Source organism: Ochrobactrum sp. PL_is483, from assembly GCF_055816855.1.
Window position 1 is genome coordinate 676,372 of sequence record NZ_JBVPGS010000040.1, and the last position, 56,246, is coordinate 732,617.

Genomic DNA, 56,246 nt, shown 5'->3' on the forward strand with positions numbered 1-56,246 from the left:
TTGGCCATGGAAATCATCCTTTGCGATAGCGATGCGGTGTGAAGGGAAGCGCCGAAACGTCTACGGGAACCTTGTTGCCGCGAACGTCAGCGAAAACGCGTGTGCCGGGGGCAGCGAGGTTTGCCTCGACATAGCCCATCGCGACAGGAAAACCTGCCGATGGACCAAAACCACCCGAAGTAACGGTGCCGATCTGGCGACCGGATTCATCAAAAAGGTCAGCGCCTGCACGGACCGGCTGGCGGCCTTCCGGCTTCAGGCCAACGCGCTTGGCAGATGCGCCCTTGGCGATTGCATCCAGGACGGCCTTTGCACCGTTGAACGTCGCCTTTTCGCGCACAGGCTTGGTGATCGCCCAGGTAAGACCAGCCGAAACGGGGTCTGTCTCCGGGGTAATGTCCTGGCCGTGGAGGCAAAGTCCGGCTTCAAGGCGCAAGGAATCGCGGGCGGCAAGGCCGATCCATTCGACGCGCTCATCGGCAAGAAGCTTTTCGGCCAGCGCGCGCGCCTCTTCGGCAGGCAAGCCGATCTCGAAACCGTCTTCGCCGGTATATCCCGAACGGGTCATGAACCAGCCCTGCTTCGGCTCAAAACCATTCATGAAGGCAAGATCCGCGCCCGGCAGCCCCGCATCGGTGACGACTGCTTCGGCTTCTGGTCCTTGCAATGCGAGGAAAACACGGTCGAGAGGATTGACCTTCACGTCCTTGCCCGACGCGGCTTCATTCAGATGTTCGATATCGGCATCGGCATTGCCCGCATTGGCGACGACCATGAAGCGGTCTTCACCAAGACGCGTGACGATCAAATCGTCCAGCACGCCGCCATTATCATTGAGGAAGAAAGTATATTTCGACTGACCCGTCTTCAGGATCGTCGGATCGAGCGGGCAGGTCTCGGCCAGAAGTGCGGCGGCATCTGCGCCCGAAACTTCGATCAGCTTCATATGAGAAATGTCGAAAAGCCCGACATGCTCACGCGTATGAAGATGTTCCTTCATGACGCCCAGCGGATAGGTGATCGGCATGTTCCAGCCAGCAAAGCCGCCAAAGCGCGCGCCAGCCTTTTCATGCATGTCCTGCAAAGGCAGGGTCTTCAGATGTGCGGTATCGCCCATAACAACTCCAGAGTCGCACGTGTGCCTCCGCAAAATGCGGTTGCTTCGTGCCCCTCTGTCTCAGGCCTGAGAGACTCGCATGGCTATATATAAAGCCATACTTACACCTTCGGCGCAGGGTTGCCCCCGACTTTCCAGAGTTGCCTTACCCGTCTGCGGTTCCTTGTACCTGAGAGATTTCGGGCGATTTCCCCTTCGGCGGCCGGTTGGCGCTCTCCCGCAGACAGACAGTGCAAGGACGCCATATAATATGATGTCCCAGCACCCGACGAAACTCCCTTAACCCAATCCCGCGCGCAAGTCATGTGGAATTGTTGTCTCCAACCGACGATTTAACGGACTTTTGCGACAAAATTGAAAGCCGAGGGAGGTTCAGATTTATACTTGATTATACACGCCTGCCGCGACACGAGGAGATCGCGCAATTATTGGCCCGACGCGCCTCAACAGGCAGTCATCCCACTTCATTTTGTGGGTGCAACTTTCTGGTCGGCAAAATTTTAAAGAAGTTTTAACCGGTTAGCCGTCGAAGCAGCCTGAATCCAGCGGATTTCCCCAACAGGACATGAGATTGTGATCGTATAATGACCAAGCTGCGCAAAAGACGTGCAACTGACAAGCTTTAACGCATTGCAGCTATGCAAATCTGTCTCTCCAATTCGAAATGCTTCGAGCCTATATGCTGTTTGCAACAAAGAGATAAGATTTTACTAGGTGAGAGAAATGAACCTGATCCGCTCGTACAACAACTGGCGCCGTTACCGTAACACCGTAAACGAACTGAGCCGCCTGAGCCCACGTGAACTGAACGACCTCGGCATCCTGCCTTCGGAAATTCCGTTCGTCGCCCGCAAGGCCGCTGCTCGCTAATAGCGCCGCCGGAAGGCATGCGCCTTCTTCAAGGATCGCGAATCCCCATAATTGCGCGGTCCTACAGTTTCAAGAATATCATCGGGGGCTTTCTCCTCCTCCCATTCCCTCGGTGATTCAAGACCGGATACCCTCCTCCCAGTCCGGTCTTCCCCATAAAACACCCGCCGCTTCCTCCCGCGGCGGGTGTTTTCGTTTGGAGATTACCGCGCGGCGACGACCTCGATCTCGACCTTGAATTCCTCGCGCGTGAAACCGGAAACGATCATCAGCGTGGAAGCGGGCGCTGGCGCTGGAAACAGCTTGTCGCGCACGTCCATATATGGCCGCATGTGAGCGCGATCCGTCACGTAGGCGTTGATGCGCACTACATCGGCAAGGTCCATGCCGCCGTCACGAAGGATGCGCCGGATATTCTCAAAGCAAAGCTCCGCCTGCGCCCCCGCATCCTGCGGAACATTGCCATCTGGCGCGATACCCAGCTGGCCGGAGCAGAAGATCATTTCCGAGCCAGTCTTTACTTTCACACCATGGCTATAGGCGGCAAAGGGAGCCGCCATATCCTGCGGCAGCAGATGTTTCAAAGTGCTCATCGTATATCCTCAAGTTTTCGGCGCAGCAGCCAGCATTTCTTTCAGCCGCGCTGCCCCGGCGGCAATATCAGCCTCGGTCGGATTGATCCCTGCCGCCAGCAGGCGGCGCGCGATCATATGATCCGCCGGGCGATTGATGGAATCGACAGCCACAAGCCTGTCACCGGCGAAATGAAACACGGAGAACGCATTTTCTTCCGGGTTCCCGGAAAGCACATGCCGATCAGCATCGAAGGACAGACCTGCGGTCTGCAACTTCATATCGCCCTGATCGGACCAGAACCAGGCAATCTCTCGAAATGGCGTTTCGCGTCCGACAATGGTGCGCGCCACATGCTTTGCCTGGTCTGTCGCATTCTGCACCGATTCAAGTCGCACCCGACGGCCGGCGTGAAAATGATCGTAGCTCACGCAATCGCCAATTGCGTAGACATGGCTCGCGGACGTGCACAGATTCCCGTCCACTACAATGCCGTTGTCGATTGCAAGCCCGGCTGTGACTGCAAGCTCCACGTTTGGCACCGCGCCCGTACCGATCACAACCATATCCGCCGGGAATATGGTTCCGTCCGCAGCTTTCACGCCTGTCACGCGGCCATTTTCACCCTCAATCGCCATCACGCCGAGATTGGTCAAAACCGTGATACTGGCGGCGCGGCTGCGCGCTTCCACATGGGCGGAGATGTGCGTCGCCACCGAGCGCCCCAGCACGCGAGGCGCAGCCTCGATCAGAACTGTCTTTTTGCCAAGCGCGATTGCGCTATGAGCCATTTCGAGGCCGATGAAACCGCCGCCGATAATAACCACATTCTCAACATTGGGCATCGCCGCCGCGATGCGGCGTGCATCTTCCATCCGGCGCAGCGTGAAAACACCGTCAAGCTCAACACCCGGTACATCGGGAATGCGGGCACGCGCACCGGTCGCGAAGATCAATTCGGACCAGTTCAGGACCTGCCCGTCATCGAGCGTGACCGTCTTGTCTGCAAGAGATACGCCATCGACGCGACGGCCAAACATCATCTCGATATTATTGTCGCGATAAGTCGACTCTGGACGCAGAACCAGCCCTCCACCTTCGGGCGCCTTCAGGTAGGACTTGGACAGCGGTGGCTTATGGTAGGGAATATCGGTTTCGTCGTTGATGAGAATGATTTCGCCTGCATAGCCTTCCTGCCGAAGGCTGATCGCGGCCTGCGAGCCAGCATGACCAGCTCCAATGATAATGCATCTATCGTCCATAGGACCTCCGGAAATTTCCGCACATCATAAACCTGTCGCGGCCCGTCACGTGACCAATTAGCCACGGATTCACACCTTAATTGCACGCAATTTGAATATTTAAAACATTTAGTTTGACCGATCGGTCAGATTGTTTAGTAGGATGCGCTAAATCTGGTTTGACGCGCATCTTGTTCCGAAAGCCGTTTCACACTTTTCGGGATGCGCTCTAACGCCCTTGGCCCGAGCGTGTAGGAGTTGCAGTCTTGAAACGATATTGGTCCGATTATACGAGCGAGGCATTCTCCCGCCTTGAGCGTGAAAAGCTCGTGGCAGTTCTGCCCGTTGGCGCGATCGAACAGCACGGGCCTCACCTGCCGCTGGCAGTTGACGCCGCCATTGTCGATGGCATGGTGAAAGAAACAATCGCCCGCCTGCCGGAAACCAGCCATGCGCTGTTCCTCCCCACGCAGGCCATTGGCAAGAGCAACGAGCACAGCCTTTACCCAGGCACGCTGACGTTCTCGGCAGAGACGATCATTCGCATGTGGTGTGAGATAGGCGGCTGCGTGGCAGCAAGCGGTGTCCGCAAGTTGGCGCTTCTCAACAGTCATGGCGGCCAGATCAGCGTCATGGATATCGTAGCACGCGAGCTGCGTATCCGTCACAACATGATGGTGGTCAGCATCAACTGGTTCGGCCTTGGAATGCCCGAAGGCGTTTACAGCGAGCACGATCTGAAGCACGGCATCCACGCAGGCGACATGGAAACCTCGGTGATGCTGGAAATGCATCCCGATCTGGTCGACATGTCGAAAGCGCAGGATTTCCGCACCCTTACGGAAAAATTCGCAAGCGATTTCAAACACCTGTCGCTGAGCGGCGGCGCCAAGCCCGCCTGGCAGATTCAGGATATCAATTCTCACGGTGCAGCAGGCAACGCAACGCTTGCAACCGCTGAAAAAGGCCGCAAGACCATCGATTTTGCCGCTGACCGGCTAGTCGAGGTATTGATGGAAATCGAACGAGCGCCGCTCGCCTGGCTCGATAACAAGCCAGGCTGGTAGGAAAGGACAATGAGCGTGGCCCCCGACTCCTCCCCTTCCTCCCTCATCGAAATAAACTGCGTCTACAAGCAGTATGGCACCGGCGTCATGGCCGTGAGCGACATGTCGCTCAGAATTGAGCAAGGCCAGTTTGTAAGCTTTCTCGGCCCCTCGGGATGCGGCAAAAGCACGGCGCTGCGCATGATAGCGGGGCTGGAATCCATTTCCGCTGGCGAAATCCACATCAACGGCCACACCCCCGGCAAAGGCCCGATTGGCGCGCAGGATATCGGTTTCGTGTTTCAGGAACCGACCCTGATGCCTTGGGCGAACGTCTTCGATAATGTCTATCTGCCGCTCCGTCTTTCCGGCATATCGCGCAGGCAAGCAACGCCACGCGTCGAAGAAGTGCTGGCACAGGTCGGTCTTTCACGTTTCGCCAAGGCATTCCCGCGTGAGCTTTCCGGCGGCATGAAAATGCGCGTTTCCATCGCTCGCGCGCTGGTTACACGGCCGCGCCTTCTCCTGATGGACGAGCCTTTTGCAGCGCTTGACGAGATGACGCGTTTCAAGCTCAACAATGATGTGCTGCGTCTTTGGCAAGAGCACGGCCTGACGGTGATCTTCGTCACCCACAGCGTTTATGAGTCGGTCTATCTGTCCAACCGCGTCATCGTCATGGCAGCAAGGCCGGGGCGCGTGGTCGCCGATATACCGATCATCGGCACCTATCCCCGTGCAGAAAGCTACCGCACGACAGAAGCATATGCAAAATATTGCGCCAAGGTTTCTGATGCGCTGACCGCGACGCTTTCCTCTGAAGATATAGATCACTGAGGACATGCAAATGAACCAGATGCAAAACGAACTGCCTGTCCTCAATTCCGAACAGGACCGCCTTGCCAGGCGCGAGCGCACCTTGCGCATCCTCATGCCCACCGCGGCCATCCTCGTCGCACTCGGCATTTGGGAAAGTCTCGTCCGTTACTATCAGATACCTCACTATCTGATCCCAGCCCCTTCGCTGGTTGCGGAAACGCTCGTCAAGGATGGCCCGTCGCTGATGGCGTCCCTGTGGTTCACGGTAAAGCTGACACTCATCTCGCTTGCCTGCGCCATCGTCGGCGGCGTACTGCTTGGCATGGTCTTCGCCTTGTCGCGCCCGATAGAAATGGCGTTCTTTCCTTTCGCCGTCATACTTCAGGTAACGCCGGTGATCGCCATCGCACCGCTGATCCTGATCTATGTGCGTGATACATTCTCCGCCCTTCTGATCTGCGCGTGGATCGTCGCCTTCTTCCCTATCCTTTCCAATACGGTGATCGGGCTTCGCAGTGCCGATCATAACCTGCGCGACCTGTTCAAGCTCTACCGTGCCTCGCCATGGCAGCGGCTGCGCTATCTGCTGGCGCCGAGCGCATTGCCCTATTTCATGGCGGCACTGAAAATCGCCGGTGGCCTGTCGCTGATCGGTGCGGTTGTCGCCGAATTTGTCGCCGGTACAGCAGGCCAAAGCACCGGCCTTGCCTCACGCATTCTGGAATCGAGCTTCCGCAACGAAATTCCGCGAATGTTCGCTGCACTTTTCCTCGTGTCGCTGCTGGGCATCGTGATCTTCCTCATCACAAGCTGGCTGTCGCGCCTTGTCCTCGGACGCTGGCACGAAAGCGAAATTCGCCGGGAACGCTGACATGCTGAGCGGCGTTGCCATAACCGGGCTTTCCGGCCGTCACGATATTCATATCGAGGGGAACCGCATTGCCTCGATCATGCCGTCCCGCACAACCGGCGGCGGGTTGGTGACGCCGCTTTTCGCCGATGTGCATGTGCATCTCGACAAGACATTCACCATGCCGCGGATTGCGCAAAACGGTCCGGCAAAGGTGGAATGTCTGTTCGACGCCATCGATCTGATGAATGCCGACCGGCAGAACTGGACCGCGGATGATATTCGCGCCCGCGCAAGCAAAGGGCTTGAGACAGCCTTTGCGCAAGGGGTCGGCGCGATGCGCAGTCACGTGGACTGGATTGCACCGGAAACGCCGACGGCATGGCCTGTTCTGAACGAATTGCGCGAGGAATGGAAAGGCCGGATCGATCTTCAACTTGCCGCCCTTGTCCATGGCGATCTCGTGCTGGAAGCTGGCAAGTCGATTGCTGCCCGCGTGGCGCAGGATAATGGCGTGCTTGGCGCATTCTTCTATCGCAATCCCGATCTTGAAGCGAAAATCGCGGAGATGTTCCGGCTGGCGACTGCACACGGGCTCGATCTAGACTTTCATGTTGATGAAGGCCTGGATATTGAAGCCAACGGCTTCTCCCTGATCGTCGATGCAACCCGCCGCCATTCCATGGGCGGGAAAGTGCTGTGCGGCCACGCCTGTTCGCTATCCTTGCGCGGGCCCGACGAACTTCCACGCATTCTCGATGCCGCAGCGGAAGCGGGCGTCGCGCTCGTCGCGCTGCCCACGACGAACCTTTATCTGCAAGACCGGCTTGGCGGAAAATCGCCGCGAATGCGCGGCGTCGCGCCGCTGAAAGAGGCACGCGCTGCGGGCATGGATGTCATGATCGGCTCCGACAATGCGCGCGACGCCTTTTACCCCTATGGCGATTACGATCCGCTGGCGATCCTGCGTCTTGCGGCACCCGTCTGCCATCTTGAGCCGCAGGAATGGCTGGACAGCATCACCACCCTGCCTGCTCGCCTCATTAAAAGCGAGCGCGTGCAAGCGCCCAAAGCCGGTGCGCCTGCAAATTTCATCTGGCACGACGCCGAAGACCTCAACGACCTCATCAGCCGTCCGCAGGCCCCGCGCACCATCTGGCGCGACGGTGTCGCCTCGCCCCAAAACAACGGGAGAACCCCATGAATTCTGCCGCTCCGCAGCGCATTTACGACTGGGCCGCATTCCGCGCCGAAATAGATGGAATCCGCATCTATGACGACCCGAAGCAGGTCGAACTGCGCTCACGCGATTATTTCTGGTACAGCCCGATCCTGACCGAAGATATCGGCCAATATGTTGGCGATCTCGTGGTCATCCCGAAAGATCAGGACGAAGTGCGCCGCGTGGCGGCGGCTGCCGCGAAACTCCGCATCCCCATCACCGTGCGCGGCGGCGGCACCGGCAATTACGGCCAATGCGTCCCGCTGGAGGGTGGCATCATCCTCGACATGACCAAGCTCGACCGTATCATTTCCATCGAACCCGGCAAGGTTCGCGTGGAAGGCGGCGCGCGCATTTCGCGCCTTGACGATGCTGTGCGCGAGACCGGACAGGAACTTCTCATGTATCCGTCCACCCGCCGCATCGCCACGATTGGAGGCTTTTTCTCCGGCGGTTCCGGCGGCATCGGTTCGCTGCGCCACGGCATGTTGCGCGACGACGGCAACGTCTATTCGGTCAAGGTTTTGACCGTCGAACCGGAACCGAAAATCATCGAATTGACTGGCCGCGACATCCACAAGGTCCAGCACGCCTATGGCACCAACGGCATCATTCTGGAGCTGGAAATCGGGCTGACCAAATCAACCGACTGGATACATACCGCTGCCTTGTTCGACAGTTACGAGGCAACGCTCAACTTCTGCCTCAAGGCGCTTGAAGAAAATCTGGACTGCTATCTGCTGACCACCGTGGACCGTCGCTTCGCGCGTTTCTACACCAAGTTCGGCGAGCTCTTCCCTTCCGACAAGGATGCGGTTTTCGCCATGATCGCGCCGGAGGAAATGGCCCGTTTCGAGGCGCTCGCCACCGAATTTGGCGGCAAGCTATCCTTCGCCATGACACTGGATGACTTGCACAAGAACGGCCTGCAGCCTGCCTATGAATGTGGCTGGAACCACACCACCTTGCAGGCGCTGAAAGCTGAGGAAGGCTGGACCTATCTGCAGGTTGCCTATCCGCGTCCATTCGATGTTGATGTGGTGACCCGCCAGATCGAACGCTACGGCGAGACGCAATATATGCATCACGAAATGGCCCGACTTGAGGGCGAAGTGCAGATTTTCGCGCTGCCGCTTGTCCGCTTTGAAGGTCGTGACGAGATGTATCGCCTGATCAAGGAACTGGAGCAGGTTGACGGCTGCGACATCTACGATCCTCATGCCTACACCATCGAGGATGGCGGCATGAAGGAGATCGACAGCATCCAGATCGAGTTCAAGAAACTCGCTGACCCATATGGCCTGCTCAATCCGGGTAAGACGCGCGGCTGGACCGCCGACATGGCTTTGACTGATTAAAACAAGGGGAACCAATATGAAAAAAAATCTGATTGCAGCGCTGGCGGCGCTTTCCATGGGCCTTTCCGCACAAATGGCCTATGCGCTCGACAAGGTGACGCTTGGCACCAACTGGCTGGCGCAAGCCGGTCACGGTGGCTTCTATCAGGCCGTTGCCGATGGCACCTATGAGAAATACGGGCTCGATGTGCAAATAGAAATGGGCGGACCGCAGGTCAACAATCGCCCGATGCTCGCCGCTGGCCGTCTCGACTTCCTGCTGGCGGGCAATCTCCTTCTTTCCTTCAACAATGTGGCCAATGGCGTGCCGACCACGGTTGTTGCCGGTTTCTACCAGAAAGACCCGCAGGCGTTGATGGTCCATGAAGGTGAATACAAGGACTTCAAGGATCTGACCAATGCCGAAACGATCCTGCTTTCGAAGGATGCGCAATTCTCATTCTGGCCGTGGCTGGTGAAGGAATTCGGCTTCAAGGAAGAACAGCTTCGCCCCTATGGCTACAGCCTGGCACAGTTCCTGAACGACAAGAAGGTGGTGCAGCAGGCCTATGCCACCGCGGAACCGCTCTACGCCGAAAAGGAAGGGGCAAAGGTTACGACCTATCTTCTGGCCGATTATGGCTACAGCACCTATGGCAACACCATCGAAACGCGTCAGGAGCTGATCGAGAAGAACCCCGATCTGGTGCAGCGCTTCGTCAGCGCTTCTGTTGAGGGCTGGACGAATTTCCTCTATGGCGACCACACCAAAGCTTATGAATTGATCCTGAAAGACAATCCGGACATGAGCAAGGAAACGCTGGATGCCGAGCTTGCCCGCATCAAGGAGTTGCAGCTCATCGACAGTGGCGACGCAGCCGAGAAAGGCATCGGCGCCATTGATATGAACCGCGTGAAGGCATTCTACGAACTCGCGCGCAAGGCAGGCATCGTCAGCGGTGACGAACTCGACATGAGCAAGGTCGCGACGGATGCCTTTGTGAACAAGGGCGTGGGCCTCGACATCAAGAAGAAGCTCGGCCAATAAGCCATCTCCAATCGCGGCAGGCACTAATGAACAACGACGAGAATGACAACACGGAGCCAACCGGACGAGACAAGGTTCTCGACCGCAGGCGGCGCATTCTCGGCGCAATCCGCGCCGCCGCGATTGATGAATTCGCTGAAAAGGGCCTTGCGGGGGCTTCCACGCAAGGCATTGCGCAACGGGCAGGCCTGACCAAGCCGCAATTGCACTACTATATTTCGAGCAAGGAAGAACTTTACGAGGACATCATCGTTTATATCCTCGACGAATGGGAAGAGATATTCCTCGGCGCCAATACCGAAAACGACCCTGCCAGGGTGATCCGTCAATATATCCGCGCCAAGCTCGAATATAGCCAAAAGAACCCCAAGGCTTCGCGCCTTTTCACTACCGAAATTGCCAATGGTGCGCCCTATCTCGGGCGCCACTGGGCCAAGCATCAGTCTGCGACCCAGAATGCCGTCCGCCTCATCCAGTCCTGGGTGGATGACGGTCGTATCAAGCCCGTCGATCCGCTACTGTTCCAGATGCATATATGGGCAGTCACCCAGCATTATGCCGACTTCGAAGCGCAGGTTCGCAGCATGATGAAACTCGACAAGGACGAACCGCTCGACCTTGAACGGATCGAGAAGGAAGTCTCAACGCTGTTTCTGCGGGCCTGCGGGCTGGAATAAGGCGCGGACTGAAATCCCTTTCAGCGCAGCTCTTCAAGTTCGGCAATGCGGTCGGCGCTGTCCTTTTCCAGCATTCGGGTCATTTCGCGAATGACCGTTTCTGCCAAAATAAAAAGTGCAGCCGATGAATCCCACGCGGACGGCACGGCTGTGCGCCCTGCCAGAACATGACGGGCCACGCGCGCTATCGGCGAAAGCCACTGGTCGGTAACAAGAACGACCTCCACGCCTCTGGCCCGTGCCTTCTCGGCCAGTTTCAAAAGACTGTCCTGATAACGGCGAATATCGAAAACCACCAGAACATCGCGCTTTCCCATATCAAGAAGACGATCGCGCCAGACGCTCTCCTGCCCGCCAAGATGAAAGACATGCGGACGAATGACAGTCATATGCGCCGCCATATATTGCGCAATGGGATCGGTGAAGCGCCCGCCAATCAGATAGACATTGCCCTTTGCTTCACTCAAAGCTGACACGGCTTGCCGCAACTGCCTTTCGCCGAGATGCCGGAAACTCTCGCGGATATTTTCCAGCGTATGCTCCACCGCCGGATAGGCCGCGTCCGGCCCGCCGCCGGGCAGTTCATTGCGATGGTGCGGCGATTGTAATTGCGCCGCGAGTTCGTTCTGCAATCGCGCCTGGAAATCAGGATAGTTCAGGAACCCGAGCCTGTTTACGAAGCGCAGGATCGTCGGGGAGCTGACACCAGCCAGGGCGGAAAATTCCGCAACGGTTTTCAAACCCAGCATCGGATAATTGGCGATCAATGTCTGGGCCGCACTTCGCTCGCCCGCTGGCATCGTATCAATCCGCTCATTGATCAGTTCCGCAACGCTCGCATGCACAGGCACAATACTTTCCGTTCCCGAACGCCCTTTTTGAACTTGGGCGAAATTGTGTTTGACAAATAATCATAGGACGTATCAAATAATCCGCAATAGCGCATAATCTGAAAAAACGTAACATAAGTTACAGCGCGGGGAACAAACAGAATGACGGACGAGCGAGAATATCGCACGGTTTCGTGCGAGCCTGTTTCTGTCTTCAACAAGGACGGGGAAAGCCCCTATCTCTTTGTCTGCGAACACGCATCCAATTTCATTCCCGAGACTTTCCAGGGGCTCGGCCTTGATGCGGAAGCCTTGCACGCGCATATCGCGTGGGACCCCGGCGCTGTGGAAGTCGCAAGACATCTCGCTACTTCCCTCGACGCACCTCTTGTCGAAAGCCAGCTTTCTCGACTGCTGATCGATTGCAATCGTCCACTCGATGCTCCCGACCTCATTCCGGAAATCAGCGAGACGACCGTGGTTCCCGGAAATCACGCTCTCAGTTCCATGGAACGTCTGGCGCGCATCGATCTTTCACACCGTCCATTCCACACCGCTGTCGAACAGGTCATGGCGGAGCGTGCGCAACGCGGACTGCCATCCTGGATCGTGACGATCCATTCCTTTACCCCCGTTTATCGCGATGTGCCCCGGCCCTGGCAGATCGGCATCATCCACGATGAAGACGACCGGATTGGCAAGCCACTGATCGCTGCCCTGCGCAAAGACGAGACCCTGCATGTGGGCGTGAACGAACCCTATTCGCCCGCGGACCGCGTCTACTACACGCTGGAGCGGCACGCACGTCCGCGCAATGTGCCCTGCGTGATGATCGAGATCCGCAACAACGAAATCGCCAATAGCCGGACACAGACACTCTGGGCCGAAAGGCTTGCAGGAATATTGAAGGAAATTGCGAAAGCAATTGGTCCGCATAACACGGAACAGAAAGCCTGAGGGAGCCGGAAATGCCGAAGCCAATCAGACTGTTCGTCAAATATGTTGATGCGCTGAATTACTATATCGGGCGCTTCGCGATGTATCTTCTATTCGTGCTGGGCGCCTGCCTTCTCTATTCCACCTTTTCGCGCGTGGTGCTGGGCATCCCGGTGAACTGGGTGCTGGAAATGTCCCAGTTTTTGCTTTCCGCCTATTACCTGCTCGGCGGCGCTTATGCCATGCAGCAAGGCGCGCATGTGCGCATGGACCTGTTCTTCGACCGTCTCCCGCCCCGCAGGAAAATGATCACCGATATGATCACCATCCTGTTCATCATCTTCTATCTTGGCGTGATGGTTGCGGGTGGAATTTCATCGACCAATTACGCCATCGTTTACAAGCAGACGAACTATACTGCCTGGGCACCACTTCTCTGGCCAATCAAGCTCATCATGACGGTCGGCATTTTCCTGCTGCTGCTCCAATGCGTCTCCAATTTCTTCAAGGACTGGGCCTCCCTGCGTGGAAAGCCGATCAGCACCATTGCGGGTCCTGCCATTGAGGAAGGGCATCACATATGAGCTCGGAATTCATTACGCTCTTCATGTTCGCAACCATGATGGTGCTGCTCATGACCGGGCAGCGCGTCTTCGGCGTGATCGGGTTTGTGGGCTCTCTCGCAGCACTGCTGCTCTGGGGCAAGGGCTCGTTCGAGATGCCGTATAATGCCACCTTTGCGGTGTTGAACTGGTATCCACTTATCACCGTGCCGTTCTTCGTGTTCATGGGCTACATGCTCTCGGAATCGGGCATTGCCAGCAATCTTTATCGCATGTTCCATGTCTGGTTCGGCGGCATTCGCGGCGGTCTGGCTCTGGGGACAATTGGCCTGATGGTCATCATTTCCTGCATGAACGGCCTCAGCGTCGCAGGCATGGCCATCGGCGCAACCGTGGCGATGCCGGAGCTTCTCAAGCGCCGCTACAACAAAGTCATGGTCACAGGCGTCATTCAGGCAGGCAGTTCGCTCGGCATCCTGATCCCGCCCAGCGTCGTGCTGGTGCTTTATGCGATGATTGCCCGGCAGCCGGTTTTGCAGTTGTGGCTCGCAGGCATCGGACCCGGCCTTCTCATGGCCGCGCTCTTCGCGATCTATATCTATATTCGCTGCCGCATCCAACCCGAACTGGGCCCGACACTGCCCCAGGAGGAACTGGATAAAATCACATGGCGCGATCGGTTCGTCACCTTGCGTGCCGGCATATTGCCGCTCGTGGTTTTCGGCGCGATGATGGGCCTGTTCCTCACCGGCGTTACCAGCCTTGTCGAAAGCTCTGCCGTCGGCGCGCTTCTTGCAAGCCTGGCCGCGCTTTTCACCGGACGCCTCAACAAGACCGTTTGGGAAACCACGACACGCAACAGTCTCACCGTCACCTGCATGTTCCTCTGGATTATTCTGGCGGCGCTCTGTTTCTCGTCGGTCTATGACGGTCTCGGCGCAGTGAAAGCCATCGAGAGCGTGTTGCTCAACACCTTCGATCTGTCACCATGGACCATCCTGGTATTGATGCTGTTTTCTTTCATCATACTGGGCATGTTTCTTGACGATACAGCGATGCTGGTGATCGTGGCGCCACTCTATATACCGCTGGTCAAGAGCCTCGGCTTCAACGCTATCTGGTTCGGCGTCCTCTACACCATCACCTGCCAGATCGCATATATCACGCCGCCTTTCGGATACAATCTCTTCATGATGCGGGCCTTGGCACCGAAGGAAGTCACGCTGATAGACATCTATCGCTCAATCGTGCCGTTCTTCTTCCTCATGGTGCTGACGATCATCATCCTGATGATCTTTCCGCAGATCGCGATGTGGCTGCCGAATTGGTACAGCGGACGGTGACGACACGCACGGGAGAATGCGCATAAGCCGGTGATAAGAGCCCAAAGGGCCGGACCGGAATAATTAAAGGGTGAACTCAAACAAGAGTGGGAGAATGGGCATGAGTGAGAACAGCAAGCTTAACAAACGCGATTTTCTCAAGAAAGCCGGGCTGACAACCGTAGGTGCCTTGGGTGCCAGCACACTTGCAACGCCTTATGTGCGGGCGCAAAGCCCGATCAAATGGCGGCTTCAGACCTATGCGGGTCCGGCGCTGGCCGAGCACGTCATCAAGCCGTCAATCGAAGCGTTCAACAAAGCCGCGAATGGCGAAATGGTGATCGAGCTCTACACCGCAGACCAGCTTGTCCCGCAGGGCGAGCTGTTTCGAGCCGTTCAGTCCGGTACAATCGACGCCGCGCAAAGCGACGACGACTCCATGGCCTCGCCCGTCGACGTCGCGGTGTTCGGAGCTTATTTCCCCTTCGCATCACGCTACAGCCTCGATGTGCCCGCCCTGTTCAACTGGTACGGGCTCAATGAAATCTGGGAAGAAGCATATAAGGAAATTCCGGGGGTAACCTGGCTTAGCGCCGGTTCCTGGGACCCGTGCAATTTTGCGACAACCAAGCCGATCCGCAGCCTGCAGGACTTGCAAGGACTGCGCGTCTTCACCTTCCCGACCGGGGGGCGCTTCCTGACCAAATTCGGCGTCGTTCCGGTGACTTTGCCATGGGAAGATATCGAAGTCGCGATCCAGACCGGCGAGCTGGACGGCGTGTGCTGGTCCGGCGCGACGGAGGTATATACGGTCGGCTGGGCCGACATCAACAAATACTACCTCACCAATAATATCAGCGGTGCATGGGCCGGGTCCTATTTTGCCAATACGGAAAAGTGGAATGCCGTGCCGGATCATCTCAAGCAGCTGTTCCGGCTGGCAATGGATAGTTCGCATTACTATCGCCAGCACTGGTACTGGTGGGGCGAAGCGCATTACCGCACAACGGGTGGCAAGCTGGAACTCACCAGCATTCCTGAAGCTGAATGGAAGCAGGTGGAAGATGCAGCCATGCAGTTCTGGGACGAAATCGCCGCCAAGAGCGCACGAAATGCGAAGGTGGTCGAAATACTCAAGAAATATCAGAAGACCATGCGCGATGCGGGCGCGCCCTATCGTTATGCCTGAAATTTTGGACGCGGCGCAGTGCGCCGCGTCCATCACTTTTTTCCGTTCTGGAGCGAGCATAAATGGCCGGACAATTGACTTTCGATGCATTGAAACAAGCTGTTGCAAATGACGAAATCGACACCGTTCTCGCATGTTTTGTGGACATGCAGGGACGCCTGATCGGCAAACGCTTCTACGGTCAGTTTTTCGTGGAATCCGGTTACGACGAGACCCATGGTTGCAACTATCTCCTTGCCGACGATATCGATATGGAGCCGGTCCCGGGCTATGAAGCGGCCGGATGGGATAAGGGCTATGGTGATTTTGTCATCAAGCCGGATCTTTCGACCTTGCGCGTCGCCACATGGCTGGAAAAGACCGCCATCGTACTTTGCGACGTGCTCGATCATCATGACCATCAGGATCTGGCGCATTCTCCGCGCGCCATCCTCAAGAAGCAGCTCGCCCGCCTGCACGAGCGCGGCTATCGCGCCTACTTCGCGTCCGAACTTGAATTCTATCTTTTCGATGAGACCTACAAGACCGCCCGTGCCAAGCATTGGCAGGATATGGAAACGGCCTCCCCTTACGTGCAGGATTATGTGATCCACCTGACCACCAAGGAAGAACCGGTTCTGCGTGCGATGCGCAACCAGCTTGCAGCGGCTGGCATTCCGGTCGAAAACTCCAAGGGCGAATGGGGTCCGGGGCAGGAAGAGCTGAATGTGCGCTACGCCGAAGCTCTCGAAATGGCGGATCGCCATGTCATCATGAAAAACGCGATGAAGGAAATTGCCGAGGCGCACGGCAAATGCATCACCTTCATGGCCAAGTATGATTACAGCAAGGCCGGAAGTTCGAGCCACGTACATAATTCCATCTGGAGTGCCGACGGCAAGGACCCGCTCTTTTTCGATCCGAAAGCGCCTTACACCATGACGCCGCTAATGCGTTCATGGGTGGCCGGGCAGCTCAAATATGCCACCGACTATACCTATTTCCTGGCGCCCTACATCAACTCCTACAAGCGTTTTCAGGCTGGCACCTTCGCGCCGACAAAAATCATGTGGAGCCAGGATAATCGCACCGCAGGTTTCCGTCTCTGCGGCGAAGGCACGAAAGGCATCCGCATTGAGTGTCGCATCGGCGGTGCCGATCTCAATCCGTATCTGGCCTTTGCAGCGCTTATCGCAGCCGGCCTGAAAGGAATAGACGAGCAGCTGGAACTCGAAGAACCCTTCGTGGGCGATGCCTATAGCGCCGTGAAACTCAAGGAAATTCCCTATACACTGCGTGAAGCCGCCCAGGCCCTCAAGAACTCCGTGTTTCTCAAGGAGGCGCTCGGGGAGGCAGTGGTCAACCACTATGTCCACACCGCTCATTGGGAGCAGATCGAGTACGACCGGCGCGTGACTGACTGGGAACTGCACCGCGGTTTCGAGCGCTATTGACCCTGAGATAATGCCAGACTTCAAAGGAAACCAAAGATGAGCGGCACAGCCAAAATCATCTCCCCGATAGACGGTTCTGTTTATGCCGAGCGTCCTTTCTTGGACGGGGCCGCAATCGCCTCGGCGGTGGCAGCTGCCCGCGATGCGCAGGCCGGATGGGCTCAACTGAGCATCGCGGAACGCGCACGTTATTGCCGGGCCGCACTCGACGCCCTTGCCGAAATGCAGGACGAAATCGTTCCTGAAATCGCATGGCAGATGGGTCGCCCCACGCGCTATGGCGGCGAAAACGGCGGCGTTCAGGAGCGCGGCCAGTATATGATCGACATCGCCGAGGAGTCGCTCAAGGCCTATGTCCCAGCGCAGAAGGATGGCTTCCGCCGCTATGTGAAACATGTTCCGCTCGGCGTGGTGATGGTGATCGCGCCGTGGAACTATCCCTATCTTACCGCCGTCAACACGATCATCCCGGCATTGATGGCCGGGAATAGCGTGATCCTCAAACATGCGACGCAAACGCTACTGGCCGGTGAACGCTTTGCAAAAGCGTTCGAAAAGGCCGGGCTGCCCAAAGGGGTTTTCCAGAATGTAGTGCTCGACCATGCATCGACGGAAAAGCTGCTCGCCTCCGGCACGATTGACCACGTGAATTTCACCGGCTCAGTCGGCGGTGGTCGAGCAATTGAAAAGGCTGCCGCAGGCACCTTCATGACGCTGGGGCTGGAACTGGGCGGCAAGGACCCGGCCTATGTCCTGCCCGACGCCAATCTGGATCATGCCATCGCAAATCTGGTGGACGGCGCGTTTTTCAATTCGGGCCAGTGCTGCTGCGGGATCGAGCGCATCTATGTGCATGAAGCTGTCTATGACCGCTTTGTCGATGGTTTCATAAACCTGACCAAGCAATATGTCGTCGGCAATCCGCTGGATGCGGGAACCACCCTTGGCCCCATGGCGCAGGCGCGTTTCGCCGATCTCATCCGCGAACAGAAAGCGGAGGCCCTGCGCAAAGGGGCAAAGGCACATGTGAATATGAGCGTCGCGAATGACCGCGCAGGTTCTCCCTATGTCGCGCCGGAAGTGCTTACCAATGTCGACCACCAGATGAGCGTCATGCGTGAGGAAAGTTTCGGCCCCATCGTCGGCATCATGAAAGTGCGCAATGATGAGGAAGCCCTCGCGCTCATGAATGACAGCATTTACGGCCTGACGGCTTCATTGTGGACGACCGACACAGACCGCGCCGCCGCTCTCGGCGACCGCATCGAAACAGGCACAGTTTTCATGAACCGCTGCGATTATCTCGATCCTGCACTTGTCTGGACTGGCGTGAAGGACACCGGCAAAGGTGCTGCCCTCTCGGCCATCGGCTACGGCAATCTCACGCGACCGAAATCCTTCCATCTGCGTGAAAAAATCTGACCGCCCATCATAATACGGAAAGCAATCGACATGACCACTTTGACCGCGAAATGGAATTTCCCGACCACCGTGCTTTTCGGGCCGGGGCGCATCCGGGAGCTTCCAGCCGTCCTGAAATCCGCAGGCATTGAGCGCCCGCTTTTCGTCACCGATCCGGGTTTGGCGAAGCTTCCCGTAGTGGCGTCCACCCTTGCTATTCTGGACGAAGCTGGCGTGAAATACGGAGTATTTTCCGATGTGAAACCGAACCCAGTTGAAAGCAATCTTTATGCGGGCGTCGAGGTCTTCAAAAGCGGCAAGCATGACGGTGTCATCGCCTTTGGCGGCGGTTCGGCATTGGACCTTGGCAAGCTGATTGCCTTTCAGGCTGGACAGACCCGGCCCGTCTGGGATTTTGAAGATATTGGCGACTGGTGGACCCGCGCTGACAGCAATGCCATTGCGCCGATCATTGCGGTGCCGACGACGGCAGGCACCGGTTCTGAAGTTGGCCGCGCAGGTGTTCTGACCAATGAAACCACCCACACCAAGAAGGTGATTTTCCACCCGAAGATGCTGCCGGTGACGGTCATTGCCGACCCGGAACTTTCGACCGGAATGCCGCCCTTCATCACGGCTGGGACAGGCATGGATGCGCTGGCGCACTGCCTTGAGGCCTATTGCGCGCCGGGCTTTCACCCAATGGCAGACGGCATCGCGGTTGAGGGCATCCGTCTCGTTTTTGAAAACCTTCCGAAGGCTTATGCTGATGGCAAGAATGTCGAAGCCCGTGCCAACATGATGGCGGCTGCGGCCATGGGCGCAACCGCCTTCCAGAAAGGGCTCGGTGCAATCCATTCGCTGTCACACCCGATTGGCGCCCTCTATGACACCCATCATGGCATGACCAACGCGGTCTTCATGCCCTATGTCCTGCTTCAGAACCGGGCGGCTATCGAAAAGCGTATCGAACGACTTGCCGATTATCTCGGCATCAAGGGTGGATTTGACGGATTTCTGGCCGCTGTCATGAAATTGCGCAGCGGCCTCGGTGTCCCCAATACACTGCCTGAATTCATCAAGGGCCTTGAAATGGACGACGCCCGGAAAGACCTGATAGCCGAAATGGCCATCGTCGATCCGACCGCGGGCGGCAACCCGATTGAGCTGACAAAAGAACGCGCGCTGAAGTTGCTAAATGCCGCGCTCGAAGGTAAGGTCTGATGCGCTGAATTCGGGCTGACAAAGGCCACAAGGGGTCAGCATCGCACCACCTATGGCGGGGGGCGATGCATTGGGGAGCGGGTTCTTGGGGAGGAGCCCGCTCCTCTTCATTTTCTGCGTTTTTGATAAGCCTGAAACTCCGTCCCACACCCATATAAAATTGGGAACAATTCTATATTTCAATCGTTTACCCTCGTCATTCCATTACGGAGGCCAACACGGAGGGTTGCACGTGAACATCTTCAAACAGACTTGTGTCGGGGCATTGGCCCTCATTTTCGGAGCGACATCGGTTGCACCGACAATGGCCGCACCTATGAACCTGGAACGTCCAGTCATCGACCAGACTATCGAACAGGTACGCGATCATCGCCGCCCACCGCGTCATTATCGTGGCCATCGCCCCAACCGACCCGGATACTGGCATGGTCATCGCGGTTATCGGCATTATCGCCACGGCTATCGTCGCCATAGCGACGGCTGGTGGTATCCGCTGGCCGCATTCGGTGCTGGCGCCATCATTGGCGGCGCAATAAGCCAGCCCCGCCCCGTATATCGCGCACCCAGGCTCTCCAGTGCACATGTGCAGTGGTGCTATAACCGCTACAAGTCCTATCGCTCATCGGACAACACGTTCCAGCCCAATAATGGGCCGCGCAAACAGTGCTACTCACCCTATTATCGCTGATGATCGGGAAGCGCCCTCCGGGGCGCTTTTTCATTCACGTTGCACCACGCCGAACAACGACAGAATGAATTTTTAAGTTTCATCCATATGCAGGAGCTAGACGTCTCCCCAAAACAGGAATAAGCAAGCTCGCGTCATATCAATGTCGCGGGCAAGATTTTCCAAACTTTCATCTTTCCGCGATACGAAAAATAACACTCAGAACAGATCGCTGGAAGAAAAGTACTGATTTCTCCGCGATCGGTTCAGTCCGAAGCCAGATCTCGCATTGCGCGATCAAAAGCGGCATGTCGGCATAACACCGGGCTTGAAAATGTCGCATACCACCGCCGCAAACCCTGCACCTTCCAACGCACAGCGCTGGGCAATGACTGCCCTTATTGTCGGCGGCATAGCCATTGGCAGTTCGCCGATCTTTGTTCGGCTTTCCGAGGTTGGCCCGCTCGCAACCGGCTTCTGGCGTCTTGCACTGGCGGTTTTACCGCTTTTGCTCATGGATGGCCGCGAGCGACGCGATGAAAAAGATGCCGCTCCGCTCACCCCGTCCGATTGTTTGCGTCTCGCCCTGCCCGGCCTGTTTATCGCTTTCGATCTGGGCGCGTGGCATTTGTCGCTGCACATGACATCCGTTGCCAATGCAACGCTGCTTGCCAATATGGCACCGATTTTCGTGACGCTCGGCGCATGGCTGCTTTTCAAGTCGCGCGTGAGCACCTCCTTCATGATCGGACTTGCCGTCGCGACCCTCGGTGTCGTGGTGCTGAAAGGTGGACCGGGTGAGCTTCTCGAGTCCCAATCTTCCGGCGATGCGATGGCGCTTCTGGCCGCGGTCTTCTATGCCGGTTACATCCTTTCGGTGGGCCGCCTGCGCAGCCGCTTTTCCACCATGCGCATCATGCTGTGGAGCAGCGCGATTGCCGCGGTGTTTTCACTGCCGGTCGCTTATTTCATGGAAGGTCAGATTCTGCCCGCCACGCTCTATGGCTGGCTGATCCTTGCCGGGTTAGCCTGGGTGACCCATGCCGCAGGTCAAAGCATGATCGCTTATGCGCTTGCCTATCTTCCTGCGTCGTTCTCGTCACTCACCCTGCTTCTGCAACCCGTCGTCGCGGCGTTTCTTGCCTGGACGCTCCTGTCCGAACCCATCGGCATGCTGCAGGCTTTCGGGGGGATTATCGTGATCTCCGGTATCCTGATTGCTCGAAGAGGATAGAATGCGAAAAGCCCCGGTTTCCCGGGGCTTTTGCTTGGGCTTTATTCCGCCAGCCACTCCTTGATGCGATCAGGATGGTCCGCGATATATTTGTCGACGGCCTTTTCATAGGATGTTTCCTGCGCATCGAACATCGCAGCCTCAAGCTCGCTGATCGGAAGGCTCATCTTGGTGAGCAGCGACGCAACTTTCGGGTTCTCTTCCTTGAAGCCCTTGCGTGCGATAGCGTCGATATGTTCAGCACCACCAAGTGCGCCTTCAGGATCGGCAATGTAGCGCAGCTTGTACTTGCCGAACATCCAGTGCGGGCTCCACGAAGTCGCCACGAACCAGCCGTCGGAACGCGTGGCGCGGTCGACCGTGGTCAGCATGGCCGCTTCACTCGAAATATTGAGCTTGTAGTCCAGCCCATATTTCTTGATCGCTTCCTGCGACAGGCGGGTAAGACCGGCACCCGGATCAATGCCCTGGATTTCGCCTTTCAGCTTTTCGCGAACTTCGGGCTTTTTCAGGTCCTCGATGGAGCTGATCTCGCTTTCGGGAATGTATGCCGGAACGATCCAGCCAAGCTTCGCACCTTCATAGAGCGGGCCGAGATTTTCGACCTTGCCCTCGATGCGCTTGTAGTAGTCAGCGTGGGTTTCCGGCAGCCAGGCCATCATCATGGCATCAATATCGCCACGGCTCACGCCCTGATAGAGTGGGGCCACGTCCGTCTGAACCAGCTCGACCTTCTGGCCGAGATTGTCTTCGATCAGCTTCTTGGCAAGTTTTGTGACGAACTCAGCATCCGACCATGGTGCCCAGCCTATTTTAACCGGCTTGCTGTCCTGCGCAAATGCTGCGCCCATGGTCATCGTTCCCGCCACAACTGCCGCCAGACCGAATTTGGTTAGTTTGCCTAACATAGCTTCTCCTTTTCGATTGGTATCAGTTCCCGTTGTTATTCTTGGTTATTTTTGCCTGTTTCATGCTTCCTGCTTGCGAAAGGACGAGGCGGACTGAGTGTCCGCCGCCTTCCTTAGAGATGCGAGCCGCTTGAAAAATCCGGCCCCGCCCTTGCCGAAGCTCTGGGTAATGCGGTCGAGAATGACTGCCAGAATGACCACGGCAAGGCCGCCCTCGAAGCCGAGGCCCACATTGAGGCGCTGAATACCGGTCAGAACCGTATTGCCGAGACCGCCGGCGCCGATCATCGATGCAATGACCACCATCGAAAGCGACAGCATGATCGTCTGATTGATACCGGCCATGATCGAGGGCATAGCGTTCGGGAGCTGTACCTTGAACAGAAGCTGCCGCGACGTGCAGCCGAAGGCGAGACCCGCTTCAACAAACTCCGAATGCACCTGCCGGATGCCGAGATTGGTCAGACGCACGACTGGCGGCATCGCGAAGATCACCGTCGCAATCGTCCCGGGCACGGCACCAAGACCGAAAAACATTGCAGCCGGAATGAGATAAACGAAAGCAGGCATCGTCTGCATGAGGTCGAGGACTGGGCGCACGGCCGAAGCGACTGTGTCGCTGCGAGCCATCGCGATACCAAGCGGAATGCCGATTACGACAGCGATAACTGTCGAGGCGAGCACCAGAGAAAGACTTTCCATCGTGCCTATCCACAAATCCATGTGGATGATGAGGCCCAGCGCGAGAGCCGTGAAAATCGCAAATTTCCACCCCACGCGCCACAGCGATAGCAATGTTAAAACTGCAACCCCGCCGCTCGGCGGCACAGCGAGCAGAGCATTTTGAATACTGTCGGTAACAAAACCGATAGTGGCTGCGATCATATCGAGCGCGGGCGTAAAGTGGTCGAGAATGTAGTTGACCACAACATCCGCCCAGCCGCCGACACTGAAATTCAAATCCATGTTTTACCGTCCATTTCCGTATTTCTTCTGGATTGGACCCATTCTGCCCCTATCAGGCAAAAGTCCGTTGGCGTGCAGGTATCAACCCGCGCGGCCAAGCGTTTCGAGCAATGCCGATTTACTGATGGCACCGACATAGCGGTTCTGGCGGTCCGTAACCGGGACCGGCCAGGGGCTTTCCGCCACCTGCGTCAACAATCCGGAAAGCGGCGCTTCCGCCTCAATGGCAGAGACGCCTTCCAGCTCGTTCCCGCCTTGCGCTACAGCACCCTTTGCCAGCGCATCACGGCTAACCATTCCGCGATAGGTACGGTCAGCATCGATCAGCACACCGAATGTCTTCCCGCTCGTATCGAACCGTTCAAGCGCTGTTGCCAGCTGTTCGGGTTCGAACACGATGAGCTCGTCCTCGCGCGCCACATCAGCGGCTTTGAATACCCGGGACACATCCACATTGCGGAAGAAGGAACGGACATAATCGTTGGCCGGTGCGGACACGATTTCGTTCGGCGTTCCAACCTGCACCACCTTGCCGTGTTGCATGATGCAGATACGGTCGCCGATGCGCATGGCTTCATCCAGATCGTGGCTGACGAAAATGATTGTCCGGCTGTGCTCCGCCTGAAGACGCTTCAGCTCGTCCTGCATTTCGGTGCGGATCAGCGGATCGAGTGCAGAAAAAGCCTCGTCCATCAGAAGAATGGTCGGTTCGCTGGCCAGCGCCCGCGCCAGTCCGACGCGTTGTTTCATACCGCCGGAAAGCTGGTCCGGCATGCTATGGGCGTATGGTTCCAGTCCGACCGCTGCGAGCGCCTTCAGTGCTTTCTGGTGGCGTTCAACCTCGCCCATTCCGGCCACTTCAAGGCCGAAAGACGCATTGTTGAGAACCGAACGATTGGGCAGCAGCGCGAAGGATTGAAATACCATGCTCATGTCGCGGCGACGAAGATCGATCAACTCGCGCTTGGTCATTTTGACGACATCGCGGCCATCCACTTCGATGGAGCCGGCAGTCGGTTCGATCAGGCGATTGAGCAGACGCAGAAGCGTGGATTTGCCCGAGCCGGAGAGGCCCATAATAACGAATACTTCGCCTTCATAGATATCGAAGGTCGCATTATCGACGCCGATTGTTGCGCCGAATTCGCTGTGAATCTGGGTTTTTGATTTACCTGCGCGCAACTCCTGCATTGCACGCTCCGGATCATCGCCGAAGACTTTAAAAATGCCTTTCAAGCTTATTTTAGTCTTAGCCGGCGACTTCATACTTTCTTCCTTGTATAAAATACCATGCATTAAGTTTAACCCCGCTGTGCTGGCGGACTTAATCTCCTTTTTAACATTGATAGAACTTCATTCCAGCGCAAAATGCTCGCACTCAATCTGCGTTCCGCGAACGGCCCACATGGAATGATTATCGATAGATTGCCTGATTCTATATAGGTCATTTCCCGACATGTCCACCCACAGCCGTGAATTCATCTGAATGATCCGTCCGGCAACCGTCCCCTTGAATGTTTTTTTGAAGGGTTGCACAACGAATTTTGAGGACTGTTCGACACCGCTCAAAGCAGGAGGTGATCAACCAGCTTGAAGGCAATAGTAGTCATCTTCCAGTCAATTACCGGAACGGCCTGCGACAAATATGCCATCAGCTGCGACATCATCCGAATTAGTATAATTCGGGAGAAAAAAGACTATAATTGCAGAAAAATAGTGTGATTATACTGTAATCTGGAACCATTTAGTCTATACATAAAAACGGCACAGATCGGGCGATCCGCGCCGTGATAGACAGTCCGTGTGGCCGATCTTTCAGCGATACGCCATATATCCAACAAAGCCGGTGATCTTCCAGCGCGCTCCCTCGCGGCGGCAGAAATAGAGCGTCTGCCAGTTGAGGCGGTCGACGGAGCCGTCCTTTCTTGCAATCGTTCCATCGAATTTTTTTCGCGCCACCGCGACGTCGCCTGTAATATCGATCACGCTCAAATCGGTCGCACGGAATATCCCTTCGGCCAAAGATTCGGCATATTCAACCGCCGCACTTTCTGCCGCCTGACGCAGCCATTCATCGCGATAGCTTGCGAGCGTCGGAAATCCTGCATCCCATTTGTCGGGATCGCGATCATTATGCGCGTGAATGCCGAGGAAGCGTAGCTCGTCGAAATCATCGGCCACCAGCGACCAGTCCTGCGATACGAAAGCCTCGATATCGCGTCGCACGAGCATTTCCCATATCTGCTCGCGATCCTTGTCGCCTGCAAACGGATTGACCGCACCCTTCATGCTATCCTCCTGATTATCTTAACTTTCCACGCGCGGCGACCGGCAAGATATCAATGACGTTATCGCCCGAAACAAGATGAACCTCGTCAAAGAGGTTGGAAACGACGCAGACATGGTCAGGGATAATTCGCACCCGCTCGCCGACTTTCAGACCGGCAACATCGCCGGTCAGCTTGCCGTGCTCCTCACTCAATCCAGCCACACGTATATCCGGGTGACCCATCACTTCACCAAAATCGCTCAGGCCCAGCGTATCGCTGGATAGCGCCTTGGAACCGGCATCGATGATTGCACGTTCAGAAGTCGGGTGACTCACTACCGTCGAAAGCACCGTCAAGGCGCAGTCATCCACTATCGCCGCCCCCTGTGCGACCTGATAACGGTCGAAATAGATATAGGTGCCGGGACGATATTCGGTGACGACACTATCGCCAGCATTGCGCCACATATCGGGCGTTCCACCGCTTGAAATCGTCTCACAGGAAAGGCCATTCGCCTCAAGCAGCTCCCGTGCCGAGTAGAGCCATTGTTCGGCTTCCTCCGGCTTTCCTGCTGCGGGATAGGTCATCAAGCCACCGAAATGCAGCCCCGCGCTCCGGTCGATAATGCGCGCCAGCTCCAGCGCTTCGGCCGGTGTCTGCACGCCACAGCGCCCCATGCCGGTGTCGCATTCGACAAGCACCTTCAGCGGGTGCTTTTCATCGGTGAAACGCGCCGCAAGCCCTGCAAGTGAGGTTGGATTATCAACCGTCACCGACAGGGTGATGCGTTGATGCAATGCATGAAGACGGTCGAGCTTTTCCCGCCCCAGAATATTGTAGGGCAGGAAAATATCCGTCAGCCCTGCGTCGGCCATGACTTCCGCTTCACCCAGTTTCTGGCAGGTAATGCCCACGGAGCCCGCTTCCACCTGCATTTTCGCGAACATGGGCAGTTTATGAGTCTTGATATGCGGGCGCAGTTTCACTCCCACCGCATTTGCATGGGCCTGCGCTTTGGCGATATTCGCTTTCACCCGGTCAATGTCGATGAGGATCGCAGGCGTATCCACGTCGTGAATGGTTTTCGGTCCTGTCATGAATCAATCTCCCAGCGGCAGGCGCGGATCATCTATTGTGAGCGTATTGAGGCTGTGCTTGATGCGGCGCAGGCTTTCCAGCACCTTCGGTCCACGCGCTTCCGCCGTGGCGGTGGCCAGCATATCGAGAATGGCGAGCAGTGCGAAGCGCGACGATGTCGGCTTGTAGATATTGCCGTCTTCATTGGCCTGATAGGGAATGAGCACGTCTGTTGCCTTGGCGAGATCGGAACCGGCAGGCGTGATTGCTACCGTCTGCGCTCCATATTGCCTTGCGACAAGCACGGCCTCCACCACCGACCGGGCGAAGCCGGAGACGGAGAAAGAGATCACAGTCGCCTCATGCGTGGTGACAGCGGCATACATGCGCTGCAACTGCCCATCCACCTGCGCACTGACAGGAATACCAAGCCGAAACAAACGGTTCTGCATTTCCGTTGCCAGCATGGACGAGATGCCGCCCGAGCCGAGACACAGCACCGGGCCACCCGCGGCGAGCCGTTCGGCCACCTTCATCAGCACGCCCATATCGATTCCGTCGCTTGCGCGTTGGATGGCGGAAACCGCCGCATCGGTCACAGCGGTCGCAATGCGGCTTTCACGCACATCGCGTGCGGGAATTTCAGCCGTCAGATATTGACCTCCGATAGCCAGCGCCTGCGCCAGAAAAAACTTGAAATCGCGAACGCCATCACAGCCAAGCGCCCGGCAAAAACGCGTTACCGTGGGTTCGCTGACACCGGCTCTGGCCGCAATTTCCGAGATTGCCGCCTTGGAAGCGTAATCAGGATCGGCCAGCACGAGCGCAGCCAGCCGCCGGTCGGATTTCGATCCGTCCTGCGCCACCACATGCAGCCGCGTGATGATGTCTGCAACCTTGCTCATGGGGAGTTCAAAGCGGGAGACCGCTATCCTTGTCGAAAAGATGTATGTGTTCGCTCTTCGCAGTTACAGGCACTTGCTCACCGGGCGCAAGATGTATGCGCTCGCGAAACACAGCTCGTATGGGCTGTCCTGCAATCCGGCCATAAATATGGGTTTCCGGCCCCGTCGGCTCGATGACTTCCACGGTGAGCGTCAGCCCCTTGCCGTCCCGCGCGACCGTAAAATTTTCCGGGCGAATGCCAGCTTCCGCTTGTGCATTGAACGCTCCGGCGGCAACGGCAATCTCCTCGCCCTCGCCGGTACGGAATACTCCTCCCAACACAGTGCCCGGAATGAAACTCATCGATGGCGAGCCGATAAAGCCCGCAACAAACTTGTTGGCCGGGCGGTCATAAAGTTCCAGCGGCGCGCCGATCTGCTGGATCTTGCCCTGGTTCATAACCACGATCCGGTCGGCCATTGTCATGGCCTCGATCTGGTCATGGGTGACGTAGATCACCGTCGATTTCAGGCGTTGATGGAGCGCCTTGATCTCGGTGCGCATCTGGACGCGCAACTGAGCATCGAGATTGGAAAGCGGCTCGTCGAACAAGAACACCGATGGTTCGCGAACAATGGCGCGCCCCATGGCCACGCGCTGGCGCTGCCCGCCGGAAAGCTGGCGCGGATAGCGATCCAGATAGGAATGAAGGTTCAGGATGGAAGCCGCCTTGTCCACCTTTGCCGCAGTTTCCTCCGATTTCTCGCCGCGAATGCGCGGACCGAAACCAATATTTTCACGCGCCGTCATATGCGGAAACAACGCGTAGGATTGAAACACCATCGCGATATTGCGCTTTTGCGGCGGTAACTCGTTGGCCCGCTCCCCACCGATCAGTAGATCGCCGCCGGAAATGGGCTCAAGCCCTGCCACCATTCGCAGAAGCGTGGATTTTCCGCAGCCGGAAGGACCGACGAGTACAAGGAATTCCCCGCTTTGAATATCGAGGTCAACATGGTCGAGGACCGTCAATTGCCCGAAGGTCTTGGTAATGCCGCGCAGCGAAACCTCTTTCATCGGTCAGTTTCCTCCGAGAATATCTTCGATGAAAGGACGGCAGCCTGCAGTCAGCCCCGCATCCACTGGAAGGATCGCGCCAGTGATCCCCGATGCGCGGTTGGAGGCCACAAAGGCTACTGTTTCCGCCACCTCACTTGTGTCAACGATACGCCCCAAAGGATAGAAACGCTGCAAGCGATCCAGAACGCTCTTATCCTGCGCGATACGATGGTCCCATGCAGGCGTCCGTATTGACCCCGGACAGACGACATTGGCACGCACGCCCTTCCTGCCGAACTCAACCGCAATAGCCCGCGCAAAAGCGTTGATCCCGGCCTTGGCGGCCGCATAGGCCGGATTTCCGAAATGCAAAAGCCCATTGACCGACGAAATGAACACAAAAACACCGTGTCCCCGCGTCGCCATGGCCTGTGCCATGACATTTGAAAATCCGGCAACCGCTGTCAGATTGAGGTCGATCTCGGTGTTGATATTGCCCTGATCCAGCCCGTCAAAAGTTTCGGCGCGGGTCCAGCCTGCATTGTTGATGACGATATCGGGCAGGCCCGATTCCACTATGATCCGCTTTGCTGCCGGTTCCAGCCCGTCACGGTCGAGCAGATCGAAGGCATGACGCGCATGAAAACCATCGCCCGTCATCGCTTCCAGTGACGTATCGCAACCGATCACCCGGGCGCCGCGCTCCGAAAACAACTTGACCAGCGCGCTTCCCACACCGCCGCCCGCGCCGGTAATCAATACAGATTTCCCGGCAAATTCACCTGCTTGCTCCACACCATTCCCCTTTTATGCGGCAGTTTTCTGCACTGTTTAGTTTCGCCAGCGTAAAAGTCAAAATGTAAGTTTGCAACAAAACTTTTAACTTGAAAGTACCAATAAAGGCGATAATGTAGGAAAATAACAATAATAGATCGTCATCGCAACATCGCGATGGCTCAACACGGGAACGGGAAGATGTCTATCAACAAATGGAAGGCTGGCCTTTTGGCTGGGCTGAGCATTCTGGCGCTATCATCGGGCGCACAGGCTGGCGAAGTACGCATGACCGTCGCGGAGTACAGCTCCAAGACCGGCCCATATTTCGAAGAGGTCAAGAAGGCGTTTGAAGCTGCCAATCCCGGCATCACGCTCAATTTCGAGGTCGTGCCGTGGGACGTGCTTCTACAGAAGCTGACCACCGACATTTCAGCAGGCACCAATGCGGACCTTTCCATCATCGGTACGCGCTGGCTGATCGATTTCGTGCAGCAGGGCATCGCCGAACCGCTCGACGGTTACATGAATGATGAGTTCAAGGGTCGCTTCATCGAGACTTTCCTGTCGCCCTCCGTCCTTGAGGGAAAGACCTATGGCCTGCCCATCGCGGCCTCGGCCCGCGCCATGTATTACAACAAGGATTTGCTCGCCAAGGCAGGTGTCGAAAACCCGCCAGCAACCTGGGACGAACTGAAAGCAGCAGCCTCCAAGATCAAGGCGCTTGGCGGTGAGAAGTACGGTTTCGGCCTGCAAGGCAAGGAAATCGAGACCGATGTCTATTATTACTATGCCATGTGGTCCTATGGGACCGAAATTCTCAACAAGGATGGCACATCGGGTCTCAGCACACCCGGCGCACTTGAAGCTGCCAAACTTTACAAGTCGCTGATCGATGACGGCCTGACCCAGCCCGGCGTCACGTCCTATGCGCGCGAGGACGTGCAGAACCTGTTCAAGCAGGGCAAGGTTGGGATGATGATTACCGCGCCTTTCCTGTCGAACCAGATCAAGGAAGAAGCGCCGAACCTCAAATATGGTGTTGCGGCCATTCCCGCCGGACCGACGGGCGCGCGCGGCACCTATGGCGTGACCGATTCCGTCATCATGTTCCAGAACTCCAAGAACAAGGAGGAAGCCTGGAAGGTGCTCGACTTCCTGTTCCAGACAGAATGGCGCGCCAAGTTCACGCAGGGCGAAGGCTTTCTGCCAGTCAACAAAGAAGAGGCGAAGATGGATTATTACGTCAATAATGCCGATCTTGCCGCCTTCACCGCGCTTCTGCCGGATGCCCGCTTTGCGCCGATTATTCCGGGTTGGGAAGAAATTGCCGACATCACGTCCAACGCCATGCAGAGCATTTATCTCGGCAAGGGCGAACCTGATGCCGTGCTGAAGGATGCCGCCGCCAAGGCCGACGCGATCCTGAAGAAGTAACGCTCCCCGCCTGCCCGGCAGTGCTCCCTCGCTCTGCCGGGCTTTTTTCTTTTCCGGGACATTGATTGCCGATGCAAAGCCGCACCCTGCCCTATCTCCTGATCCTGCCCAGCCTGCTGCTGGCTGCGGTGGTGATCTTCTGGCCCGTGGTGCATCTCGTTGAAATTGCCAGCCATGATGTCAACCGCTTCGGGCAGCTTCGCGATTTCAACGACGGCGCAAATTTCACTGCCCTTTTCGCAACGCCCGACTTCCTCAATGCGGTCTGGCGCACCGCCATCTGGACCGTGGCAGTGGTCGGCGGGGCGCTCATAGTTTCCATTCCGGTCGCCATCATTCTCAACATGGATTTCTATGGGCGGTCGGTGGCCCGCGTCGTCGTCATGCTGCCCTGGGCCGTTTCGCTCACCATGACGGCCATTGTCTGGCGCTGGGCGCTCAACGGCGAAAGCGGAATGCTCAATTCCGCACTGCGCAATCTCGGCCTTATCGACAGCAACATTCAATGGCTGGCGAGTGCAGCGACCGCCTTTCCCATGCAGATATTGGTCGGCATTCTGGTGACTGTGCCGTTCACGACCACGATCTTTCTCGGCGGGCTTTCATCCATCCCGGACGATCTCTACGAAGCCTCGTCGCTGGAAGGCGCCAGCCTGTGGCAGCAGTTTCGGGAAATCACCTTTCCGCTGCTCAAGCCCTTCGTGAACATCGCCATCGTACTGAATACTATCTACGTCTTTAATTCATTCCCCATCATCTGGGTCATGACCCAAGGCGGGCCTGCCAACTCCACCGACATTCTGGTGACGCATCTCTACAAGCTCGCTTTCCGCCTCGGAAAGCTTGGGGAGGCATCCGCCGTATCGCTCATCATGCTGGCGATCCTCCTCGTCTTCACGGCAATCTATATTCGCCTTGCAATGCGGGGAGAACGCGCATGACGGGTTCAAAGCTGAAACGCACGATCATTGCCTGGGCAGTTCTGTCACCGCTTATCGTGCTGACGCTGTTTCCCTTTGCGGTGATGTTCCTCACCGCCGTCAAACCACCACAGGAAGTGCTGTCGCCGCACTGGTGGCCGAGCAGCTTCCGCTGGCAGAATTTTTCGGAAATGTGGGTGCAGACGGGTTTCGGGCAAGCGCTTCTGAACTCGCTTTATGTCTCCGTCATCGCTTCTGTCGGCGCAATCGTGGTTTCCATTCCTGCCGCCTATGCCATGTCGCGTTTTCGCTTTGCGGGTCATGGCGCATTCCGGCAATTCCTGCTCGTCTCGCAGATGATTTCGCCTATTGTTCTGGTGCTGGGCCTGTTCCGGTTGCTCGCCGCTTACGGGCTGATCGAAAGTGTGTCGGCGGTCGGTGCGGTTTATATGGCCTTCAATATCGCCTTCACCGTCTGGATGCTGCAAAGCTATTTCGACACCATACCGCGCGATCTGGAAGAGGCGTCGTGGATGGAAGGTGCCGGACGCGGCAAGACACTGATAAAAGTGTTCCTGCCGCTTTGCCTGCCCGCCATTGCTGTCACGGCCATCTTCACCTTCATCAATGCCTGGAACGAATTCGTCGTGGCGCTGACCATGCTGCGCAGGCAGGATAGCTACACCCTGCCCATTCAGGTCTTCTCGCTGGTGGCCGGACGCTACACCGTTGAATGGCATTATGTCATGGCGGCGACCTTCCTTGCCACGCTGCCGGTCGCCATCCTTTTCATCTGGCTCCAGCGCTATCTCATCAAGGGACTGGCCCTTGGAGCCGTCAAATAACCGGAGAAAATCATGTCCAGAAAACAGGTCTTCGGCGCATCGCATGTGCCTCTTTCCCCCGCCGTTCGCGCAGGCGACACAGTCTATGTTTCTGGACAGGTGCCAGTCGGAGCAAACGGTCAGATTGTTGAAGGCGGCATTGAAGCCCAAACGAAACAGGTACTCGAAAACGTCAAGGCCGCACTCGCGCTTGCAGGTGCGACAATGGAAGACGTCGTTAAAACCACTATCTGGCTGGAAGATGCCCGGGACTTCGGGCGCATGAATGCCGTTTACGCCACATATTTCCCGAAAGAGCCGCCAGCGCGCACCACGGTCGAATCCCGCCTGATGATCGACATCAAGATCGAAGTCGAAGCCATCGCCTACGCACCGCAGAAATAAACACGCCCCGCCCAGAGCCATTTCCATGCGCATCTTCACCGCATCGCTTGCAACAGAAACCAACACGTTCTCGCCGGTCCCGACCGACAGGGCCTCGTTTGAAATGGCTTTCTATGCCGCGCCGGGCAAGCATCCGGAAACGCCGACGCTTTGCTCTTCTCCCATCGTGGCATTGCGCAAGCGTGCAGCGGCGGAAGGATTGACCGTCATCGAAGGCACGGCCACCTGGGCGGAACCCGGCGGACTGCTGCAACGGCAGGCGTTCGAGGCATTGCGCGATGAAATCCTCGATCAGCTCACGGCCGCGATGCCCGTTGACGCCGTCGTCCTTGGCCTGCACGGCGCCATGGTCGCACAGGGTTATGACGACTGCGAGGGCGATCTGCTGGAGCGCGTGCGTGCTATTGTCGGGCCGGATATTCTCGTTGCCAGCGAGTTCGACCCGCATAGCCACCTGACCCCAAAGCGGGTCGAAAACCTCAATATTTTCGCATCGTTCCTCGAATTTCCTCACACGGATTTTTACGAACGCGGCGAGCATGTGGTCGATCTTGCGCTCAATGCCCTGAAAGGCCACATCAAGCCCGTCATCTCCACCTTCGACTGTCATATGATCGGCGTATATCCGACAAGCAAGGAGCCAATGCGCTCTTTCGTCGACCGTATAAAGGCGATGCAGGGCAAGGATGGCATCCTGTCGATTTCAGTCATTCATGGCTTCATGGCTGCCGATGTGCCGGAAATGGGAACCCGCATTCTCGTTGTCACCGACAATGATCCGGCCAAGGGCGAGGCGCTTGCGGAAAAACTCGGGCGCGAATTGATCGCCATGCGCGAACAAACCTCAATGGCCATGTTCGACACCGATCAGGGTATCGACCGGGCGCTGGCCGCCCATGCAGCCAATCCCGCGAAACCTGCGGTAATCGCCGATGTGTGGGACAATCCCGGCGGCGGGGTAGCCGGCGACGGAACCCATCTCCTTCGCCGCCTGATTGAACGCGGCATCGACAATATTGGCATCGCCACCATCTGGGACCCCATCGCAGTGACATTCTGCCATGCGGCGGGCGAAGGCGCGGTGATCGATCTGCGTTTCGGCGGAAAATCCGGACCGCTTGGCGGCGAACCTATCGATGCGCGTGTAACCGTCATGAAGACCCTTGCCGAAGGCTGGCAGAGTTTCGGACCAAGCCGCGTGACGCTTGGACCTTCGGCGGTTGTGCGCATCGAAGGCACCGGGATCGACATCATTCTCAACACCAACCGGACGCAGACATTCGAGCCGGATATCTTTTCAAATATCGGTATCGACCCGATGGAGAAGGACATACTGGTGGTCAAATCCACCAACCATTTCCACGCGGGCTTCGCGCCGATTGCTGCTGAAATTATCTATGTCGCGGCACCGAGCTCCTATCCGAGCAATCCGCGCACGACCAATTACCGCCAGCTCAGCCGTGCCATCTGGCCGCGTGTCGAAAACCCGTGGTAAACAAATGAAAAAGCGCGGGAACGACCCGCGCTTTTCTTTTTAGTGAGCGAGATAGGTCGAGATAATCGGCACATAAGTAACCAGCGCCAGCAGGATAAACAGCGCCATATACATACTGAATGCCTGGCGGGTGAAATCTCCCACCCTCACCTTCGCAATATTGCAGACCATCAGCATGACCGTACCGACAGGCGGGGTCAGCGTGCCAATCGACAGGTTGATGATCACGATGATACCGAAATGTACCGGATCGATGCCCAGAGCCTTCACCGTCGGCATCAGCAGCGGCACGAGAACGATCATCAGGGCCGTACCCTCGATCAGCGCCCCGAGGATCAGCAGGATCACGTTGACTGCAAGCAGGAACGCATAAGGATTGCTGGTGAAGGACGAGATCAGCTGCATCAGCGACTGGCCCGCCTGTTCAAGCGAGAACACCCATGCGAGCGCTGACGACGCCATGATGACCAGCATGACGGAGGCAGTCGATTTCGCCGTTTCGATAAGCGAATCCACCACATGCGAAATACGCATTTCGCGATAGATCACGAAGCCGATAATCAGAACCAGCGTTACCGCAACCGCACCGGCTTCCGTCGGCGTGAAGATGTTCATGCGGATGCCGCCGATGATCGCGAACAGCAACAGGACGGCAGGCCATGCCGAGGCAAGCGTCGAGACAACCTCCGCGCCGCTCATCCGCTTTTCACGGCTTGGCTTGTAACCGCGCTTGACCGATGTCGCATAGGCTGCAACCATCAGGATAATAGCACCCAGAATGCCCGGCAGCACACCGGCCATGAACATCTTGCCAATGGAAACATCCGCAATCAGACCGTAGATGATGAGCGCGATGCCTGGAGGAATGATCGGCGTGATCAGCGAACCGGCAGCCGTCACCGCGCAGGAAAATGCCTTGTCATAGCCACGCTTGACCATTTCCGGCACCATCATGCGCGTCAGCATGGCGCTATCGGCCAGATTGGACGCGCTGACGCCGCCCATCAGGGTCGAAACCATGATGTTGGTAAGCGCCATGCCGCCGCGCATGCGGCCCACCAGAATTTCCGCGACCTTGATCAGGCGCTCCGCAATCCCGGTATGCGACATCACCGTGCCAAGCATGATGAAGAACGGAATGGCGAGCAGCGACGTGTTCTGTGCCGGGCTGATGAAGCGCTGCACGGCAATCGCTATCGGCATCTGGTTGAAGAAGGTGAAATAGGTGAAGACCGCAATCAGGATGGCCACGTAAAGGCGCATATTGAGCGCGATCAGCGCCAGCATGATGAGTACGACAGTCGTCAGGTTCATGCCTTGCCTCCCGCAAATGCGGCGCGCAAGGATTTGAATGCGCCTGCAAACATATAAAGAGCGATAATGACGAAGCCGACGGGAACGGCGATATCGATCCAGTAATAGGAAACCCGCAGCACGTCCGTCACTTTAAACTGCGCAGCAACCGAAAGCTTGTAACCGGCATAGGAAACGTAAAGCAGGAACAGTCCCGACAGGATGGAAACGATAGCGTTGATGACCTCGCGCAGCTTTTCCGAAAACAGGTCCACAAGCATCGGAATGGCAAGATGCTGGTTGCTGCGTTCTGCGGCGACACTGCCGAGCATCACAATCCAGATCATCAACAGGCCGGCCATTTCCTCGGTCCATTGCAATGGCTGATGCATCCAGTAGCGCATGACAACGGCGATGTTGAACATCGCGAGCAGGATGAACAGCGGCACCGCAGCCAGCCATTCGATCAGTTTTTCAAACAGTTTCATCGGATTGGATTCCATGAGCGAACCATGCCGCGGCAATGCCGCGACATGGCGATATCCGAATAGGATGGATCAGTTCAGTTCGGCCTTGATCTTTTCATAAAGACCTGGAGACCATTCCGGGAACTGGGTGTAGACCTTTTCAGCAAGAGCCTTGAAAGGAGCGCGGTCGACATCGATGACCTCGACACCGGCTTCCTTCATCTTTTCGATCATTTCATTGTCTTTTTCGATCGTCAGCTTCTGGCTGTAGAGACCCGCGTCATAAGCGGACTCGTGGATCATCTTGAGCTGATCTTCAGGCAGCGTGGAGAAGAATGCTTCGCCGCCAACGATGAGAGCTACGTTGGTCAGATAGCCGACCTTGCTCAGATATTTGGCTTCTTCCTGGAACTTCTGACCGTAGAGAACCGAAATCGGGTTTTCGACGCCATCGATCACGCCCTGCGCCAGCGCCGGGAAGGTTTCGCCGAGCGGCATCGGGGTCGGCGTAGCGCCCATGGCCTCGAAGGTCTTGATCTGCATGACATTGTTCGGCACGCGGATCTTCATGCCCTTCAGGTCTTCAGGGGTGCGGATCGGCTTCTTGGAAATGATCTGGCGAATGCCGTAAAGATAGTTCGGCATTACGATGTGAATGCCCTTCTTCTTCAGCTCTTCGCTCTTCTCCTTGAACCAGGGACCGTCATAGACCTTGAAAAGCTGTGCCGGATCGTCGGTCAGGAACGGGCCGTAGAGAACGCCGAGGTCCGGATCATATTCGGCCAGAAAGCCAACGTCGGAAATGGTTACGACATTGAGGCCCATCATGGCCTGTTCGGTCACGTCCTTCTTGGAGCCGAGCTGCGAGCTTGGATAAAGTTCGAGCGTGATCTCGCCGTTACTGCGCTTGGCAAGGTCATCTTTCCAGTAATGCATTACTTCATCGAAAGGCTCGCCGGGGTTGTTTTCATAGGCAACCTTGATCGACACATTGGCAGCATATGCAGCCATGCTTCCTGCCAGCAGCATGCTGGCGGCGATCATGCCGGTAACGAGTTTCTTCATGTTGTCCTCCCGTATAGGGTCATTACACAATTGGCCTTGTGGCCGGTTTCCTCCACTAGCGCGCCATGCCCTCTTTCAGGCACGGCGCATTTGCTTCGATTTCAGTCGCGTTCGATGATGATCTTCAAAACATTGCGGTCGCCATCCCAATAGGGAAGCGCCGCTTCAGCTTCATCGAACGGAAACACCTTGGAGATCAGCTTGTCGGCACCCGCCCCCAGCTTTTCCAGATGCGTTATGACGGCCTCAAAATCCGAGAGCGTCGCATTGCGCGATCCCATGATGTCGAGTTCCTTCAGGTTGAAGAACTGGGTCTGATAGGTAACGGGCGCCTTGGAATAGCCGACATACACTACCCGGCCTGCAAAGCCGGCTATGTCGACAGCCTGCGTGAAGGTGATCGGCAGGCCGACCGCTTCAAAAGCAACATCCACGCCATCGTCATTGGTCAATTCCTGCACCTTGGCGACCACATCCTCACCGCCCGGCAGCGCGTGTGTTGCGCCGAACTGCAGCGCCAGCTCACGCTTCTCGGCGCTAGGATCGATGGCGATGACCTTGGCGCCGCGCGCGACTGCACCAAGCAGCACGCCCATGCCGATCATGCCGCAACCGAGAACAGCAACCGTATCGCCCGCCTGAACACGCCCGCGCTCGACAGCATGAAAGCCAACCGAAAGCGGCTCGACCAGCGCCAGATGACGCGGCTCCAGCGTATCGTTGAGGATCAGCTTCTCGGCAGGCAGCACGATCTGGTCGGCCAGACCGCCATTTTGCTGCACGCCGAGCGTTTTGTTATAACGGCATGCATTGAGCCGCCCCTTGCGGCAGGATGAGCATTCGCCGCAATTCGTATAGGGTAGCACGATGACCCGCTTGCCCTTGGCGTAGGCAGCGCCGACGCCTTCTCCGGCTTCCATGATCTCGCCGCCGATTTCATGTCCCGGTATGCGAGGCAGCTGGACCAGAGGGTTAAGCCCCTTGAAGGTGTTCAGGTCGCTGCCGCAGAGCCCCACATGGCGCACGCGCACGCGGACATGACCAGCCAGCAAAGGCGCTTCGTCGATTTCTGCAAAACGGGTGACGTTTTCGCTCTCGATACGCAGAGCTTTGACCATCGAATTATTCCTGTCAGTCGTCGTTGAAGAAAGGGATCAGGTTACGGCGCCGACCTGCCACGGCACGAATTCGTTGTCGCCATAGTCGTAGACTTCGCTCAACGTCTTCTCGCCGGATGCGACCGCGATGATATGTTCGAAGATGCGCGTGCCCGACTGTTCGATGGTCTCGTCGCCGGTGACGATGCCGCCGCAATTGATGTCCATGTCTTCCTTCATGTGCTCATACATTTCGGAATTCGTGGCGATCTTGATGCAGGGGGAAGGCTTGAAGCCGGAAACCGACCCGCGACCCGTGGTGAAGCAGATCACATTGCAGCCACCGGCCACCTGCCCGGTCACCGCAACGGGGTCATAACCGGGTGTGTCCATGAAGACGAAACCTGGTTCGGTAACGGTTTCAGCAAACTCGTAGACCGCCTTGAGCGGCATGGAGCCACCCTTGGCGACCGCGCCGAGCGACTTTTCCAGAATGGTGGTGAGCCCGCCAAGCTTGTTGCCGTGCGACGGGTTGTTGTTGAGTTCGTCGCCATTGCGCGCCGTATAGTCACGCCACCAGTCGATGCGCTGCAACAGCTTTTCCGCTACCGCAGGCGTTACTGCGCGGCGCGTCAGAAGATGTTCGGCACCGTAGATTTCCGGCGTCTCCGACAGGACGGTCGTGCCGCCATTGCGCACGATAAGGTCCGAAGCATAGCCCAATGCCGGATTGGCCGAGATGCCGGAATAACCGTCCGAGCCGCCGCATTCCAGCGCCACTTTCAGCTTCGACAGAGGCTGTTTGGTACGGACCGCCGAATTGACCAGCGGCAGCATGTCCTTGATCTCGGCAATCGCATGATCGATGGTCTTGCGTGTGCCGCCATGCTGCTGGATCGTCATGGTGCGCAGGCGCGAGCCTTCTTCCATGCGATAATGTTCGAGAATTGGTGCAATCTGGTTGGTTTCGCAGCCAAGCCCAATCAGCAATATGCCGCCGAAATTCGGGTGCTTGGCATAGCCCTGAATGGTGCGGGCCAAAAGGCGATAGCCTTCCGACTTGGTATTGAGCGCGCAGCCGCTGCCATGCGTCAGCGCCACGACGCCATCGACATTATCGAAACCGTCGAGACCACCCATCCGGTTGAAATAATCGGCAATGTAACGCGACACCGTTGCCGAGCAATTGACCGACGAAATCACGCCGATGAAATTGCGCGTGCCGACGCCGCCAGCGCCCCGGTCGAAGCCCATGAAATGACGGCGCTCCGCCTCCGGCAGCATGCCGCGTTCTTCAATGTCGATGGAGAACTGGTGCTCGTGTTCGGAAGGCAGCATGGCGAGGTTCTGCAGATGCACATGCTCGCCCTGCGCGATGTCCTTCGTCGCAACGCCGATCACCTGCCCGTATTTCAGGACTTCCCTGCCCTCTGGAATGTCGCGAACGGCAACCTTGTGGCCGCGCCCGATCAATTCCCGGGCATTGATCCCGTCAAGTCCGATTGGATCGCCCGCGCGAACCGAAACGCGCGCCACCGCAACATCGTCCAAAGGATGCAGCAAAATTACCGGCGCAACCGTTTTAGCAACGGAATCATTCATATGTCTGACCTCACTCCCAAATCGCCCCGGCTATTCACTCGCTGGGTTCATTATCCATCCAACGCTGCTTGGATCGGTCCAGATGCGTTCGCATGGCTGCCTGCGCCTGAAGCGGATCTCTTGCCTCCAGGGCTGCATAGATGGCTTCGTGCTCGGCCAGAGCCAGAGCCCATGTATCATTATCCTCGAAGCGTGTTCTGATATGCGACGTCAGCGGACTATGCCGCTCGTCGAAAAGGTCGCGCACGATGCGCGCCAAAACGGAATTGCCCGATTGCTCGGCAATGAGCAGATGAAACTGCCTGTCGAGTTCAATCGCCTTGCGCCCGGCATCGACATTCACCTTCATCGCGTCAATCGTCGCACGCAATTCAGCCAGTCTTTCAGGCGTCATGCGCGCGCAGGCCGTGACAACCACGCTGCCTTCAACCATTTCGCGTGCCTGCATGATTTCAAGCGGGCTCTCGCCGATAGAAGCTCCATGGGAAAGTGAACGCTTTTCCGACTCCGCCGTGACATAAATGCCGGAACCCATACGGATTTCGACATTGCCGGCGATTTCCAGTGCAATCAGCGCCTCGCGCAGCGAAGGCCGCGACACACCGAGCTGCTGTGCCAGCTCGCGCTCAGCCGGCAGCCTGCTGCCAGCAGGAAACTGACCATCCTGGATGAGATTTCTCACCCGATCTGCAATCTGCTGATAAAGCCTGCGCGGTTCCGCGGTTGCCGTAAAGTCGCTCATGGTGCTCCCAATTCACCTCTCCTCGAATTGGCCTTACCATATTTCCAAGCGGAATGAAGCGCAATATGCTTAAAAACCCGATGAATTGCGGCAAATCGCACATTTCCACACCTGCTATCGGATCGTTTGGCTGATAAATCTGCCCACTGGCTTGACCAATTTGCCGCGCATCGCTTACTTAAAACCACTGATTTATGGGAGAAGGTCATGCACGAAAAGCCAGCGATCCTGCAGTTCGGCACCAGTCGTTTTCTGTTGGCTCATGCCGATTTCTTTGTTTCGGAAGCGCTTGCCAATGGCAAAGCCATCGGGACAATCGCCGTCGTGCAGACGACTTCCAACCCGCAGAGCAGCCAGCGGATCGCGGCTTTGAACGAAAACCGCAGCTATCCCGTGTTGATCCGCGGACTGGTCGACGGCAAGCCGTCGGAGACGGAATATCAGGCGAAGGGCGTCACCGCTGCCTACTCCGCGCATCACGACTGGGCTGCGATTCTCGACCTTGGCACCAGCGTCGATGTGATCCTCTCCAACACCGGCGACAAGGGTTTTGAACTCGACAGAAGCGATGACAGCTCGCTTCTCGCCAATCCGGAAGCTTTGCCGAAAAGCTTTCCAGCCAAGCTGCTGGTGCTGCTGCACCATCGCTGGCAACACAATCCCGATGCGCCGCTGTCGGTATTTCCCTGCGAGCTGATCTCGCGCAATGGTGACAAGCTGCGCTCGATCCTTGTAAATCTGGCTCAAGACTGGAAACTGCCGGACAGTTTCGTGCGATGGCTCGAAACACGCTGCATCTTCGCCAACAGCCTGGTCGACCGCATCGTTTCCGAACCCATTGAGCCCATCGGCGCCGTCGCCGAACCCTATGCGCTCTGGGCCATCGAGAAAGCAGACGGGCTGACACTCCCTTGTGAACACAAGGATATCGTCGTCACCGACGACCTGGCGCGCTATGAACAGCTCAAACTCTACCTGCTCAACCTTGGCCATACATTCATTGCTGAACAATGGCTGAAGGGCGGCTGTCCGAAAGACGAGATCGTGCTGGAAGCCATGCAGGACAAGACAATCCGGAGCGAACTGGAAGCGGTCTGGCGTGACGAGGTCCTGCCGGTATTTGCTGCGGATGGTCTTGGCGAACAGGCCGAAGCTTACGTGGCTTCAGTACGGGAACGGTTTCTCAACCCCTTCCTCAAGCACCGCATCGCAGACATTGCTTCCAACCATGAGGAAAAGAAGCAGCGACGCTTCGCACCAGTCATCGCCCGCGCGTCGGAAATGGGCCTCAATCTCGAACAGCGCCGCCTGAAGACGGCTGTCGGCTGATCCAGTCATTGAGCTCGATTTCGGCGCGCTCAAGCGCGCTGTAGTTCAAAAGCTTGCGTAGAAGTGCCACTGTGACCGCACGGGCCCTGAGATTGAAACGTCCTTCGTCGGGTTCACCCTTCTCCTGGTAGACGCCAAGTTTTTCATAGAGTTGCTGCAATCTGTTCTGAACGCTTCTGAGCGACAGATTGCGGCGGCGGGCAATAACGCGATCCGTCAGGCCCAACGCTATATCGACCAGAATTTCATATTCGCTTTCGCTGAAACCACTGGCATGGCCAAGGCTCTTTTGCTGCAGGCCGCGCACCTCGCGGTCGATAACGCATTGTGCCTCGACGAAGATGCTGCGCAATGCCAGCCGCAGCTTGTCGTCGGATGCCGATTTCAGCACATAGCCGTAAGCTGCCCCTTCCGGCACAATGCGCGACACGCCGCGCACATAGGCTTCATCGGCATAGTTCGACCAGAACAGAATGCGCGTTTCAGGATTTTCCTTCCAGATCGTTCGCGCCGCTTCGATGCCGTTGCGTCCGTTCATCTGCAAATCCATGACGATATGCGCTGCCCTCTGCTGGCGCGCCAGTTTCTCGCCGGCGGACCCGTTTTCGGCTTCCAGCACGTCGCTGCATTCGGGCAATGCCGCCCGCACGGCCTCGCCAAGATAGGCGCGGTGCAACGGATCATCTTCCACGATCAGAACATGCATTTTATCCTCCACCCTCCCGGCACATCTCCGCGGGCAGGTGGATCGTCACACTCGTGCCGCCACCTTCCCCGTTTTTCCTGATAGCGAAACTTGCAGAGATCAACCGCGCGCGTGTGCGCATATTGTCGATCCCATGTCCTACGTCGGGACGCTGCGTGTGGCGATCCATGCCGATGCCGTTATCCGCGACTTCGACATGTAGCCGACCGCCCCTGTTGCGGAACGCGACGCGCAACCGGCTTGCATGAGCATGGCGGATCGCATTGTTGATTGCCTCCTGCACGATGCGGAACAGCGAGGTCGCAACCGTTTCTTCCAGCCGATCCGCCATGCCTTCGCTGTGGTCGTCCAGCGCCCATTCGATGGTTGAACCGCTGTCGCGCACCGAACGGCCCAGATGGTTTTCCGTCGCCTGGACAAAACCGAAGAGCTGGAGAATTGAAGGCTTCGCTTCTTCAATGATTTGCCGCAGGTCGTGCATGCAATGCTGGAGCCCGCGAAACAGCGGTTCAAGCTGCTCGCCCGAAAGGTCCGGCGCATGGGTAAGCCGCTCGACGTGGCGCGCCAGTCGTGTCAGATCGGCCAGAGTCTGGTCGTGCAGGTCCATGCCGATGCGGTGGCGCTCGATTTCCAGCGCTTCTGTCAGTTTCAGAGCGCCGAAACGCAAGCCTTCCTCCCGCGCCCGCGCTTCCGCTTCCACGATGGCGGAACGCTTGGCCTGTTCTGCCGCACGGATTGCGAAGAAATATGGGGTAAGCAGATCAGCAATCGACTGGGCATTTTCCACGTCCCGCATGGTGTAGCAGGCGGGAGTGAGACTGGAACAGCTGAGCGCGCCGATAATATCGCCCTGCGCCTTCAGCGGCACATGCAGGCGCCCTTTCAGATCGTGCTCGATAATGGGTCTGGAAAAAGCACCCGTAAAATGAAAGCGCGGGTCGGTGCGCGCATCGTCGGTCAAAAGATGATCGGCCTCGCCGGAAAGCACGGTTCGAATGGGGCTACCGGAAAGCGGCGCGGGCGGATTGCGGCTCCAGTCCGTCGATATGCCGCTCTCATAGGCGATATGGAACTTTCCATCGAGCGTCTTGATGCAGACGTCCAGATGGTCATAGGGCACGATATGCGTAATCTCTGCCGCCACCGCCCGGATGATGGAATCGAAGTCGAGTTGTCCCGCCAGCAATCTGGAAATATTCAGATAGTGGTCGAGCAACCGTTGGGGCACGAGTTCAAGCAAGCGTCTCTCCTCCGGAACGCAAACTTCTCATAGGCTATAATAGGCTGCGACAGCCTCGGCGCGTCTTGCGGGTTTCCGCAATTTTGCTGCGGGAACCCGCAAGTCAGTTGCTTCAATCGGCCTTCACAGAAGGCTCCTCTTCTTTCATCCTCGCTTCACCAGAAAATTGCCCGCGATACAAGAGTGAAAAATCGCATCAGGCGCGGACTGGTGCCGTTGAGGAGCGGCGGTGCGGGAGGCTCGCGCCATAATCAATTCAGACGATCCGAAGTGCCGGGGCGCTGCGGGTCGCATACAGGCAACTGGGAGGAAAGAATGAAACTCGCAAAAATCCTTTTCGCATCCGCAACACTTGCAGGCGTTCTGGCCGCAGGCAGCGCATTGGCTGACACATCGTCGAAGAAGATTGCATTCTCGAACAATTATGCTGGCAACTCATGGCGTCAGGCCATGCTGGAAAGCTGGGACAAGATCACAAAGGAAGCCGTGAATGCTGGCGTTGTTGCGGCTGCTGACCCGTTCACGACGGCTGAAAACCAGGCGACCGAACAGGCCGCGCAAATCCAGAACATGATCCTGCAAGGCTATGACGCCATTGTCATCAATGCCGCCTCGCCGACCGCGTTGAACGGCGCAATCAAGGAAGCCTGCGACGCGGGCATTACGGTGGTTTCCTTCGACGGCATCGTGACTGAGCCTTGCGCATGGCGCATCGCGGTCGACTTCAAGGCGATGGGTGAAAGCCAGATCGACTATCTTGCCAAGCGCCTCCCGGATGGCGGCAACCTGCTCGAAATTCGCGGCCTCGCCGGTGTTTCCGTCGATGACAATATTCATGCCGGCATCGAAGAAGGCGTGAAGAAGCATCCGAAATTCAAGATCGTCGGTTCCGTCAATGGCGACTGGGCCGCAGACGTCGCACAGCGTGCCGTCGCGGGCATTCTTCCAAGCCTACCGAAAGTGGATGCCGTGGTGACGCAGGGTGGTGACGGTTACGGCGCCGCGCAGGCTTTCGCCGCTGCCAAGCGCGAAACGCCGATCATCATCATGGGCAACCGCGAAGATGAATTGCAGTGGTGGAAGAGCCAAAAGGATGCCAACGGCTATGAAACCATGTCGGTTTCGATTGCGCCCGGCGTATCCACGCTCGCTTTCTGGGTCGCCCAGCAGATTCTCGATGGCAAGGACGTAAAGAAGGACCTCGTGGTTCCGTTCCTCAGCGTCAGCCAGGAATCGCTCGACAAGGACCTGGCCAACACCCAGAAGGGTGGCGTCGCGAATGTCGAATATTCGCTTGAAGACGCGCAGAAGGTCATCGACGCCGCGAAATAACCAACGCCTTTGCATCATCGGACGATTGGGGCGGGTTTCGTTCTCGCCCTTTCCGTCACTTTCAGCATTTCCAGCAGTCAGATGAACGTATGACAGAAGCAGCAGAGAAACGGGAGGTCGTCGCCGCGCGCAATATCCGCGTGCAGTTCGGTGCGGTGAAAGCACTGGATGGCGCCGAACTCGTGATCCGCGAAGGCGAGTGTGTCGGGCTTGTGGGGCACAATGGCGCGGGCAAATCCACCATCGTCAATGTCATCAATGGCGGGCTGTCGCCGCATGAAGGCAGCGTTTCCTATCACGGCGAAGCGGGGCATGGCGTGGCGATGGCGCGCAAGCATGGCGTGCGCTGCGTGTTTCAGGAACTGTCGCTGTTCCCCAATCTGACGATTGCCGAAAATGTCCGCATCATGCAGCGCAACCTCGAAGGCGCAAACTGGCGCAGCAAGGCCGTTGAACTGATTTCCAAAAAGCTCAACGAGATTTTTCGGGGCCACAAGATCGACAGCAGCGCTACCATTGACGAATTGTCGATTGCCGAGCGGCAGATGGTGGAGATCGCCATCAACTTTACCGCGCCGGGAACGGCACCGAAACTGGTCATTCTCGACGAGCCTACCTCATCGCTCGATGCAGGCATTGCCGCGCAGCTGATGGCCTATGTGCGCCGCTTCGTTGAAACCGGCGGTGCCATCATTCTTATTTCGCACATGCTGGGCGAAATTCTCTCCACCTCCGACCGCATCGTCGTGATGAAGGATGGCAAGGTCGTCGCCAATCGCGCCGCCAGCGAATTTACCAATCGCAGCCTCGTTGAAGCCATGGGCAGCGTGGAGCGCGAGAAGACGGCGCGCCGCGTCGCACAGACCGACGCGACCGGCTCACCGGTTCTGTCCTTCCCAAAACGCGCCACCGACACAAAGCCGTTTCAGGCTTTCAAGGGTGAGGTTATCGGCCTTGCAGGGCTGGCCGGACACGGGCAGACCAGAATGCTGCTCGATCTTTACTATGCGCGGCGCCCAAACTGGGTTCCCGCCCGCAATTGCGAAATCGCCTTCGTCGCCGGTGACCGCAGCCTGAACGGCACATTCCCGCTGTGGAGCATCCTGCAAAATCTTACGGTCAGTTCGCTCGACCGGCTGTCGTCGCTCAAACTCGTCGACCGAAAACGGGAAGACGCGCTCGGCGGAGAATGGAAGGGCCGCATCCAGATAAGAACGCCGGATATGGGCAACCGCATCCTGTCGCTGTCGGGCGGCAACCAGCAGAAAGTGCTTTTCGCCCGCGCTCTGGCAACCAGCGCGCATACGATCCTGATGGATGACCCGATGCGTGGCGTCGATGTGGGCACCAAGCAGGAGGTCTATGAAATCCTGCGCCATGAGGCGGAAAACGGACGCACTTTCGTCTGGTACTCCACCGAAATGGACGAAATCGAACTTTGCGACCGGGTCTATGTTTTCCGCGACGGCGCTATCGTTGCTGAACTGACCGGCGAAGACATTACGGAAAAGAACGTGCTTGCCGCATCATTCGAGGGAGGTCACGAATAATGCGCCTTTCCTCTTCCACCATCCGCCTGCTGACGCCGGTGTTCTCGCTGGTCCTGCTTCTGGCCGCCGTCTTCTACATGCAGCCGCGGGCCATGAGCTATACCGGGCTGAACCTGCTGTTCAATCTGGCCGTTCCCATCGCGCTCGCAACCATCGCCCAGATGCTGATCATGGCCGTCAATGATCTTGATCTCTCGATGGGAACTTTCGTGAGCTTCGTGGTTTGCGTTGCCGCAACCTACCTCAACACCACCCCCGTCATCGGCGTACTGATCCTTGTGGCAGCCATTGCCGCCTATGCCGCGCTTGGCGCGCTGATCCATCTGCGCAACCTGCCTTCCATCGTGGTCACGCTTGGCATGAGCTTTGTCTGGGGCGGGTTGGCGGTGCTCCTGCTGCCCTCGCCCGGCGGACAGGCACCGGACTGGGCGCGCTGGATCATGACCGCCAAGCCGCCATTCATGCCGATGGCCATTGTCGCCAGCATTCTGATCGCGTTCGTCACGCATTTTATCGTGATGCGGTCCACCTTCGGCGTGCTGATGCGCGGCGCGGGTGGCAACACCCGCTCCATCGAGCGCGCGGGCTGGTCTGTCACCATGATCCGCGCCGGAACCTATGCACTGGCTGCCTTTTTCGCGGTGCTGGCAGGAATTGCACTGGTCGGCCTCACCACATCGGCTGATGCCAATATCGCGTTACGTTATACGCTTCTGTCCATCGCCGGCGTTATTCTCGGTGGCGGCGAATTCGTCGGCGGCCGCGTATCGCCCATTGGCGCCGTCATCGGCGCGCTCACACTGACGCTTGCCGGATCTTTCCTTTCCTTCATGCGTATTTCCCCCGACTGGCAGATTGGCGCGCAGGGCGGCATCCTCATTGTGGTGCTGGCATTGCGCCTCTTCCTCAACCGCCTCGAAAAGAGGGAGAAAAAGCAATGAACGGCCTCGCCATTCTCACCAGACGCCCGTGGATATGGTCGTTTATAGCGACCGTCGCCGTGTGGGTCATTACCATCCTCTTCACCGGAGGTGCAGGCGCGCACGGGCTTTCCCATGCAGCCTTCACCTTTGCATCCTTCTCGGTGATCGTCGGGCTAGGGCAGATGTTCGTCATCACGCTCGGCCCCGGCAATATCGATCTGTCGGTGCCTGCCAACATGACGCTCGCCGCAACGCTGGCGCTGAAACTGATGGACACGCAGGACGGCATGATCCTCGCCGGGCTTGCCGTCGCGCTGCTGATCGGGCTTGCCATCGGCATTTGCAATTATGCGCTGATCAAGCTTCTGCGCATCCCTCCCATCATCGCCACCTTGTCGATGAGCTTCCTGATCCAGTCCACAGCCATCTGGAGCAATCGCGGCTTGCGCGTAAAACCGCCTGAGAGCCTGGCCCAGTTCACAACTGCATCGACGCTCGGCATTCCCAATGTCGCCATCGTGGCCCTGATCCTGTCGGTCATTGGCTGGGTGCTTTTGAAAAAGAGCATTTATGGCCGCTGGATTTCGGCAATTGGCCAGAACCCATTCGCGGCGCGCATGGCAGGCGTACCCGTCGACGGCACACGCTTCGTCACCTATCTGCTTTGCGCGGTGCTGGCTTCGCTTTGCGGCTTCCTGCTTGCCTGTTTCTCGGGCGGCGCGGCGCTGAACATGGGCGCAGAATATCTGTTGATGTCGATCGCTGTCGTCATCATCGGCGGCACGGCGGTTGCTGGCGGCGATTCCAATATCCCCGGCATCTGGGGAGCCGCCCTCTTCATGTTCCTCATCGTCTCGATGCTCAACACTTATGGTTTCGGTGCCGGTGTCCGCCTTGTCCTGACCGGGCTCACCATTATTGCGGTGATCATCCTCGCCAGTGGCCGTCGGGCTGAACGATAGTTTTTCCGGAGTAAATTTCCTTGTCACAGACCGTTTCGATTTACGAAATCCACGACGATCGCTTCAAGCAGATGATCGTGCCGAGCGCCGATCTGGATGAACTCTATACCGGTTGCCGCTGGGCGGAGGGCCCCGTATGGTTCGGTGACCAGAACTGCCTTTTGTGGAGCGACATTCCGAACCAGCGCATTCTGCGCTGGGTGCCTGAAGGGGGCGTATCCGTCTTTCGCCAGCCCTCCAATTTCTCAAACGGCAACACCCGCGACCGTGAAGGACGCCTCGTTACCTGCGAGCATGCCGGTCGCCGCGTCACCCGCACGGAACCGGATGGCAGCATCACGGTGCTGGCCGACAGCTACCGGGGCAAGAAGCTGAATGCACCCAATGATGTGATTGTGCGTTCAGACGGAACGGTCTGGTTCACCGATCCGACCTACGGCATCATGGCCGATTATGAAGGCTACAAGGCCGACCCGGAACAGCCCACGCGCAATGTCTATCGCCTTGACCCGAAAACCGGCGAACTCGATGCAATCATCACCGATTTCCACCAGCCGAACGGCCTCGCCTTTTCCCCGGACGAAACCAGGCTCTATGTTGCCGACAGCGCCTATAGCCACGACGAGAACGCGCCACGCCATATCCGCGTCTTCGACGTCGCGGATGGCGGCAAGCGCGTTACCGGCGGCGCGGTATTCTGCACCATCGATAATGGCTTGCCGGACGGATTCCGTTTCGATACGGGCGGCAACCTGTGGACCAGCGCCGGCGATGGTGTGCACTGTTTCTCCCCGGACGGCACGCTCCTCGGCAAGATCAGGACACCGCAGACAGTCGCCAACGTAACCTTCGGGGGGCCGCGCCGTAACCGGCTTTTCATCGCCGCGACGAAGTCGCTTTACGCGGTCTATCTCACCGTCACCGGCGCCCAATATCCCTGATAAAATAACGGCGGCTTTTCCAAACGAAAAGCCGCCGCTCTTTATAAATAGAGTAATTTATTGAATAAAATGCATTCGCCGCATGCCCTGTTAATGTGAACATGCCAATAATGTTTCTTTATTCAAAACGGATCTTTCCGGCGTAAACCGAAACGACCCGCATATCAGGACCGTGAATGACGGAACAAATCAAAGCATGATCTCTTCTGTCCTTCTGCCATGCATCTTGTAGGCAGGCCGAGGCTTTGCATACGAGTACATCTCCTGATGCGCTGAGGCCTTATACCCCGATCGTCAACGCAATGGAAACAGATCGTCAATAAAACAGGTCAAATTACTGTGATTAAACTGAATAAAAAGTGCAACTTATCATGATGTTAGCTATATTTTATGTATAACTACATTAGTTAATTCTGTTTTATAATCCTATTTGTTACCATATTTATTAGAACGTCCGCATGAAGCACGATAGCGGCCAGCGGCGACCGCGATGCGGTCGCCCCGGCCCCGATCAAGCTGAATATCGGAGTTTCGGAGAACACCGGTTCGGCGCCCGATAACGAATGTGGCAACCATCGATGCCATGATACTCGATATCAACTTCGACACCGAAAACTTCCGCGATCCGCCCTTCTTGCAGCACCTCTCGCGGCGTGCCCAACGCGACGAGATTTCCCTTATCCATCACCGCGATCCGGTCGCAAAACATCGCGGCGTGGTTCAGGTCATGCAAGGCAGCCACGACTGTCAGCTTCTGACGGCGAACCAGATCCAGCAGCCCGATCTGGTGCCCGATATCGAGATGATTGGTCGGCTCGTCCAGAAGCAAAATCTGCGGCTCCTGCGCCAAAGCGCGAGCGATATGCAGACGCTGCCGTTCGCCGCCCGAGAGCGTGTGCCAGTAGCGGCCCGCCAAATGAGCCATATCGACATTGACCAGCGCCCGGTCAACGATTGCATCATCCTCCGCCGACCACGGCGATAGCGCCCCGAGATAAGGCGTCCGCCCCAGTTCGACCGCCTGACGCGCCGTAATACGGTCTGTCGTACCCGCCTGCTGCTCGACCAGCGCCAGTTGCCGTGCAATCTCGCGACGGCTGAAACTGCTGATCGGCGTGCCGCAGAGGTTCACCTCGCCGACGCGACACCGGCGCACGCCGGATAACAGCGACAGAAAACTGGTCTTTCCCGAACCGTTCGGCCCGATGATGCCAAGAAACTCCCCTTTCGCCACGTCCAGCGAAACATTGCGTAAAATCTCGACATTGCCTGCCGACCAGCCGACATTGTGGGCCGAGAGGATCATGACGCAGCCCTCCTTTGTCCGAGCAACAGGGCGAAGGCGGGCGCACCGAACAGGGCCGTGATGACGCCGATTGGGAGAACCTGCCCCGGAATAATGACGCGCGACAGGATATCGGCGACGATCATGAAGATTGCCCCGATGAGTGCCGCCGCAGGCAGCAGCCTGCCATGCCGAACCCCAACCACCATGCGCGCTGCATGGGGTATGACAAGACCGATAAAGCCGACAGAACCGACGATGGAAACCATCACCGCCGTCATCATGGCGCTGACACCGATCAGCACCGCATAGACGCGCCGCACCGGTATGCCGAGCGAAGCGGCGGATTCGGTTCCGAAGGTAAATGCATCGAGCGCACGCGCATGCCACAGGCAGATGACAAGGCCGATCAGGCAGGCAGGCAGGGCAAGTGTGACGTCCGGCCAGCGCACGCCGGAAAGGTTGCCCAAAAGCCAGAACATGATGCCGCGTGCCTGTTCAGCATTTGCGGCCTTGGTGACAATGAACGAGGTCAGCGCATTGAAAAGCTGCGAACCGGCAATCCCGGCGAGAATGATTGCGCTGCTGCCGCGTCCGGCCCGCAGCGCCAGCAGGGACACGAGGCCGAAAGCAATAATCGCCCCGATAAACGCACCCAGCGACAGCGTCAGCACGCCAGCTCCGACGCCAAGAATGGCAACGCTGACCGCCCCGGTCGAAGCGCCAGCCGAAATGCCTAGAATATAAGGATCGGCAAGCGAATTTCGGAGCAGCGACTGCAAGATGACGCCGGATATTGCGAGCGACGCGCCGCAACATGCAGCGATGACTGCACGGCTGAGGCGATAGCTCCAGACAATCCCTTCATCGATGGGCTCAAGCGCATATCCGGCGTTCCACAGCCGGTTGGCCACGGTTTTCGCAACCACATCGAGCGGAATCGCCGTTTCGCCTATCGCGGCACCGAGCCAAAGGGCAAAAAGCAGGAGGACAAGAGAAAAGGCCAGAAAGAGCACGCCGGAGCGTGCCCTCCCCTTTTGCTTGAAGCCCGCTGTCGCTGCCCGCGCCGTCACTTGTTCAAATCCGAGTTTGCAATATCGGCGGCGAGTGTCTCGATGCCTTCGATCACGCGAAGCGAAGTGCTCATCGATTGCGCATCCATGTCGAAGACATGCTTGTCCTTCACCGCAGGCATCAGCTTCGTGACCGCATCACTGTCGAGGAACTGGTGCTTGACGGCGATGTCGTCAGCCGGGTAGCGGCGGCGATCCAGCTTCGCGGCCACAATCATCGACGGGTTCGATTTCGCAATCGTTTCCCATCCGACCGTTGGCCACTCTTCTTCGCTGTCGATCACATTCCTGATGCCGAGCGCTGATAGAATATAGGCGGGCGCGCCGAACTTGCCCGCGACGTAAGGGTCAGCATCGACCTGCGCGCTCGAAAACCAGACGACGGCCGACAGTTTTCCATCAGCGGAAGCAATCTTCTTGCGAGCCGCCGCTTCACGGGCCTTCAGGTCGGCGACGAGTTTCTGGCCGCGATCCTGCACATTGAAGATTTCCGCCAGTTCGGTGATTTCCTGATAGACGATGTCCATCTTGAACGCTGCCGTGCGAACGCCGTCGCCGCCACCGGAATTGTCCTTGCCGACACAATCGGACGGTGATGTGTAAGCCGGAATGCCCAGTTCCTCGAACTGTTCGGGCTTCGCCACAATACCCGTCGGGCCGACATGCCATTGGAAATCAGCCGTCACGATTTCCGGCTTTTCCGCCAGAACGCTTTCAAAGCTCGGATCGTTATCGGCGAGCCGCTTTACCTTGGCATTGACCTCCTCGAAGCCCTTGAGAACAGGGCCGAACCAGACAGCGGTCCCGACAAGCTTGTCGCCCAGACCAAGGCTGTAGAGAATCTCCGCGCTGCTCTGGCCGACAGCGACGGCACGGGTGGGCGCCTGTTTGAACGTGACCTCGCGGCCGCAATTTTTCAACGTCAGCGGATAGTGCGTTTCCGCCGCCTGTGCAGCCGAGCCGCCAGCGAGAAATGTGGCCGCACAAATAACGAGATGAAACGGCATTTTGCCGAAAATTTTCATGGATATCCCCGATGTAACTGAGAGAAGAAAGTCCTGTCAGGCGACGGAAAAAATCCGGCGCGGAAGGCGGACAGGCATATCCGGGGACATGTCGAAATCATGCGATGACGATGGAAGAATGCGTCCTGCGACGCGGAAATCTGTCATAACCGGCTCCTGCTCCGGGCATCCCCGCCCGTGACAATGGACAACACTAGACGGCAGGTCTCCTGGCTCACGAATATCTGCTGTTCATCTGCCTTCCCGCGCTTCTCCGGCACAGTGGCATGACGCTTTCAACGTCACGAGGATGAACGGCAATCCGCTTACAGTTGCGGGGGCAGCCACGGTCTTGGCCCCTTTTCGGGTCGTCCTCACCGTGTTCCCTATTAATCCCCTTCGCTCTCGGTCGGGGAACCGTCGTTATACTATTACGTCGGCCTGGCGTCGCCGTCAAGCGCATCCCGTCGGCTATTTTGGCGTGCCGTTTTCAGGTGCGTTGCTGAAATAGCGGCCAAACTATTGTCGCATATGCTGGCCTATTGAATTTGTTTTCGCTAATCTCCATGTAGTTTGCTCCCGCTAGAGGAGCGGGACTTGGGGAGGTCCGCCGAAGGGCGGCATATATTCCATTTGGGAGGACATATGCGTAGATTCATTCTGGCCCTGACGTCGGTGGCGGCGTTGGCTATGGCAGGCTCTGCTTCCGCGGAAGACTACAAGGTGCTCGCGCCTGCCGCTCCGGGCGGCGGCTGGGACCAGACGGCGCGCACGATGCAGAGCGCGCTTCAGGACGAAAAGATTTCCGGCAGCGTGCAGGTCATCAACGTTCCGGGCGCTGGCGGCACCATCGGCCTCGCGCAGTTCGTGAACCAGAACAAGGGTGATCCGAGCCAGCTCATCGTTGGCGGCTATGTCATGGTCGGCGCTATCCTGACCAACAAATCGCCGGTCACGCTCGACGCCATCACGCCGATTGCGCGTCTTACGGGCGAATATGAAGCCATCGTCGTACCGGCTTCTTCCGACATCCAGAACCTCGGTGACCTTGCCGCGAAGCTGAAGGCTGATCCGGGCTCCGTTTCGTGGGGCGGCGGTTCTGCCGGCGGCACCGACCACATCACCGCTGGCCTTTTTGCCAAGGCAGCAGGCGTCGACCCCACCAAGGTCAACTACATCGCGTTCTCCGGCGGCGGCGAAGCGCTTGCGGCCATTCTCGGCAATCAGGTGACTGTCGGCATTTCCGGCTACGGCGAGTTCGAAGCCCAGATCAAGGCAGGCACGCTGCGCATCATCGGCATTTCCAGCGACGAGCGCGTGGAAGGCATCGATGCCCCGACCTTCAAGGAAGGCGGCGTGGACGTTTCGATCCAGAACTGGCGCATGGTGGGTGCGGCTCCCGGCATCACTGCCGAACAGGAAGCCGCCATCAATGCCGATATCGAGAAGATGGTGAAGTCGGAATCCTGGCAGAAGGCACTCAAGGACAAGGGCTGGGCGAATACCTATCTAGCCGGTCCGGCGTTCAAGGAGCAGCTTGCCAAGGACGTTGCCGCAACTGAAACCATCCTCAAGGAAATCGGCCTCGTCAAATGACAGGATCAGACCAGCAGGAAGCGCGCCGCCCCGAAAGGGCGGCGCCAGATTTCGCCGCTCTTGTCATCGCCCTTGTTCTTGCAGCTGTCGCCATCGCCATCGCCTGGTCGACAACCTATGGAAACGATGTGACGAGCTATTCGCCGGTCGGTCCGAAAACCGTTCCCTATGTTGTCGCAGCCGGATTGTTCGGCCTTGCGATCTGGACCGTTTTCGAGGCGCTTCGCGGCGACTTTCCCGAGCGTGAGCATCAGGAAATCGCCCCGATGGCCTGGATCATCGGCGGTCTTGCCATCCAGATGCTGACGATGAAGACCGTCGGCTTTTCCCTGTCTACCGGCCTGCTTTTCGCAGCCACCGCACGCGGCTTCGGCTATCGCAAATTCTGGATCAGCGTTCCCGTCGGCTTCGTCTTCGCCTTCGTGATCTGGTTCATCTTTGCGCGCGGCCTGCAGCTGTCGCTGCCGTCCGGCTGGCTTGAACAATTCGTTTAGGGACGGAGCGCTTTCATGGATACTGTCGCACTTCTCGCCAACGGACTTCTGGTGGCGCTTGAACCGTCGAACCTTCTTTATGCGCTGATCGGCGTTACGCTTGGCACAGCTGTCGGCGTGCTGCCCGGAATCGGCCCGGCACTCACCGTCGCGCTGCTGCTGCCCGTCACCTACAAGCTCGACCCTTCCGGCTCGCTCATCATGTTCGCGGGCATTTATTACGGCGGCATGTATGGCGGCTCGACCACGTCGATCCTGCTCAACACGCCGGGCGAAAGCGCCTCCATCGTCACCGCGCTGGAGGGCAACAAGATGGCCCGCGCCGGGCGCGGCGGCCCCGCACTTGCAACAGCTGCCATCGGCTCGTTCATCGCGGGCCTGATCGCCACGCTGGCGCTTGCCTTCGTGGCGCCGTGGGTCGTGAAATTCGCCTTGTCCTTCGGTCCATCCGAGTATTTCGCGCTGATGCTGCTCGCCTTCATGACGGTTTCAGCGGCCTTCGGCGATTCCACGCTGCGCGGCCTGACCTCGCTGTTCATCGGCCTTGCGCTCGGACTGATCGGCATCGACCAGCTGACCGGTCAGGCGCGTCTCGTCATGGGGACCCCAAACCTGCTGGACGGCATCAATGTCACGACACTTGCGGTTGCGCTGTTCGCCATCGGCGAAACGCTGGCGGTCGTGTCGAAGAAGCTCGGCCCTGAAGATGAGGTCATCGCCGTCAAGGGTTCCGTCTGGATGACCAGGAATGACTGGAAACGCTCGTGGATGCCGTGGCTGCGCGGCACCGCCATCGGCTTTCCGATCGGGGCCATGCCAGCAGGCGGCGCCGATGTGTCGAGCTTCCTTTCCTATTCGGCGGAACGGCAGTTCTCGAAACATCCGGAAGAATTCGGCAAGGGCGCCATCGAAGGCGTGGCGGGACC

55 protein-coding genes and 2 riboswitches (2 of these 57 only partly in view) are annotated in these 56,246 nt (G+C 57.5%); of the genes, 31 read left to right on the plus strand and 24 right to left on the minus strand.

Annotated features, from left to right (window positions below; all coding sequences use genetic code 11):
• Both gcvH and gcvT read right to left on the minus strand, forming a co-directional pair.
• Positions 1-8 carry the 5' end (the start) of a glycine cleavage system protein GcvH gene (gene gcvH / locus AC0TNJ_RS21530; RefSeq protein ID WP_006471988.1) on the minus strand. 361 nt of this gene lie to the left of the window's left edge, so the window shows 8 of its 369 coding nt (coding positions 1-8); the start codon lies at positions 6-8; its stop codon lies beyond the left edge, outside the window.
• A gap of 5 nt (positions 9-13) precedes the next feature.
• Complete coding sequence (gene gcvT, locus AC0TNJ_RS21535; RefSeq protein ID WP_473772330.1) at positions 14-1,117, minus strand: glycine cleavage system aminomethyltransferase GcvT; 1,104 nt, start codon at positions 1,115-1,117, stop codon at positions 14-16.
• A 146-nt stretch (positions 1,118-1,263) separates the two neighbouring features.
• Positions 1,264-1,347: riboswitch (glycine riboswitch) on the minus strand.
• A gap of 493 nt (positions 1,348-1,840) precedes the next feature.
• On the opposite strand from gcvT, the gene AC0TNJ_RS21540 reads away from it, so the two are divergent.
• Positions 1,841-1,987: a DUF1127 domain-containing protein gene (locus AC0TNJ_RS21540; protein ID WP_002965914.1), complete on the plus strand. Its 147-nt coding sequence runs from the start codon at positions 1,841-1,843 to the stop codon at positions 1,985-1,987.
• Positions 1,988-2,190: 203 nt separating this feature from the next.
• On the opposite strand, the gene AC0TNJ_RS21545 is transcribed toward AC0TNJ_RS21540, so the two are convergent.
• Positions 2,191-2,580 carry a RidA family protein gene (locus AC0TNJ_RS21545; RefSeq protein WP_473772331.1) on the minus strand — a complete coding sequence of 130 codons (390 nt, stop codon included), beginning with the start codon at positions 2,578-2,580 and terminating at the stop codon, positions 2,191-2,193.
• Positions 2,581-2,589: 9 nt separating this feature from the next.
• The gene (locus tag AC0TNJ_RS21550; protein WP_473772332.1) at positions 2,590-3,822 is read right to left on the minus strand and encodes an NAD(P)/FAD-dependent oxidoreductase; all 1,233 of its coding nucleotides are present in this window, start codon (positions 3,820-3,822) and stop codon (positions 2,590-2,592) included.
• A 245-nt stretch (positions 3,823-4,067) separates the two neighbouring features.
• Between AC0TNJ_RS21550 and AC0TNJ_RS21555 the strand changes: the two genes are divergently transcribed.
• From AC0TNJ_RS21555 to AC0TNJ_RS21585, 7 genes are read left to right on the plus strand one after another with little or no spacing between them, the layout of a single operon-like run.
• On the plus strand, positions 4,068-4,868 hold the full coding sequence (locus AC0TNJ_RS21555; protein WP_473772333.1) for a creatininase family protein: 801 nt from the start codon (positions 4,068-4,070) through the stop codon (positions 4,866-4,868).
• Between the two features lie 9 nt (positions 4,869-4,877).
• Complete coding sequence (locus AC0TNJ_RS21560; RefSeq protein ID WP_473772334.1) at positions 4,878-5,684, plus strand: ABC transporter ATP-binding protein; 807 nt, start codon at positions 4,878-4,880, stop codon at positions 5,682-5,684.
• Positions 5,685-5,694: 10 nt separating this feature from the next.
• Positions 5,695-6,537 carry an ABC transporter permease gene (locus tag AC0TNJ_RS21565; RefSeq protein ID WP_473772335.1) on the plus strand — a complete coding sequence of 281 codons (843 nt, stop codon included), beginning with the start codon at positions 5,695-5,697 and terminating at the stop codon, positions 6,535-6,537.
• A 1-nt stretch (position 6,538) separates the two neighbouring features.
• Complete coding sequence (locus AC0TNJ_RS21570; RefSeq protein ID WP_473772336.1) at positions 6,539-7,720, plus strand: amidohydrolase family protein; 1,182 nt, start codon at positions 6,539-6,541, stop codon at positions 7,718-7,720.
• Positions 7,717-9,096, plus strand: coding sequence for an FAD-binding oxidoreductase (locus AC0TNJ_RS21575; RefSeq protein ID WP_473772337.1), 1,380 nt, complete (start codon positions 7,717-7,719; stop codon positions 9,094-9,096). Before AC0TNJ_RS21570 ends, AC0TNJ_RS21575 begins: the two co-directional genes overlap by 4 nt.
• Before the next feature lie 16 nt (positions 9,097-9,112).
• A complete protein-coding gene (locus AC0TNJ_RS21580) occupies positions 9,113-10,123 on the plus strand; it encodes an ABC transporter substrate-binding protein (RefSeq protein WP_473772338.1) in 1,011 nt (336 codons plus the stop codon).
• Between the two features lie 26 nt (positions 10,124-10,149).
• Positions 10,150-10,800: a TetR family transcriptional regulator C-terminal domain-containing protein gene (locus AC0TNJ_RS21585; RefSeq protein WP_122001935.1), complete on the plus strand. Its 651-nt coding sequence runs from the start codon at positions 10,150-10,152 to the stop codon at positions 10,798-10,800.
• A 20-nt stretch (positions 10,801-10,820) separates the two neighbouring features.
• On the opposite strand, the gene AC0TNJ_RS21590 is transcribed toward AC0TNJ_RS21585, so the two are convergent.
• Positions 10,821-11,600, minus strand: coding sequence for a MurR/RpiR family transcriptional regulator (locus tag AC0TNJ_RS21590; protein ID WP_473772431.1), 780 nt, complete (start codon positions 11,598-11,600; stop codon positions 10,821-10,823).
• Positions 11,601-11,792: 192 nt separating this feature from the next.
• Here AC0TNJ_RS21590 and AC0TNJ_RS21595 point away from each other — a divergent pair, with 192 nt between their 5' ends.
• From AC0TNJ_RS21595 to AC0TNJ_RS21635, 9 genes are all read left to right on the plus strand, one after another.
• Positions 11,793-12,587 carry an N-formylglutamate amidohydrolase gene (locus tag AC0TNJ_RS21595; RefSeq protein ID WP_473772339.1) on the plus strand — a complete coding sequence of 265 codons (795 nt, stop codon included), beginning with the start codon at positions 11,793-11,795 and terminating at the stop codon, positions 12,585-12,587.
• 11 nt (positions 12,588-12,598) lie between these two features.
• Positions 12,599-13,150, plus strand: coding sequence for a TRAP transporter small permease subunit (locus AC0TNJ_RS21600; protein ID WP_473772340.1), 552 nt, complete (start codon positions 12,599-12,601; stop codon positions 13,148-13,150).
• Complete coding sequence (locus AC0TNJ_RS21605) at positions 13,147-14,472, plus strand: TRAP transporter large permease (RefSeq protein WP_473772341.1); 1,326 nt, start codon at positions 13,147-13,149, stop codon at positions 14,470-14,472. Before AC0TNJ_RS21600 ends, AC0TNJ_RS21605 begins: the two co-directional genes overlap by 4 nt.
• A gap of 100 nt (positions 14,473-14,572) precedes the next feature.
• A complete protein-coding gene (locus tag AC0TNJ_RS21610; protein ID WP_473768376.1) occupies positions 14,573-15,640 on the plus strand; it encodes a TRAP transporter substrate-binding protein in 1,068 nt (355 codons plus the stop codon).
• A 62-nt stretch (positions 15,641-15,702) separates the two neighbouring features.
• Positions 15,703-17,073, plus strand: coding sequence for a glutamine synthetase family protein (locus tag AC0TNJ_RS21615; RefSeq protein ID WP_473772342.1), 1,371 nt, complete (start codon positions 15,703-15,705; stop codon positions 17,071-17,073).
• Between the two features lie 36 nt (positions 17,074-17,109).
• Positions 17,110-18,495 (plus strand): aldehyde dehydrogenase family protein, encoded by a 1,386-nt coding sequence (locus tag AC0TNJ_RS21620; protein WP_473772343.1) that lies wholly within the window; start codon positions 17,110-17,112, stop codon positions 18,493-18,495.
• A gap of 30 nt (positions 18,496-18,525) precedes the next feature.
• Positions 18,526-19,698: an iron-containing alcohol dehydrogenase gene (locus tag AC0TNJ_RS21625; RefSeq protein WP_473772344.1), complete on the plus strand. Its 1,173-nt coding sequence runs from the start codon at positions 18,526-18,528 to the stop codon at positions 19,696-19,698.
• A 232-nt stretch (positions 19,699-19,930) separates the two neighbouring features.
• Positions 19,931-20,386, plus strand: a complete 456-nt coding sequence (locus AC0TNJ_RS21630; RefSeq protein WP_473772345.1) for a BA14K family protein — start codon at positions 19,931-19,933, stop codon at positions 20,384-20,386.
• 313 nt (positions 20,387-20,699) lie between these two features.
• Positions 20,700-21,599 (plus strand): DMT family transporter, encoded by a 900-nt coding sequence (locus AC0TNJ_RS21635; protein WP_473772346.1) that lies wholly within the window; start codon positions 20,700-20,702, stop codon positions 21,597-21,599.
• Positions 21,600-21,640: 41 nt separating this feature from the next.
• On the opposite strand, the gene AC0TNJ_RS21640 is transcribed toward AC0TNJ_RS21635, so the two are convergent.
• The 8 genes from AC0TNJ_RS21640 to AC0TNJ_RS21675 all read right to left on the minus strand — a co-directional run bounded on the left by AC0TNJ_RS21640 (position 21,641) and on the right by AC0TNJ_RS21675 (position 29,559).
• Complete coding sequence (locus tag AC0TNJ_RS21640; protein WP_006469146.1) at positions 21,641-22,507, minus strand: glycine betaine ABC transporter substrate-binding protein; 867 nt, start codon at positions 22,505-22,507, stop codon at positions 21,641-21,643.
• A gap of 60 nt (positions 22,508-22,567) precedes the next feature.
• The gene (locus AC0TNJ_RS21645) at positions 22,568-23,473 is read right to left on the minus strand and encodes an ABC transporter permease (RefSeq protein ID WP_473772347.1); all 906 of its coding nucleotides are present in this window, start codon (positions 23,471-23,473) and stop codon (positions 22,568-22,570) included.
• Positions 23,474-23,554: 81 nt separating this feature from the next.
• A complete protein-coding gene (gene proV, locus AC0TNJ_RS21650; protein WP_473772348.1) occupies positions 23,555-24,739 on the minus strand; it encodes a glycine betaine/L-proline ABC transporter ATP-binding protein ProV in 1,185 nt (394 codons plus the stop codon).
• Positions 24,740-25,288: 549 nt separating this feature from the next.
• Positions 25,289-25,762 (minus strand): hypothetical protein, encoded by a 474-nt coding sequence (locus tag AC0TNJ_RS21655; RefSeq protein WP_473772349.1) that lies wholly within the window; start codon positions 25,760-25,762, stop codon positions 25,289-25,291.
• 13 nt (positions 25,763-25,775) lie between these two features.
• Complete coding sequence (locus tag AC0TNJ_RS21660) at positions 25,776-26,840, minus strand: D-TA family PLP-dependent enzyme (RefSeq protein WP_473772350.1); 1,065 nt, start codon at positions 26,838-26,840, stop codon at positions 25,776-25,778.
• Between the two features lie 3 nt (positions 26,841-26,843).
• Positions 26,844-27,725 (minus strand): MurR/RpiR family transcriptional regulator, encoded by an 882-nt coding sequence (locus AC0TNJ_RS21665; protein WP_473772351.1) that lies wholly within the window; start codon positions 27,723-27,725, stop codon positions 26,844-26,846.
• Positions 27,726-27,732: 7 nt separating this feature from the next.
• Positions 27,733-28,782 carry an ABC transporter ATP-binding protein gene (locus AC0TNJ_RS21670; RefSeq protein ID WP_473772352.1) on the minus strand — a complete coding sequence of 350 codons (1,050 nt, stop codon included), beginning with the start codon at positions 28,780-28,782 and terminating at the stop codon, positions 27,733-27,735.
• 3 nt (positions 28,783-28,785) lie between these two features.
• Positions 28,786-29,559, minus strand: coding sequence for an SDR family oxidoreductase (locus tag AC0TNJ_RS21675; RefSeq protein ID WP_473772353.1), 774 nt, complete (start codon positions 29,557-29,559; stop codon positions 28,786-28,788).
• A 180-nt stretch (positions 29,560-29,739) separates the two neighbouring features.
• Between AC0TNJ_RS21675 and AC0TNJ_RS21680 the strand changes: the two genes are divergently transcribed.
• The 5 genes from AC0TNJ_RS21680 (at position 29,740) to AC0TNJ_RS21700 (ending at position 34,619) form a co-directional block, all read left to right on the plus strand.
• Positions 29,740-30,975, plus strand: a complete 1,236-nt coding sequence (locus AC0TNJ_RS21680) for an ABC transporter substrate-binding protein (protein WP_473772354.1) — start codon at positions 29,740-29,742, stop codon at positions 30,973-30,975.
• 71 nt (positions 30,976-31,046) lie between these two features.
• On the plus strand, positions 31,047-31,916 hold the full coding sequence (locus AC0TNJ_RS21685) for a carbohydrate ABC transporter permease (RefSeq protein ID WP_473772355.1): 870 nt from the start codon (positions 31,047-31,049) through the stop codon (positions 31,914-31,916).
• Entirely contained in the window at positions 31,913-32,740 is an 828-nt protein-coding gene (locus AC0TNJ_RS21690; RefSeq protein WP_122001955.1) for a carbohydrate ABC transporter permease, read from the plus strand. Before AC0TNJ_RS21685 ends, AC0TNJ_RS21690 begins: the two co-directional genes overlap by 4 nt.
• Positions 32,741-32,752: 12 nt before the next feature.
• The gene (locus AC0TNJ_RS21695) at positions 32,753-33,124 is read left to right on the plus strand and encodes a RidA family protein (RefSeq protein WP_122001956.1); all 372 of its coding nucleotides are present in this window, start codon (positions 32,753-32,755) and stop codon (positions 33,122-33,124) included.
• A gap of 25 nt (positions 33,125-33,149) precedes the next feature.
• Positions 33,150-34,619, plus strand: coding sequence for a M81 family metallopeptidase (locus AC0TNJ_RS21700; protein WP_473772356.1), 1,470 nt, complete (start codon positions 33,150-33,152; stop codon positions 34,617-34,619).
• A 39-nt stretch (positions 34,620-34,658) separates the two neighbouring features.
• Here AC0TNJ_RS21700 and AC0TNJ_RS21705 read toward each other — a convergent pair whose 3' ends face one another.
• The 6 genes from AC0TNJ_RS21705 to AC0TNJ_RS21730 all read right to left on the minus strand — a co-directional run bounded on the left by AC0TNJ_RS21705 (position 34,659) and on the right by AC0TNJ_RS21730 (position 40,885).
• Complete coding sequence (locus tag AC0TNJ_RS21705; RefSeq protein WP_122001958.1) at positions 34,659-35,933, minus strand: TRAP transporter large permease; 1,275 nt, start codon at positions 35,931-35,933, stop codon at positions 34,659-34,661.
• Positions 35,930-36,400, minus strand: a complete 471-nt coding sequence (locus tag AC0TNJ_RS21710; protein WP_473768360.1) for a TRAP transporter small permease — start codon at positions 36,398-36,400, stop codon at positions 35,930-35,932. Before AC0TNJ_RS21710 ends, AC0TNJ_RS21705 begins: the two co-directional genes overlap by 4 nt.
• A 69-nt stretch (positions 36,401-36,469) precedes the next feature.
• On the minus strand, positions 36,470-37,444 hold the full coding sequence (locus AC0TNJ_RS21715; RefSeq protein ID WP_122001960.1) for a C4-dicarboxylate TRAP transporter substrate-binding protein: 975 nt from the start codon (positions 37,442-37,444) through the stop codon (positions 36,470-36,472).
• A gap of 101 nt (positions 37,445-37,545) precedes the next feature.
• Positions 37,546-38,562: a zinc-binding alcohol dehydrogenase family protein gene (locus AC0TNJ_RS21720; RefSeq protein WP_473772357.1), complete on the minus strand. Its 1,017-nt coding sequence runs from the start codon at positions 38,560-38,562 to the stop codon at positions 37,546-37,548.
• Positions 38,563-38,598: 36 nt separating this feature from the next.
• Positions 38,599-40,143, minus strand: coding sequence for a UxaA family hydrolase (locus AC0TNJ_RS21725; RefSeq protein ID WP_473772358.1), 1,545 nt, complete (start codon positions 40,141-40,143; stop codon positions 38,599-38,601).
• A gap of 34 nt (positions 40,144-40,177) precedes the next feature.
• On the minus strand, positions 40,178-40,885 hold the full coding sequence (locus AC0TNJ_RS21730; protein ID WP_122001963.1) for a FadR/GntR family transcriptional regulator: 708 nt from the start codon (positions 40,883-40,885) through the stop codon (positions 40,178-40,180).
• A 207-nt stretch (positions 40,886-41,092) separates the two neighbouring features.
• Between AC0TNJ_RS21730 and AC0TNJ_RS21735 the strand changes: the two genes are divergently transcribed.
• Positions 41,093-42,214 carry a mannitol dehydrogenase family protein gene (locus tag AC0TNJ_RS21735; RefSeq protein WP_473772359.1) on the plus strand — a complete coding sequence of 374 codons (1,122 nt, stop codon included), beginning with the start codon at positions 41,093-41,095 and terminating at the stop codon, positions 42,212-42,214.
• Here AC0TNJ_RS21735 and AC0TNJ_RS21740 read toward each other — a convergent pair.
• Together AC0TNJ_RS21740 and AC0TNJ_RS21745 are read right to left on the minus strand one after the other, a co-directional pair.
• On the minus strand, positions 42,174-42,920 hold the full coding sequence (locus AC0TNJ_RS21740; RefSeq protein WP_473772360.1) for a response regulator: 747 nt from the start codon (positions 42,918-42,920) through the stop codon (positions 42,174-42,176). The genes AC0TNJ_RS21735 and AC0TNJ_RS21740 overlap by 41 nt on opposite strands.
• A 1-nt stretch (position 42,921) precedes the next feature.
• Complete coding sequence (locus AC0TNJ_RS21745) at positions 42,922-44,160, minus strand: GAF domain-containing sensor histidine kinase (RefSeq protein ID WP_473772361.1); 1,239 nt, start codon at positions 44,158-44,160, stop codon at positions 42,922-42,924.
• A 315-nt stretch (positions 44,161-44,475) separates the two neighbouring features.
• On the opposite strand from AC0TNJ_RS21745, the gene AC0TNJ_RS21750 reads away from it, so the two are divergent.
• From AC0TNJ_RS21750 to AC0TNJ_RS21770, 5 genes are all read left to right on the plus strand, one after another.
• Entirely contained in the window at positions 44,476-45,492 is a 1,017-nt protein-coding gene (locus tag AC0TNJ_RS21750) for a substrate-binding domain-containing protein (RefSeq protein WP_473772362.1), read from the plus strand.
• Positions 45,493-45,581: 89 nt separating this feature from the next.
• Positions 45,582-47,042 (plus strand): sugar ABC transporter ATP-binding protein, encoded by a 1,461-nt coding sequence (locus AC0TNJ_RS21755; protein ID WP_473772363.1) that lies wholly within the window; start codon positions 45,582-45,584, stop codon positions 47,040-47,042.
• Positions 47,042-47,983 (plus strand): ABC transporter permease, encoded by a 942-nt coding sequence (locus AC0TNJ_RS21760; RefSeq protein ID WP_473772364.1) that lies wholly within the window; start codon positions 47,042-47,044, stop codon positions 47,981-47,983. The genes AC0TNJ_RS21755 and AC0TNJ_RS21760 overlap by 1 nt, the downstream gene beginning before the upstream one ends.
• The gene (locus tag AC0TNJ_RS21765; protein WP_473768354.1) at positions 47,980-48,927 is read left to right on the plus strand and encodes an ABC transporter permease; all 948 of its coding nucleotides are present in this window, start codon (positions 47,980-47,982) and stop codon (positions 48,925-48,927) included. The genes AC0TNJ_RS21760 and AC0TNJ_RS21765 overlap by 4 nt, the downstream gene beginning before the upstream one ends.
• A gap of 71 nt (positions 48,928-48,998) precedes the next feature.
• The gene (locus AC0TNJ_RS21770; RefSeq protein ID WP_473772432.1) at positions 48,999-49,868 is read left to right on the plus strand and encodes an SMP-30/gluconolactonase/LRE family protein; all 870 of its coding nucleotides are present in this window, start codon (positions 48,999-49,001) and stop codon (positions 49,866-49,868) included.
• Between the two features lie 511 nt (positions 49,869-50,379).
• Here the strand turns inward: AC0TNJ_RS21770 and AC0TNJ_RS21775 are convergent.
• The 3 genes from AC0TNJ_RS21775 to AC0TNJ_RS21785 are packed head-to-tail and all read right to left on the minus strand — an operon-like array spanning position 50,380 to position 53,251.
• A complete protein-coding gene (locus AC0TNJ_RS21775; protein WP_473772365.1) occupies positions 50,380-51,174 on the minus strand; it encodes an ABC transporter ATP-binding protein in 795 nt (264 codons plus the stop codon).
• Positions 51,171-52,226: a FecCD family ABC transporter permease gene (locus AC0TNJ_RS21780; protein ID WP_473772366.1), complete on the minus strand. Its 1,056-nt coding sequence runs from the start codon at positions 52,224-52,226 to the stop codon at positions 51,171-51,173. The genes AC0TNJ_RS21775 and AC0TNJ_RS21780 overlap by 4 nt, the downstream gene beginning before the upstream one ends.
• The gene (locus tag AC0TNJ_RS21785; protein WP_473772367.1) at positions 52,223-53,251 is read right to left on the minus strand and encodes an ABC transporter substrate-binding protein; all 1,029 of its coding nucleotides are present in this window, start codon (positions 53,249-53,251) and stop codon (positions 52,223-52,225) included. Before AC0TNJ_RS21785 ends, AC0TNJ_RS21780 begins: the two co-directional genes overlap by 4 nt.
• A 182-nt stretch (positions 53,252-53,433) precedes the next feature.
• A riboswitch (cobalamin riboswitch) is annotated at positions 53,434-53,667 on the minus strand.
• 208 nt (positions 53,668-53,875) lie between these two features.
• On the opposite strand from AC0TNJ_RS21785, the gene AC0TNJ_RS21790 reads away from it, so the two are divergent.
• The 3 genes in view from AC0TNJ_RS21790 to AC0TNJ_RS21800 are tightly spaced (at most 15 nt apart) and all read left to right on the plus strand, a layout consistent with a single transcriptional unit that may run on beyond the window.
• On the plus strand, positions 53,876-54,826 hold the full coding sequence (locus AC0TNJ_RS21790; RefSeq protein ID WP_122001974.1) for a Bug family tripartite tricarboxylate transporter substrate binding protein: 951 nt from the start codon (positions 53,876-53,878) through the stop codon (positions 54,824-54,826).
• Complete coding sequence (locus tag AC0TNJ_RS21795) at positions 54,823-55,320, plus strand: tripartite tricarboxylate transporter TctB family protein (RefSeq protein ID WP_473772368.1); 498 nt, start codon at positions 54,823-54,825, stop codon at positions 55,318-55,320. Before AC0TNJ_RS21790 ends, AC0TNJ_RS21795 begins: the two co-directional genes overlap by 4 nt.
• A 15-nt stretch (positions 55,321-55,335) precedes the next feature.
• Positions 55,336-56,246: the 5' portion of a tripartite tricarboxylate transporter permease gene (locus AC0TNJ_RS21800; RefSeq protein ID WP_122001976.1), read on the plus strand. The gene runs 634 nt beyond the window's last position; the window shows 911 of its 1,545 coding nt (coding positions 1-911); its start codon is at positions 55,336-55,338; its stop codon lies beyond the right edge, outside the window.

Excerpts from the sequence above, each read along its gene's own strand:
- AC0TNJ_RS21725 (WP_473772358.1), bottom strand. The coding sequence starts at position 40,143 with ATGAATGATTCCGTTGCTAAAACGGTTGCGCCGGTAATTTTGCTGCAT.
- AC0TNJ_RS21765 (WP_473768354.1), top strand. The coding sequence starts at position 47,980 with ATGAACGGCCTCGCCATTCTCACCAGACGCCCGTGGATATGGTCGTTT.
- gcvT (WP_473772330.1), bottom strand. The coding sequence starts at position 1,117 with ATGGGCGATACCGCACATCTGAAGACCCTGCCTTTGCAGGACATGCAT.
- AC0TNJ_RS21560 (WP_473772334.1), top strand. The coding sequence starts at position 4,878 with ATGAGCGTGGCCCCCGACTCCTCCCCTTCCTCCCTCATCGAAATAAAC.
- AC0TNJ_RS21575 (WP_473772337.1), top strand. The coding sequence starts at position 7,717 with ATGAATTCTGCCGCTCCGCAGCGCATTTACGACTGGGCCGCATTCCGC.
- AC0TNJ_RS21545 (WP_473772331.1), bottom strand. The coding sequence starts at position 2,580 with ATGAGCACTTTGAAACATCTGCTGCCGCAGGATATGGCGGCTCCCTTT.
- AC0TNJ_RS21605 (WP_473772341.1), top strand. The coding sequence starts at position 13,147 with ATGAGCTCGGAATTCATTACGCTCTTCATGTTCGCAACCATGATGGTG.
- AC0TNJ_RS21705 (WP_122001958.1), bottom strand. The coding sequence starts at position 35,933 with ATGAACCTGACGACTGTCGTACTCATCATGCTGGCGCTGATCGCGCTC.
- AC0TNJ_RS21660 (WP_473772350.1), bottom strand. The coding sequence starts at position 26,840 with ATGACAGGACCGAAAACCATTCACGACGTGGATACGCCTGCGATCCTC.
- AC0TNJ_RS21645 (WP_473772347.1), bottom strand. The coding sequence starts at position 23,473 with ATGGATTTGAATTTCAGTGTCGGCGGCTGGGCGGATGTTGTGGTCAAC.
- AC0TNJ_RS21600 (WP_473772340.1), top strand. The coding sequence starts at position 12,599 with ATGCCGAAGCCAATCAGACTGTTCGTCAAATATGTTGATGCGCTGAAT.
- AC0TNJ_RS21610 (WP_473768376.1), top strand. The coding sequence starts at position 14,573 with ATGAGTGAGAACAGCAAGCTTAACAAACGCGATTTTCTCAAGAAAGCC.
- AC0TNJ_RS21795 (WP_473772368.1), top strand. The coding sequence starts at position 54,823 with ATGACAGGATCAGACCAGCAGGAAGCGCGCCGCCCCGAAAGGGCGGCG.
- AC0TNJ_RS21625 (WP_473772344.1), top strand. The coding sequence starts at position 18,526 with ATGACCACTTTGACCGCGAAATGGAATTTCCCGACCACCGTGCTTTTC.
- AC0TNJ_RS21755 (WP_473772363.1), top strand. The coding sequence starts at position 45,582 with ATGACAGAAGCAGCAGAGAAACGGGAGGTCGTCGCCGCGCGCAATATC.
- AC0TNJ_RS21670 (WP_473772352.1), bottom strand. The coding sequence starts at position 28,782 with ATGAAAGAGGTTTCGCTGCGCGGCATTACCAAGACCTTCGGGCAATTG.
- AC0TNJ_RS21785 (WP_473772367.1), bottom strand. The coding sequence starts at position 53,251 with ATGAAAATTTTCGGCAAAATGCCGTTTCATCTCGTTATTTGTGCGGCC.
- AC0TNJ_RS21715 (WP_122001960.1), bottom strand. The coding sequence starts at position 37,444 with ATGAAGAAACTCGTTACCGGCATGATCGCCGCCAGCATGCTGCTGGCA.
- AC0TNJ_RS21580 (WP_473772338.1), top strand. The coding sequence starts at position 9,113 with ATGAAAAAAAATCTGATTGCAGCGCTGGCGGCGCTTTCCATGGGCCTT.
- AC0TNJ_RS21730 (WP_122001963.1), bottom strand. The coding sequence starts at position 40,885 with ATGAGCGACTTTACGGCAACCGCGGAACCGCGCAGGCTTTATCAGCAG.
- AC0TNJ_RS21595 (WP_473772339.1), top strand. The coding sequence starts at position 11,793 with ATGACGGACGAGCGAGAATATCGCACGGTTTCGTGCGAGCCTGTTTCT.
- AC0TNJ_RS21590 (WP_473772431.1), bottom strand. The coding sequence starts at position 11,600 with ATGCCAGCGGGCGAGCGAAGTGCGGCCCAGACATTGATCGCCAATTAT.
- proV (WP_473772348.1), bottom strand. The coding sequence starts at position 24,739 with ATGAAGTCGCCGGCTAAGACTAAAATAAGCTTGAAAGGCATTTTTAAA.
- AC0TNJ_RS21770 (WP_473772432.1), top strand. The coding sequence starts at position 48,999 with ATGATCGTGCCGAGCGCCGATCTGGATGAACTCTATACCGGTTGCCGC.
- AC0TNJ_RS21720 (WP_473772357.1), bottom strand. The coding sequence starts at position 38,562 with ATGGTCAAAGCTCTGCGTATCGAGAGCGAAAACGTCACCCGTTTTGCA.
- AC0TNJ_RS21700 (WP_473772356.1), top strand. The coding sequence starts at position 33,150 with ATGCGCATCTTCACCGCATCGCTTGCAACAGAAACCAACACGTTCTCG.
- AC0TNJ_RS21695 (WP_122001956.1), top strand. The coding sequence starts at position 32,753 with ATGTCCAGAAAACAGGTCTTCGGCGCATCGCATGTGCCTCTTTCCCCC.
- AC0TNJ_RS21585 (WP_122001935.1), top strand. The coding sequence starts at position 10,150 with ATGAACAACGACGAGAATGACAACACGGAGCCAACCGGACGAGACAAG.
- AC0TNJ_RS21615 (WP_473772342.1), top strand. The coding sequence starts at position 15,703 with ATGGCCGGACAATTGACTTTCGATGCATTGAAACAAGCTGTTGCAAAT.
- AC0TNJ_RS21680 (WP_473772354.1), top strand. The coding sequence starts at position 29,740 with ATGTCTATCAACAAATGGAAGGCTGGCCTTTTGGCTGGGCTGAGCATT.
- AC0TNJ_RS21635 (WP_473772346.1), top strand. The coding sequence starts at position 20,700 with ATGTCGCATACCACCGCCGCAAACCCTGCACCTTCCAACGCACAGCGC.
- AC0TNJ_RS21570 (WP_473772336.1), top strand. The coding sequence starts at position 6,539 with ATGCTGAGCGGCGTTGCCATAACCGGGCTTTCCGGCCGTCACGATATT.
- AC0TNJ_RS21550 (WP_473772332.1), bottom strand. The coding sequence starts at position 3,822 with ATGGACGATAGATGCATTATCATTGGAGCTGGTCATGCTGGCTCGCAG.
- AC0TNJ_RS21750 (WP_473772362.1), top strand. The coding sequence starts at position 44,476 with ATGAAACTCGCAAAAATCCTTTTCGCATCCGCAACACTTGCAGGCGTT.
- AC0TNJ_RS21640 (WP_006469146.1), bottom strand. The coding sequence starts at position 22,507 with ATGTTAGGCAAACTAACCAAATTCGGTCTGGCGGCAGTTGTGGCGGGA.
- AC0TNJ_RS21735 (WP_473772359.1), top strand. The coding sequence starts at position 41,093 with ATGCACGAAAAGCCAGCGATCCTGCAGTTCGGCACCAGTCGTTTTCTG.
- AC0TNJ_RS21740 (WP_473772360.1), bottom strand. The coding sequence starts at position 42,920 with ATGCATGTTCTGATCGTGGAAGATGATCCGTTGCACCGCGCCTATCTT.
- AC0TNJ_RS21620 (WP_473772343.1), top strand. The coding sequence starts at position 17,110 with ATGAGCGGCACAGCCAAAATCATCTCCCCGATAGACGGTTCTGTTTAT.
- AC0TNJ_RS21540 (WP_002965914.1), top strand. The coding sequence starts at position 1,841 with ATGAACCTGATCCGCTCGTACAACAACTGGCGCCGTTACCGTAACACC.
- AC0TNJ_RS21685 (WP_473772355.1), top strand. The coding sequence starts at position 31,047 with ATGCAAAGCCGCACCCTGCCCTATCTCCTGATCCTGCCCAGCCTGCTG.
- AC0TNJ_RS21775 (WP_473772365.1), bottom strand. The coding sequence starts at position 51,174 with ATGATCCTCTCGGCCCACAATGTCGGCTGGTCGGCAGGCAATGTCGAG.
- AC0TNJ_RS21790 (WP_122001974.1), top strand. The coding sequence starts at position 53,876 with ATGCGTAGATTCATTCTGGCCCTGACGTCGGTGGCGGCGTTGGCTATG.
- AC0TNJ_RS21565 (WP_473772335.1), top strand. The coding sequence starts at position 5,695 with ATGAACCAGATGCAAAACGAACTGCCTGTCCTCAATTCCGAACAGGAC.
- AC0TNJ_RS21760 (WP_473772364.1), top strand. The coding sequence starts at position 47,042 with ATGCGCCTTTCCTCTTCCACCATCCGCCTGCTGACGCCGGTGTTCTCG.
- AC0TNJ_RS21710 (WP_473768360.1), bottom strand. The coding sequence starts at position 36,400 with ATGAAACTGTTTGAAAAACTGATCGAATGGCTGGCTGCGGTGCCGCTG.
- AC0TNJ_RS21665 (WP_473772351.1), bottom strand. The coding sequence starts at position 27,725 with ATGAGCAAGGTTGCAGACATCATCACGCGGCTGCATGTGGTGGCGCAG.
- AC0TNJ_RS21690 (WP_122001955.1), top strand. The coding sequence starts at position 31,913 with ATGACGGGTTCAAAGCTGAAACGCACGATCATTGCCTGGGCAGTTCTG.
- AC0TNJ_RS21655 (WP_473772349.1), bottom strand. The coding sequence starts at position 25,762 with ATGAAGGGTGCGGTCAATCCGTTTGCAGGCGACAAGGATCGCGAGCAG.